This window comes from Amycolatopsis mongoliensis (assembly GCF_030285665.1).
In the GTDB taxonomy this organism is placed as follows: domain Bacteria; phylum Actinomycetota; class Actinomycetes; order Mycobacteriales; family Pseudonocardiaceae; genus Amycolatopsis; species Amycolatopsis mongoliensis.
In genome coordinates, this window is the sequence record NZ_CP127295.1 from 9,577,680 (window position 1) to 9,633,021 (window position 55,342).

The following is a 55,342-nucleotide window of genomic DNA, read 5'->3' on the forward strand; positions in this document are numbered from 1 at the left end:
AGCTAGCGCGTCTGCCATTCCGCCACTCGGACCTGCTGAAGAAAGAGTATACGGCTGCCCCGCGCCCTCGTTCAGGGGGGTCTGGGTCAGTCTCCCGGGAGGCTCTGGCATGATCGGCCGGTTTCGGATCTGCTGCATCGATTCAGCGCGGCTTCGGGCGAACATGCGGACCGGCTCCTGGTAGCTGTAGCGGTCCGGGCCGGATGGGTTCAGCAAGTGCGCGTCCACCAGGGATTCCAGCAGGGTCGCCGTCTCGGCCGGGGGTAGGTCCAGGACCTCGGATGCCGTTGCTGTCGAAAAGGCCGGGAACGCCGACAGCAGCTCGAATGCCCGGGCCTGCCATGGGGACAGCTCGGCCAGGGCCGACTCGTACGGCTTCTCTATCGCCTGGCACTCCGGGGGTGTTGCCGGGGAACCCGGCGCCGGGCGGCCCACGCGGTCCAAAGCCTCGGCCATCGTCCAGCTCGGGCGGGCCGCCAGGCGTGCGGCGATTGCCTGGAGGACCTGTGGGAGGCCCGCTGTGCGGGACGCCAGCGTGCGGGTCTCCGCGGGCTGACGGCTGACGCGCTCCGCGCCCAGGACGCGAGACAGCAGGGCCACCGAATCCTGGAGATCCAGGGCGCCCAGTTTCGTCCAGTGTGCGTGCGGCAGGTCGAACAGGCGCCGGCGCGCTGTGATCATCAGGGCCGGGCCGTCCGGGCCCGGGAGCAGGGAATGGATGTCGTCGCCCGGGCGGGCGTTGTCCAGGACCACCAGCAGGCGGCGGCCCGTTGTGCGGGTTCGCCACAGGGATGCGCGCTCGCTCGGGGACGCCGGGAGGTTCGTGACGCCGATTCCGTGCAGCAGCTCCGACAGCGGGTCCGCCGATGCCGACATGTCCAGGAACAGCCGGCCGTCCGGGAAGTCCACGGTGTGCCCGACGTGGACCGCCAGCGTCGTCTTGCCGATCGCCGCCAGGCCCTCGATGCCGAGCACCGGGACCGAGGCGTTCGACCGGGTCAGGGCTGCGGACAGCGCCGAAGTCTCCGACCTGCGGCCGACGAACTCCGGGAGGTCCGGGGGCAGTTGTGACGGGCGCGACACCGGCGTCAGCGAAGGGTCCGCGGCGAGGATCCGGCGCTGCATTTCCTGCAGCTCGGGACCGGGATCGAGGCCGAGCTCGGACTCCAGCAGGCGCTGCGTCCGGGCGTAGGCGTCCAGGGCCTCGGCTTGGCGGCCCGAACGGTACAACGCCAGCATCTGCAGCTCGCGGGGCCGCTCGCGCAGCGGCTGCTCGGCGATCAGCTCCGCCAGGTCCGCCACCGCTTCGCCATGCCTGCCCGCGGCGATGTCCGCCTCCGCCAAGGCCTCTCGGGCCGTCAAGCGCAGCTCGGCGAGCCGGACGCGGGCGGCCTCCGCGTAGTCGCCGTTCACCCCGGCCAGGGGCGTGCCGTGCCAGAGGCGCAACGCCGCGCGCAAGGAGTCCGGACGCGCCGAAGACAGCAGGCGCTGGAACTCCGTCACGTCCAGGGACGCCGGCCGGATCGCGTAGCCGCCGCCGACGGACTCGATCGGCACGCCCGCGTGCCGCAGGCGCGACACGTACGAGCGCACCACGCCGACCGCCGCCCGCGGCTCGGCGCCGCCCCACAACGCCGAGACCAGCTGGGACGGCGACAGCGGCGTGCCCTCCTGCAGGGGCAGCACCGCCAGCGCCGCCCGCTGCTGGGGCGGGCCCAGCTCGATCTCGGCGTCGCCGCGCCACGCCCGGACCGGGCCCAGGACTTCGAACCGCATCGCATCGGTCACGCAGAGCGCAACCGGTGCCCAAGGAACGGTATTCCGTCACAGCCCCTGGAAGGCCTCCCGGTGCCCGGCGAGCCAGGTGGCGAAGTCCTGCAGCCGCGGGTTCAGCTCCCGCACCGCCTCCGGGTCGCGCGCGCCGGCGAACACGTCTTCGTGCTCGGTGTAGTAGACGAACATGTTCGAGAGGTCGTCGGCGCCGGGGAAGCCCGACGCCCGCAGCGCCTCGACGCTCGTCGGCCGGTAGGCGACGTCGGTGCCGAGCTCCTTGCCGAACGCCGCCGCGTACTCCTCGCCGGTCAGGTTCTCGCCGGAGATGCTGATCCGCTCCCCCGCAAGCGACGGGCCCTGCGCGAAGACGCCGAACGCGGTGCGCCCGATGTCCTCCGCCGCGATACCCGGCAGGCGCGCCTCGCCCATCGGCAGGTGCAGCGCGAGGACGCCGTCGTCGTCGCGGACCGGGCGGAAGAAGTCGACGAAGGCCTCGAAGTAGAACGTCGTCGAGAGGAACGTCGTCGGCACGCCCGCCTCGACGAAGTACCGCTCGGCCTCGGCCTTGCCGTCGAAGTGCGGGACCTTGTACCGCTCGTGGAGCGTCGGCACGCGGTCGTCGCGCAGGTGCAGGCGCGTGTCCGGCAGGGTCGACCAGATCACGTGCCGCAGCCCCGTCGCCTTCGCGGCCGCCGCCATCGCGCGGGCCTGCTGCTGCTCGCGTTCGACGGAGTTGTACTCCCAGAACGCGGTGACCAGGTAGGCGCCGTACGCGCCTTCGAGGGCCTTCGTGAGGCTCGCTTCGTCGTCGAGGTCCGCGGCGACGACTTCGGCGCCGCGGGCGGCCAGCGCCTGCGCGGCCGCCGAGTCCGGGTTGCGCGTGAGCGCGCGCAGGGCGAACCGCTGCTCCGGGTCGTCGAGGATCGCGCGGGCCAGGCCGCCACCCTGCTGGCCGGTCGCGCCGACGACGGCGATGATCTTCTGGTCGGACATCGGGAACCTCCTGGGCTCGGGCCGGGGTGTTCCGGCCACCGCCCCAGGGAACCGCCGGGACATCAGCGTCTCGTGCACGGCGGGTGCACGCGGCGTGCACACGGTTTACAAGGCCGCCGCGGCTTCCTAGGATTCGCCGGTCGGGCCGCAGAACTGGAGGATCAGGATGGCGCGCGCCGATCGGCGGCAGGACGACGAGATCTCGGTCGCCGAGCTGCTCCGGGAGACCGGGGCGACGCCGCGCTCGCTCGGCGGGCCGCCCGAAGCCACGCCCGCTCGCGAAGAGGACACCGGCGACGGCTACCGGGAACGCCTCGAGCAGCGGGCGCGGGAAGCGGCCGCGGACCAGCAGCGGGCCGGCCGGCGGATCCGGTGGGTTTCCGCGGTCGCGGGCGCCGTCGTGGTGGTCGGCAGCCTCGTACTCATCGCGGTCACCTCCGAAAGTTCCCCGGGACGGCAGGCGGCGCTCGGCCCGGGCCCGCTCGCGCCGGCGACGACGACTCCGCGTCCGACGACGCCGATCCCCGTGAAACCGACTCCCACGCCGATCCCGACCGTGCTGCGGCAAACCGCGACGTCACCGGCCGAGTCCAAGCCGCAGCCGCCGCCCGCCCCGGTCGAAACCGCGCCGTGCGTCGTGCGCTTTTCCGTGACGGACCAGTGGAACGACGGCTTCACCGCGGGCGTCGCCATCACCAACAAGAGCAGCGCGACGCTCTCGCCGTGGACGCTGTCCTGGACGTTCACCGCCGGTCAGCGGGTCACCCACGGCTGGGACGGCAAGTACAGCCAGAGCGGCAGCCGCGTCACGGTGAACGCCGAGTCCTACAACGCCACCCTCGCCCCGGGCGCGACCGTCAGCACCGGCTTGAACGGCGCCTTCGACCACGGCAATCCCGCGCCCACGGCGTTCACCCTCAACGGCGCCCGCTGCGACGCCGGCTGACGATCTTCACGTCGGCCAGCTCCAGCAGGCCGTCGAGCTCGACGCGCGCGCGGGTGCGCGACGGGTCGGGCACCAGGCCTTCGGCGCGGACGACGTCGAGCAGGCGGCTCGCCAGCGGCAGCACCAGGTGCCGGCCCCAGCAGCGTTCGCTGACGTGCCCGAACGGCAGGTAGCCCGGGTGGTGGTCGGCGTCGAGCTCCGCCCAGCGCCGCGGCCGGAACTCGTCCGGCGCCTCCCAGAGCTTCGGTGAGCGGTGGCTCAGCAGCGGCAGCAGCAGGACGTCGTCGCCCGGCGTGATGCGAGCGTCGACGTCGGCGAACTCCGGCGAGCGGACGCGCAGGATGTTCCACGACGGCGGCAGCAGCCGCAGCGCCTCGTTGATGACGTGCTCGTTCGGGACGTCGTCGTCGAACGGCGCGCCCAGCCAGACCGCGTTGGTCACCAGCGCGGCGACCGTGAAGCAGATCGGCCCGGCGACCCGGCGGTAGAGATACATCCGGAAGCGCCGCTCGGCCAGGGTTTCGGCGGCCACGACCTGCCGCGCGAGGGTGGACAACGGCACTCCGGGCGCGGGAGGCCGGACCAGCGCGGCGCCGGCGGTGACGGCCGACCACGTCAGCTTCGGCGTCAGCTCCAGGCGCCGGTCGACGAGCACGCGGAACCGGCGGAGCTCCGGCCCGAAGACGAACCGGCGGAGGTAGTCGTGCGGCACGGCCGGCCACGCGCCGGTGAGGTCGGGGCGGTCGGCGGGCCGTTTCAGCGCCGCCCGGACGTCCGCGCCCAGTGCCTGCATGAGGCTCGCCGACTCGGCGCGGGTGACCGCGCGGCCCAGCACCGGCTTGAACGTCGGCCGTTCCTCGGCGTTGGCCGGGCGGGCGCGCAGGACGGCGTCCATCAGCTCCGGGTCCGCGATCCCGACGGTGTCCGGTTCGAGCCGGAAGAGCCCGCCGTCGCGGTGGTCTCGCAGCAGCTGGTCGAGGCGGGGCGCGAAGACGACCTCGCGGTGGGCGGGGGCGATGACCACGTGCGGCACTCCTCGGGGAGAAACGGGCCGGTCCCGGTGACCGGGACCGGCCGCGGTGATCAGATCCAGCCGTACCAGGCGTACGCCTTCAGGCTCTTCTTGGGAAGCGCTTTCTTGACCAGGCGGACGAGCTTCACCGGATTCCTCCCTAGTTCGGTTGTCAGGGCCGTGATCGACCCTAGGCAGCACTGGATCGGTTCCGCACGAAGCACTACACGTTCGGCCCAGATCTTTCGGCGCGAAATGGGCGCCATGAAAAATGCGTGTTAAATCAGCGGAGCACTTCGCGCATGAATGTCACAAGCCAATGCTGTGCCGGACTGCGCGCGTGCGTGTGGCGCGTGTACACCGAAACCTGCGCCGGCTCCACGTCCATCGGCAGCTCGAACAGCCGGACGCGGTGCTCGGCCGCGAACATCTCCGCCACCAGGCGCGGCACCATCGCCACCAGCTCACCGTCCTGGACCAGGTACGGCAGGGCCGCGAACCGGGTCACCTCCAGGACCACCCGGTCGAGCAACCCGCACGCTTCCAGCGCGCGGCGGGGGCCGTCGTGGCCGGTCGGGCCGAACACCGTCACGTGGCGTTCCGCCGCCAGCTCCTCGAACCCCACCGACGCGCCCAGGCGGGGGTGGTCGCGAGACACCATTCCCAGGTACCCCTCGGAAAACAGCGGGACCCGCGCCACGCGCTGCGAGCTGATCAGCGGGGACGCGATGAACGCGTCGATCTCGCCGCGGCCCAGCTGGTCGGCCGCACGGTCGACGTCCAGCGGCCGGACGGTGAGCGTGACGCCGGGTGCCCGCGCGGGCAGCGCCGCCATCAGGCGTGGCAGCAGCGAGATCTCCCCCAGGTCCGACAGGCACAGCGTGAACGCCGCCCGGGCCGTCGAAGGCGAGAACGACCACGCGCCGCTGACCGCCGTCTCGATCCCGGACAGCGCGCTGCGCAGGGGTTCGTAGAGCGCGCGGGCGGTCGTCGTCGGCACCAGGCCGCCGCCCGTGCGGCGGAACAGCTCGTCGGAGAACCGGCGCCGCAGCTTCTGCAGGCTGTAGCTGATCGTCGGCTGCGTGACGTGCAGGGACTCGGCCGTCGCGGTCACGCTGCGGGTCTCGTAGAGCAGCACGAACGTGCGCACGAGGTTGAGGTCGAAGTCCCGCATCATCGATCCCATCTATGTGGATACCTGCCAACATTTATTGGAACACAGGGCCGTGCGCTCCCTAGGGTCTGGGCCAACCCGCCCGAGAGGACCCGCGCATGCCCAGCGCCCGCCGACTGGCCCACGAGTTCCTGCACCGCCGTGGCCTGACCACGATCTTCGGCAACCCCGGCTCGAACGAGCTGCCGTTCCTCGCCGAGCTGCCGGACGACTTCCGGTACGTCCTCGGCCTGCACGAAGGCGCCGTCGTCGGGATGGCCGACGGCTACGCCCAGGCGACCGGCCGCCCGGTGCTGGTGAACCTGCACGCCGCCGCCGGGTCGGGCAACGCGATGGGCGCGCTGACCAACGCCGTCTACTCGCGCTCTCCCCTGGTGCTCACCGCCGGCCAGCAGGTGCGGGCGGCCATCGGCATGGAGGCGATGCTCGCCAACGTCGACGCCACGCAGCTGATGCGTCCCCTGGCCGTCTGGTCCGGCGAGCCGAGCTGCGCCGAAGACGTCCCGCGGTCGCTCGCCCAGGCGGTGTTCGAAGCCGAGCTGCACCGGGGCCCGAGCTACCTCTCGGTGCCCTACGACGACTGGGGTGCCGAGCTGGACGCGAACGCGTCCATCACGCTGGACCGAAGCGTGAGCAGGGGCCTGGCACCGAACGAGGCTCAGCTCGACGAGCTCGCGAAGAGCGTCGCCGCGGCGAAGAACCCCGCGCTCGTCCTGGGCGGGGACCTCGACGCGACGGGCCTGTTCGACCGGGCTGTCGCGCTCGCCGAGCACCTCGGGCTGCCGACCTGGGTGGCGCCGTCGCCGCACCGGCTGCCCTTCCCCAACCGGCACCCGCTCTTCCGCGGCGTGCTCCCGGCCGGCATCGCACCGGTCTCGGACGCGCTGACCGGGCACGACATCGTGCTCGTGCTCGGCGCGCCGGTGTTCCGCTACCACCAGTACGTGCCGGGCGCGTACCTGCCGGAAGGCACGCGGCTGGTCCAGGTGACCGACGACGTCGGCGCCGCGGCCCGCGCGCCGATGGGCGAAGCGCTGGTCGCCGACCCCGCGCCGGTGATCGAAGCGCTGCTGGCCCGCGTGCCCGCGCGGACCTCCCCCAGCGGCTTCACCGCGAACCCGGAGCCGAAGGCCGGCACGACGGCGCTGCACCCGGAGCAGGTCTTCGCGGCGCTGCGCGAAACCCAGCTGGACGACACCCGCTACGTCGTCGAATCGACTTCGACGAACTCGGCCTGGTGGCGCCAGCTGGACCTGCGCCGCGAGGGCTCGTACTTCTTCCCCGCCGCCGGGGGCCTCGGCTTCGGCCTGCCCGCCGCGGTCGGCGTGGCCCTGGGCAGCCCGGACCGCCCGGTCGTCGGCGTCATCGGCGACGGCTCGGCCAACTACGGCATCACGGCGCTGTGGACAGCGGCGCACTACCGCGTCCCGGTCACGTTCGTGATCCTGCGCAACGGTGTCTACGGCGCGCTGCAGTGGTTCGGGGAGCTGCTCGGGACGCCGGACGTGCCGGGCACCGAGATCCCCGGCCTGGACTTCACCGCCATCGCCGCCGGTTACGGCGTTTCCGCCACCACTGTCACCGACCTCGACCACCTGCACACCGAGCTCAAGACGATCCCGGACGGCCCGCGGCTGATCCAGGTCGACACCGAACCGACCTCCCCGGAGTGACCATGACCTTGCTCGAGAAAGACTTCGTCCACGGTTCCGGCGGGACCCACCCGGTCGTCGAACCGGCCACCGGGGAAACCCTGGGCGGCGTGGGCATCGCGACGCCGGACGACGTCGCCGCGGCCGCGATCGCGGCGGCGAAGACCCAGCGCGACTGGGCCCGGCGCAAGCCTGCCGAGCGCGCCGCGGTGCTGCGTCGCGCCGGTGAGCTCTGGGAGGCACACGCCGCCGAGGTGCAGGACTGGATCGTCCGCGAAGCCGGTTCGACCCGGCCCAAGGCCGGGATCGAGACGGAGATGGCGGCCGGGATCTGCTTCGAGGCCGCGGCCCTGCCCACCCACCCGCGCGGCGAAGTGCTGAGCACCGGCGAACCGCGCTGGTCGCTGGCCCGGCGCGTCCCGGCCGGGGTGGTGTCGGTGATCTCGCCGTTCAACTTCCCGCTGATCCTGGCGATCCGCTCGGTCGCGCCCGCGCTCGCGCTCGGCAACGCCGTGCTGCTCAAGCCGGACCTGCGCACCGCGGTTTCCGGCGGGGTGAGCCTGGTGCGCGTCTTCGAAGAGGCCGGGCTGCCCGAGGGCCTGCTGCACCTGCTGCCCGGGGACGCCGCCGTCGGCGCCGCGGTGGTCGACGCGCCGGAGGTGTCGGTCGTGTCGTTCACCGGCTCGACGGCCGCCGGCCGCAAGGTCGGCGAGGCCGCCGCGCGGGCACTCAAGCGCGTGCACCTGGAACTGGGCGGGAACAACGCGCTCGTCGTGCTGCCGGGCGCCGACGTCGCGAAGGCCGCGTCCGCCGGCGCGTTCGGCTCGTTCCTGCACCAGGGTCAGATCTGCATGACGACCGGGCGTCACCTCGTGCACGAGTCCCAAGTGGACGAATACGTCGAAGCCCTCGCGGAGAAGGCGCGGCGGCTGCCGGTCGGGAACCCCGCCGCCGGCGACGTCGCGCTCGGCCCGATCATCGACGACCGGCAGCTCGCGCACGTCACCGACGTCGTCGACCGGAGTGTCGCGGCGGGCGCGACGGTCGTCGCGGGCGGCAAGCCCGACGCGCCGTACTACCCGCCGACCGTCCTCTTCGGACTTTCCGACGACACACCCGCTTGGCGCGAAGAGATCTTCGGCCCGGTCGCGCCGGTGCGGGCCTACCGCGACCTGGACGAGGCCGCGCGGCTGGTCAACGACTCCGAGTACGGCCTGTCGGTCGGCATCCTCGGCGACGTCGGCACCGCGATGACGCTGGCCGACGAGGTGCGCTCGGGCAAGGTGCACATCAACGAGCAGACCGTCGGCGACGAGCCCACCGCGCCGTTCGGCGGTGTCGGCGACTCCGGCAACGGCTCCCGCTTCGGCGGCGCCCAGGCCAACATCGAGGCCTTCACCGAGACCCAGTGGCTGACGGTCCGCGCGGACATCGCGGGCTACCCCTTCTGATTCCATTCCCCCAGGAGTACGACAATGACGACGTCTCCCGCCCGTCCCGTGTGGACGGCGGTCCTCTGCTGGCTGACCGTCCTGCTCGAGGGCTACGACCTGGTCGCGCTCGGCGCCACCATCCCGACCCTGCTGAAGAGCGGCTACCTCGGCTTCACCGCGGCCGGCGCGACGGCGGTCGCCACCGTGTCGCTGGTCGGCGTGGCGGTCGGCGCGGCCTGCCTCGGCCCGCTCACCGACCGCTTCGGCCGTCGCGGCATGCTCATCGGCTCGGTGCTGCTGTTCTCGCTGTTCACCCTGCTGACGCCGCTGGCGCCGAACGTGGCGGCGTTCGGGATCTTCCGGTTCGTCGCCGGGCTCGGCCTCGGCGCGTGCATGCCGGTGGCGCTGACCGTGATGTCGGAGAACCTCCCGGCGCGGCGGCGGGCCAGCGCGAGCACGTTCACGATGACCGGCTACCACGTCGGCGCGGTGCTGACGTCGATCCTGGCGCTGTACGCGAAGGACGACTGGCACCTGCTGTTCTACGGCGGCGGGATCGTCGGCCTGCTGGCCGTGCCGCTGATGTGGTGGAAGCTGCCGGAGTCGGCCGCCTACCTCGCGTCCCGCCAGGACGCGGCGGCCGAGCGCGTCGGCCTGCGCGACCTGCTGGGCGCGCGGTTCCGGCGGATCAGCATCGCGGTGTGGACCGGGTCGTTCATGGGGCTGCTGCTGGTCTACGGGCTCAACACGTGGTTGCCGCAGCTGATGCGCACGGCGGGCTACCCGATCTCGACGTCGATCACGTTGCTGCTGGTGCTCAACATCGGCGCGGTGCTCGGGCTGGTCCTGGCCGGCACGATCGCCGACCGGTTCGGGATCCGGCCGATCGCCCGGATCTGGTTCGGCGCGGGCGCGGTGCTGCTCGCGGCGCTGAGCCTGAAGATCGGGAACGCGTTCGTGCTCAACGCGGTCGTGCTGCTGACCGGCGTGTTCGTGTTCTCCGCGCAGGTGCTGATCTACGGGTACGTGGCCCAGGCGTTCCCGGCGCAGGCCCGGGGTACCGCGCTCGGGCTGACGTCGGCGGTCGGGCGGCTCGGGTCGATCCTCGGGCCGTTCGTGACCGGCGCGCTCGTCACCGCCGGGGTCGCGTACCCGTGGGGGTTCTACTTCTTCGCCGTCGTGGCCGCGTTCGGGCTGCTCGCGGTGCTGATGCTGCGCGGCGAGGCGCGTGCGCCCTCGGCGCTGACGACGGTGTAGTCAGGCGGTTTCCTCGGGGCGGCGGCGCAGGGTGGGCTCGGGGTCCTCGGTCCGGCGGTCGGAGTCCCGGAGCACTTCGCGGGCCTGGGCTTCGGGATCGGCGCTGTCGGCGGCCTGCTCTTCCGGGAGCAGCTCGGCGCGGGTTTCCGTCCGATCGGGGATCTTGTCGTCCATGCCGGGGTGGTACCCGGTGCCGCCCCGGCTCAGACATCAGTCCTTGGCCCGCCGGTTCCCGGCCGCGGTGCGGCGAAGGCGGTCCGCCTGCTCCGAGATCTCCCCCAGCTGCGCCGCCAACCCGGCGTGCTCGACGGCCAGGTGCGGCCGAGCCGCGGCCAACGGCGGCAGCAGCGTCGCCGGGTCGTCGTCGCCCAAGGCCGCTCCCAGCCGGTCCACGCTCGCCTGTGCCGCCGGGCCGAGGCCGTCCAAGGCGCTCACCCGGCCGGCGAGCTGGCGCAGGATCGCCGAGTTGCGGCGCGCCCAGTCGGCGACCGCGCGGTCGCCCGCCCGGCGGTCGCGCTCCGCGTCGACCCGGGCCTCGCCCGTCTTCTCGCCCGTGTTCGACGGCTGCAGCCGCAGGTAGCGCCGTTCCGCGGCCTGGCGGCTCGCCACGCCCAGCGCCGGCGCCAGCGCCACCCAGCTGGTGCCCGCCGCGCGAGCCGCGGTGATCAGCTCCGGCTCCCAGCCGGCGAGCTCCTCGCGCAGCACGCGCAGGCCGGCCAGTGCGGACAGCAGCCGATCCTGGTCCGCCGAGCCCGCGCGGGCGGCCGCGACCACCTCGTGGATCCGGCGCAGGGCACCGGCGGGATCGCTCACGTCCATTTGTCATCCTTTCGACGACCCATATCTTGTCATCGTTATGACGACATGTTAGAACAAAAGCACCTGGTGACGCCAGAGCCCGTCGACTTCCCGGAGGTGACCCCATGGTGACGCGCACCGGCCCGGTCCGCGACCGGTTCCCTCTCACCGGTTCCCGCGACCACCGGGAAATCACGGCCTGACCTCGGAGAAGGCGGGGTCCGGGCACCGCGCCCGGACCCGGTCTTCACGACGTCGGAGGAGAATCGCGTGACCACCGAAAGACCCATCACGGGCGAGCGCGCGCCGGCGACCGCGCTGTTCGAAGAGCTCCTGGAGCGGATCGCCGCCGACGTGCCGGGCGCCCTCGGCGCGGCTGTTTCCGTGCACCACCACGGAAAGCCACTGCACGCGGTCGCCACCCGCGGGCTCGCGGCCACCTTCGTCCCGGCCCAGCTGGACCGGTTCGGCGGCCCGGTCCCGACGGCCGCCCATACCGGCGAACCGGTCGTCACCGGCGACGTCTTCGCCGACGAACGCTGGCCGTCGCTCACCCTGGACGGCCTGCTCGGGCACCACCCCGGGCCGGCGGCCGACTGGCCGCGCGTCCAGGGCGTCGCGGCACTGCCCGCGCCCTGGGGCGCCGACGGCAGGCTGGTGCTGTCGGTGACGCTCGACCGGCCCGCCACCGAAGAGACGCTGAACGTGTTGCGGCGCCACGAAAGGTTCACGGCGATGGCACTGGTCGTGGCCGAAGCGGCCCAGCCGGACCGGACCGAGCAGATCCTGGACCTGCTGCAGTCGCGAGCCGCGCTGGAGGAAGCAAAGGGCATCGTCATCGCCCTGCGCCGCTGCGACCCCGACGAGGCCTGGGCGACGCTGCGGCGGGCGAGCCAGCAGTTCAACGTCAAGGTGCGCGAGCTCGCCGTCGCGCTGGTGGAGCTGATGGCCGGGGCCCCGGCGCCGCAGCCCGACGGCGACCGCACGATCCACCCGGGTCCCGCCGCGCGCGCCGCCGCCGAGCAGGTCCTGCGGGCGTTCGCGAGCGAGGCCGAGCTGACCGGCTTGTGACGCCCGGGCGTCGCGGACGACCCGCACGGATCGTCGCCGGCGGCTCGGGCCGGCTCACCGGATCGGCTCGATGCGGAACACCGCGATGCGCTCCGCCGCCGCGGCGGCGGCGTCCGGGGTCGCCGCGTCCGCGAGGCCCGTGGTCACCAGCCGCTTTCCCACGCTGGCCGGGCTGTTCGCCACCAGCTCGCGCAGGAGCGGGCGCCGCTCCTCCACCGGGACCTCCGTCAGGCGGGCCGCCGACGTGCGGCGGCCGCGGGTGAGCGTCACCTCGGCCGCCGCCCGGGCGTTCGCGACCCAGGCCGCCTTCGGGTAGGCCTGGAAGATGTAGCGGTCGCCGTCGATCGGGATGACCGCGATCGGGAACGTGCGCGGGACGCCCGTGCGCCGTCCGGGGACGGTGAGCAGCTGCATCGGGCCGAACGCGACACCCAGCCGCTGCAGGCCCACGACGATCTTGTTCCCGGCGTTGACCATCCGCCGGTAGTTCTGCGCTGTTGTCATGCCACGACCGTACACGAGATCATATGAAACTCATATCATCTGTTTCTCGTATTCAGCGTCGCTCCGGGCCGGGCTGCGGTTCCGGCGGCAACGGGTCCGGGACGGGTGTGCCGGGCTCGGGAGCCGGCCGGTCCGGGCCTGGGCCGGGCAGCGACGGATCCGGGACGACGGGATCCGGCGGGATCGGTTCGGGCGGCGCCGGGGGTGCGGTCAGGCGAGCTGCGGTCGACATCGGTCTTCCCTTCGCTGCGCATCGCCGTCCGCGGCCCGGACGGTGATCACCGGTGGTTACCACCGCGACCTGGCGCGGAAACCGGCCGGTTGACCCTGACACCGTGTCAGCCGCTATCCCGGACTCATGACGTTCTTCCGCACCGCCACCGAAGTGGCCGCCGACATCCGCCGGGGCGCGCTCTCGGCCCGCGAACTGACCGAGCAGCTCTTCGCCCGCATCGACGCCTCCGACGTCAACGCCGTCGTCGCGACCCGGTGCGACTTCGCGCTGGAAGCCGCTTCGAAGGCCGACACGACGACCGGCGGGCCGCTGCACGGCGTCCCGATGACCGTCAAGGACGCCTTCGCCGTCGCCGGGCTGGCCACGACCTGGGGCGAGCCGGCGTTCGCGGACCGCGTCGCCGACCGGGACGCCACGGTCGTCGAACGGCTGCAGGCGGCGGGCGCGATCGTCGTCGGCAAGTCGAACGTGCACCACATGCTCGCCGACTTCGGCCGGACCGAAAACCCGGTCTACGGACGGACGCTGAACCCGCGGGACCACTCCCGGACGCCGGGCGGGTCGAGCGGCGGCGCGGCGGCCGCGCTCGCCGCCGGACTGTCCTTTCTGGAGTACGGCTCGGACCTGGCCGGGTCGATCCGGATCCCGGCCGCGTACTGCGGCGTCTACGGCCTCAAGCCGACCCCGGGAACCGTGCCGCTGCGGGGTTTCCAGCCGCCCGGCCCCTTCGCCGATCCCGTCCGGGAGTTCCCGTCGGCCGTCGGTCCCCTGGCCCGCTCGGCCGCCGACCTGCGGCTCGCGCTGAGCGTCACCGGCGGGCCGGGAACGCCCTCACGCCGGTCGAGGCTGCCGGACTTCCGCGTCGGCGTCGTCCTCGACGATCCGGGCTGCCCGGTGACCGGCGAGGTCGGCAAGATCCTGTCGGACGCCGTCGACGCGCTGGCCCGGGCCGGCGTGCGGGTTCGGGAAGGCTGGCCGGAGGACGTCGATCCGGTCGTCCAGGCGGAGGCGTTCGGTTTCCAGGTCGAGTGGTTCTTCGCCGCGCAGGAAGGCCGCGAACCGGCCGGCGCGGACGAGCAGGAGCGGCAGCGGGCGGCCTCGGGAGCGGCGTGGGGCCGGTACTTCGCCGACGTCGACGTCTTCCTCTGCCCGACCGTGTTCACGACGGCGTTCCCGCACGACGACCGGCACCGCTACGACGACCAGGTGTTCTGGATCGCGCAGGCGTCGCTGCCCGGGCTGCCCGCGGTGAGCGCGCCGGCCGGGGGCGCGCTGCCGGCCGGGCTGCAGGTGGTCGGGCCGGCGCACGAGGACGACACCGCGATCACGTTCGCCGAACTCGCCGCGGACGTCGTCGGCGGGTTCGTCCCGCCTGCGGAATGATCGGGCGGTGTTCTCGATCGGCGACTTCGCCCGCCACGGCCGGGTGTCGGTCCGGATGCTGCGCCACTACGACGCGCTCGGGCTGCTGCGGCCGGCGCGCGTCGACCCCGCGACCGGTTACCGCAGCTACACGGCGAGCCAGCTGGCGCGGCTCAACCGGATCGTCGCGCTGAAGGACCTCGGGTTCACCCTCGACCAGGTGGCGACGCTGCTGGCCGACGACGTTTCGGCCGAGCAGGTGCGCGGCATGCTCACGCTGCGCCGGGCGGAACTGGAAGCCGCGCTGGCGGAAGGCGCGGCGCGGCTCACCCAGGTCGAGGCGCGGCTGCGGACGATCGAGGAAGAAGGTCGTGCCCCCGACGTCGTCGTCAAGGAGCTGCCCGCGATGCGGGTGGTGGAGCTGACGGGCGTGGCGGCGGGGTTCGCGCCGGAGGCGATCGGCCCGGTGGTGCGCCCGCTGTGCGCGGAGCTGGGCCGTCGTCTTCCCGCGGCGGACGTCACCCCGGCGGGCCGGCTGACGTGCTACTACGAACAGCGCGCGGAGGACGAGGTCGTGGTGCACGCGGCGGTTCCGGCGTCGGCGGGCCCGGGCGACCTCAACGGCCTCACGGTGGCGGACCTCCCCCCGGTCCGCGCGGCGACGCTGGTCCACCGCGGCGCGATCGACGGCGTGCTGCCGAGCTGGCAGGCGCTGGTCCGGTGGATCGACGACCACGGGTTCACCTCGGCCGGGCCGCAGCGCGAGCTGTACCTGGACTGCCCGGAGGATCCGGCGGACTGGGTGACGGAGCTGCAGGAGCCGATCGGCTAAGGCCGGTGGGCGTGCTCGGCCGGGAGGTCGCGGTCCAGGTGGTCCGCGTGGTGCAGCGCCTGGGCCAGCAGGCCGCGCACGTGGTTGTCGGCCGCCGAGTAGTAGACGAACGTGCCCTCGCGGCGGCCCTTCACCAGGCCCGCCAGCCTGAGCTTCGCCAGGTGCTGGCTGACTGCCGTCGGGGCCGCGCCCGCCAGCTCCGCCAGGCACGCCACCGAGGACTCGCCCTGCAGCAGCGCCCACAGGACCTTGATGCGGGTCGGGTCGGCGAGCAGGCGGAACGACTCCGCGGCCAGGTGGACCTGCTCGTCGGTGGGCATGTCGAACTCCGGCAGCGACGCGTGCATGCCGTGACCTTACTACTTGCGTATCTGCGTGTGTGCGCAGATAGACTCGTAGCATGGGACACGGGCATGGACACCGATTCGGGCACGGACACAGCCACGACAGCGCCGACCGGGTCGACCACGCCCTCGAAACCAGCCGGCGCGGCCTGCGCACGCTGGGGTGGTCGTTCGCCGCGCTGCTCGCCACCGCCGTCGCGCAGCTGGTCCTCGTGCTCGTCACCGGGTCGGTCGCGCTGCTCGGCGACACCATCCACAACTTCGCCGACGCGCTGACCGCCGTCCCGCTCGGCATCGCCTTCCTGCTCGGCCGGCGGGCGGCGACGCGCCGCTACACCTACGGCCTCGGCCGCGCGGAAGACCTGGCCGGGGTGGTCGTCGTGCTGGTCGTCGCCGCCTCGGCGGTGCTCGTCGGGTACGAGTCCGTCCTGCGGCTGCTCGATCCGCAGCCGGTCGGCCACCCGTGGGTGGTCGCGGTGGCCGGGGTGATCGGCTTCGCCGGCAACGAGCTCGTCGCGCGGTACCGGATCAGGGTCGGGCGGGAGATCGGCTCGGCCGCGCTGGTCGCCGACGGGGTCCACGCCCGCACGGACGGCTTCACGTCACTGGCCGTCGTCGCGGGTGCGGCCGGGGTGGCGTTCGGCTTCCCGGCGGCGGACCCGATCGTCGGGCTCGGCATCACGCTCGCGATCGTGTTCGTGCTGCGCGACGCGGCGAAGGAGGTGTTCCGGCGGCTGCTGGACGCCGTCGACCCGGCGTCGGTGGAGCTGGCCGAGCGGACGGCTCTGGACGTCGAGGGCGTGCTCGGCGCCCATGACCTGCGGATGCGGTGGATCGGGCACCAGCTGCGGGCCGAGCTGGCGGTGACCGTCGCGGCGGACCTGACGGTCGGGGAAGCCCACGTGCTCGCGCACGCCGTGGAGCACCGGCTGGTGCACACGATCCCGCGGCTGGCCGCGGTCGTCGTGCACACCGAACCGGCCGTCGGCGCGGAACGCGCGCACCTCCCCTAGCCCGGCCTCAGCCGACGGGCTGCTCCGCCGGTTCCGGTTTCGGGTTCAGCACCCCGGCGAACACCGCCGCCAGCACGCACAGCACCACCGGCACCGCGAAGGTGACGTTCAGCGGCATCCACCGCGTCAGCCCGCCGATGAGCGCCGGACCCGCCAGCAGGCCCACGTACCCCAGCCCGACCACCCGGGCCATCAACGCCCCCGACGCCCGCGTGTCCAGGTTGCCCGCCGCCGTGAACAGCTGCGGGACGCCGCCCGACAGGCCCAGCCCGAACAGCGCCCAGCCCACCAGGGACAGCGGCACCCACGGCGCCGCCGCGGCCGTCGTCAGTCCCACCGCCGCCAGCGTCGCTCCGTAGCGGACGATCGCCGCCGGGCCGGCCCAGGCCGCGACGCGGTCGGTCAGGAACCGGCCGGTCGTCATCGCCACCGCGAACGCGCCGTAGGCCAGCGCCGCCGTCGAGGACGACGTGCCCAGGACCTTCTCCATGTGCAGTGCCGCCCAGTCGTTCGCCACGCCCTCCGACAGCATCAGCGCCAGCGCCAGCAACCCGAGCAGCCACACCACGCGACCCGGCGTGCGGCGGCGGGCCGGCGCGGCCTCGGACTCGGTGGCAGCGACCGCAGGCGCGTCCGACGGCTCCATCAGGAACCGCGCCGACACCAGCGAAAGCAGCACGCACAGCAGGCCGGTGCCGGTGAGCGTCACGCCGGTCGACACGCCCGCGCCGAGCGTCGCCGCGCCGATGACCGCGGCGAACGCGCCGCCGATCGACCACATCGCGTGGAAGGCCGCCATGATCGGGCGCGGGTATGCCCGCTCCACCACCACGGCGTGGGAGTTCATCCCGACGTCGATCGCGCCGTTGCCGAAGCCGAACAGGACGAGCGTCAGGCCCAGCGACCACCACGAGTTCGCGAACCCCGGGCCGCACAGGGCCAGGCCGAGCAGCACCCCGGCCGCCGGGACCAGGCGGCGGTGGCCGAGCCGGTCGACGAGCGGCCCGGAGATCTGCATGCCCGCGAACGCCGCACCGCCGAGCACCAGCAGCAACGCGCCCAGTGTGCTGTGCGAGATGCCGGCCGCGCGCTCGACGTTCGGGATGTGCACGACCCACATGCCCATCGCGAACCCGTTGAGGCCGAAGAACATGAAGGTCGCGAACCGGGCGGCGCGCGGGCGGGGCGGGGCGGTCGTCATCGGTTCTCCAAGGGGACGGCGACGTGCACGAGCACGCCGAGGCCGGCCAGCGCCGTGCGCTGGTCCTCGGGCGCGCCCGGGTCGGTGATCACTACGTCCGCGCGGTCGGCGGGACAGACGTGGGCGAGCGCGGCGCGGCCCCACTTGGCGCCGTCGGCGAGCACGATCGCCCGGGCCGCGACGTCGAGGGCCGCCCGCTTGACCTCGGCGTCGCCCAGGTCGAACGCGGTGAGCCCGGCGTCGAGGCCGAACGCGCAGGGGCTCAGCACGGCGACGTCGAAGCGCAGGGCGCGCAGCGACGCGACGGTCAGCGGGCCCACCAGGGCCTGCTCCCCCGGCCGCGGCTCGCCACCCGGCAGGAGCAGCCGGACTCCCCCGTCGTCGGCCAGCTCCCGGGCCGCGTGCAGGGAAAGCGGCATCACGGTGACCGGGCGCCCGCGCAGCAGCCGCGCCAGTTCCAAGGCGGTCGTGCCGCTGTCGAGGACGATCGTTTCGCCGTCGCGGATCAGCTCGGCCGCCGCGACCGCGATGGCCCGCTTCGCCGCGACCGCGGCCGTCGCGCGGGCGGCGAACGGCGGCTCGATCCCGGACGGCGACGCCGGCACGGCTCCGCCGTGCACCCGCCGCAGGACCCCGCTCGCGGCCAGGTGGTCGAGGTCGCGGCGCACGGTCATCTCCGACGCGCCGGTCGCCGAGGCCAGTTCCGCGACCGCCACCTGGTCGGCGCCGCGCAGGCGCTCCACGATGATGCGATGCCGTTCCGCGCTCTTCACACCGCGATGCTCGCAAGCCGCGAACATTCGCACAACCGACTTGTTCGTCCGCTCACGTCGCTTGTGCGAAACACCGCTGCGGCATGATGGTGCCGTGCACGCCGCCGAGACCACCGCGACCCCGTGACCGGGGGCTACCTGAAGGGCCGGATCCGCCGCGAGGACATCATCACGGCGGCGGCCGCGGCGTACGGCGAACTCGGCTACCACGGCTCGTCGCTGCGCGAGATCGCCAAGCGCGTCGGGATTTCGCACGCCGGCCTCCTGTACTACTTCCCGACCAAGGAGGCCCTGCTCGCGGCCGTCCTCGAACGGCGCGACGCCGAAGACTCCGAGCGCGAGCAGCTGACGGTGCCGCCCGGCCTCGAGGTGCTGCGCCACTTCGTCGCGCTCGCCGAGCACAACGTCCGCCACCCCGGCATCGTCGACCTCTACTCCCGGCTCGCCGCCGAGGCCGTCGCCCCGGACCACCCGGCGCACGAGTACTTCGTGCGCCACTACCGGGCCGCGCGCGAAGGCGTGCACGAGTCCTTCGCGGTCCTCGCGGCGCGCGGCGAACTGCGCGACGGCGTCGACCCCGGGCTGGCGACGCTGACGTTCATCGCGCTGATGGACGGCCTGCAGGTGCAGTGGCTGACGGTCCCCGGCGACGTGGACCTGGTCGGATCGCTGCGTTTCTACCTGCAGAACCTGCTCACCGTCCCGCTCTAGAGGGTCTTCGCGTGCGGGTCCCAGCCCGCCGGCAGCGCGGGCGGGACGTCCACGGTGCTCGCGACCTCGACCGTCTGGCCCCGCGTGAGGGACTCGTCGATCGCCAGCATCGCGTCCAGCACGTGGTAGGCCAGCTCGCCGGACGCGCGTTCCGGCACGCCCGCGCGGATCGCCCGCGCCAGTTCGAGCGCGCCCGTGCCGCGCGACGCCGCGTGTCCGTGCGGCGTCAGCTCTTCCGGTTCGGCGTGCCCCGGCAGGTGCAGTGTCGTCGAGCCGTCGAACCGGTTGGGGTCGGGCAGGACGGCGGTGCCGAGCGTGCCGGTCAGCTCGACGAACCCGGTGCGCTTGAGCGCCGAGTCGAAGCTCAGCACGAGCTGGGCGGACCCGCCCGCTTCGAACTCGACGAGCGCGGTGACCGTCGTCGGCACCGTCACCGGGAACTCCGTCCCGGCCCGCGGCCCGGACCCGATGACCCGGGTGTCGCGCGCCCGGCCCCCGGCCCCGGTGACGCGCCGGATCGGGCCGAGCAGCTGCACCAGCGTCGTCAGGTAGTACGGGCCCATGTCCAGCAGCGGGCCGCCGCCGGCCTGGAAGAGGAACTCCGGTGCCGGGTGCCAGCTCTCCGGGCCGGGCACCTGGAACAGGGCCAGCGCGGTCAGCGGCCGTCCGATCCGGCCCGCGTCGACGGCCTGGCGCGCGGTCTGCAGCCCCGCGCCGAGAACGGTGTCGGGCGCGCTGGCCACGCGCAGGTTCTTCTCCCGCGCGCGATCCAGCAGCTTCCGGCCGGTCTGGCGGTCGAGGGCCAGGGGCTTCTCCGCCCAGACGTGCTTGCCCGCTTCGAGGGCGGCGAGCCCGACGTCGACGTGCGAAGCCGGGATGGTCAGGTTGACGACGATCTCGACGTCCGCGTCGTCGAGCAGCTCGGGCACCGTGCCCGAGTGCGGAACGCCGAACTTCTCCGCCTGTGCCGCGGCGCGCGCGGTGTCGAGGTCGGCGACCCGCAGCACGCGGACGTCCGGGAAGCTCGTCAGGTTCTCGAGGTAGGTGCCGCTGATGACGCCGGCGCCGACGATCCCGACGCCGACCGGCCCGCCGGTCACCGGCCCGCGCCGGTCAGGAAGGCGTGGCTGGCGGCGATGGCTTCGAAGAGGTCACCGTCGTAGGCGTCGAACTCGACCACGCGCAGCGCGTCCGGCGCCGCGGCGAGCACGTCGGCGACGGGCACCCGGCCCTGCCCGGCGGGCACCTGGCCGGTGGCGTCGGTGGCCAGGCCGCCATCCTTGACGTGGATCGCGCGGACGCGGTCGCCGAGCCGGCGCAGCAGGGCGGGCACGTCCTCGCCGCCCGCGGTCGCCCAGTAGGTGTCGACCTCCAGCGCGACGGCCGGGTCCAGCTGGCCGGCGAACACCTCGAACGCGCTGCGGCCGTCGATCCGGGACTCCAGTTCCCACCAGTGGTTGTGGTAGCCGACCTGCACGCCGTGCTCGGCCGCGACCTTGGCGGCGGCGTTGAGCGCGTCGGCGGTCGCGGCGATGTCGGCCGGGTCCTGCCACTGCTCCGGCTTGACCAGCGGGTCGATGACCAGGCCGATGCCCAGCTCGGCCGCCGCGGCGAACACGGCCGCCTGGTCGGCGCCGATCAGGCGGGCGTGCGCGGTCGGGGCGGTCAGGCCGTTGGCGGGCAGCCCGGCCCGCAGTGCTTCGACGTTCTCGACGACGCCGTACGGCTCCACCCGCGTGAAGCCGATGGCGGCGAGCCGCCGCAGGGTGTCGGCGGGATCGGCCGCGAAGGCGTCGCGGACCGAATACAGCTGCACGGAAAGCTCGCTCATCACCGGCTCCTGGAGGTCGCGGGGTCCCTTGAATTTCTACCACTTGGTCAAAATTGACACCAGGGATTTCCCGGCCGGTCCACCGGACGGCCGCACCGGCGTGCCCAGGCTCACGGCCGCGGTTGTTTTGGCGAGGGCCGGTTGGGGCAGTAACGCTTTGACGAGGTCAAGGCCGATCCGACCCGGGAGGTGCCGGTAGTGGACAGGGCAGGGGACGAAGTGGACACGGGGGCCGTCGGCCACCCGGCGTCCCGTCGCGACCTGACGGAACTGTCCGAGGCCGCCCGGGACCTCGACCGCCGGATCGAGCAGCACCTCGCCCGGCTGCGCCGCGAACGCGCCGAGCGCGCCCGGGACGACATCCCTGACCAGCGGCTTCGCCCGAGCGGCTGACCTCGCGTTTACCGCGCGGACGCGGACTACTACGCTGGGTGGCCCAGCTTCCCGCCGAAGTCCTGCGAGGTTGCCATGTCCGAGACGCCGTCCCCGAGCCAGACGCCGGTGGGAGTCGATCCCGCCCGGCCGAGCATCGCGCGGATCTACGACGGGTTCCTCGGCGGCAACAACTACTACGAGGTCGACCGCGTGGTGATGGAGAAGATCCGCGCGGCGGTCCCGGAAGCGGTCGACATCGCCCGCGGCAACCGCGGCTTCCACAACCGCGCGCTGCGGATGCTGGCGAGCCAGACCAAGATCGGGCAGTACCTCGACTGCGGGTCCGGGCTGCCCACGGCGGAGAACACGCACCAGATCGTCCAGCGCATCGACAAGGACCACACCGTCGTCTACGTCGACAACGACCCCGTGGTCCTCGCGCACGGCCGGGCGCTGCTCGTCGAGAACGACTTCACGCACATGGTCGAGGCGGACATCTTCAAGCCGGAAGCCGTGCTCGGCAACGAGGAGGTGCGGCGCTACATCGACTTCTCGGAGCCGGTCGCCCTGCTGCACGTCGGCACGATGCACCACTTCGAGGGCGACGGCGCCGTCGAGGTCATGCGGGAGTACATCGACGCGCTGGCCCCGGGTTCGTACGTGGTGCTGTCCCACTTCTTCGACCCCGAGGTGCCGGAACTGACCGCGATCGCCAAGCGCATCGAGAACATCCTGACCCAGGGCCCGCTCGGCGCCGGCCGGTTCCGCGCGCGGGCGGAGATCGAAGCCATGCTGCCGGGCCTGGAGTTCCTCCAGCCGAACGCGACCTCCGCACCGGGGCTGGCGGTGTGCGACGAGTGGTGGCCGGACGGCCCCCGGCTCACCCCGCTGTCGGGCGCGGCCCGGTGCGTGGCCGGGATCGTCGGCGTCAAGCGCTGACTCGATCCACTACGGGCGCAGCCGCCACAGGTGGTCCGCGGTGCCGCTGTCGGCGAACTGCACCACCTGCGCACTGTCCGCCGTGGACATCCGGTCGACGCCGAGGACCTTGCCGGAGTTGCGGTTGAGGATCCGGAACCAGCCGCTGCCGTCGTCACGCAGGCGCCACAGGTGGTCCGCGGACCCGTTGTCGGCGAACTGCACGACGATCGCACTGTCCGCGGTGGACAGCTGATCGACGCCCAGCACCTTGCCCGAGTGGACGTTGCGGATCAGGAACCAGCCGTCGGCCGCTGCCTCGAACGTCCACAGGTGGTCGTCGGTGCCGTTGTCGGCGAACTGCACCACGCGCGCACTGTCCGCAGTGGACATCTGGTCCACGCCGAGCACCTTGCCCGAGTTGCGGTTCTCGACCCGCACCCGGCCGTCCGGCACCAGCCGCCACACGTGGTCCGCCGTGCCGCTGTCGGCGAACTGGACGACCTGCGCGCTGTCCGCGGTCGACATCCGGTCCACGCCGAGGACCTTGCCGGAGTTGCGGTTCTTCAGCCGCCACCAGCCGTCGCCGTTGTCCAGCAGCTGCCAGAGGTGGTCCGCGGTACCGTTGTCGGCGAACTGCACGACGATCGCACTGTCCGCGGTGGACATCTGGTCCACCCCGAGCACCTTGCCCGAGTGGTGGTTGCGGATCCGGTACCAGCCGTCTCCGTTCGCGACGAGGTGCCAGACGTGGTCGTCGGTGCCGTTGTCGGCGAACTGCACCACCCGGGCACTGTCCGCAGTGGACATCTGGTCGACACCGAGGACCTTGCCCGAATTGCGGTTCACGATCCGGAAGCCCGCTCCCCCGCCGCCCGGCGACCACGGGTGGCCGTCCGGGGCGGCCGTCGGGAACGACGTGACGCGCAGCCGCGCGGCCCCCATCGGGATCAGCGTGACCGTCTCGACCGGGGCCTCGCTGCGCGCCGGTGACGCCTGCAGCGGCGTCACGACGTTCTGGTCGTCCGCGGTCCATTCGGCGATCTTCCGGGCGGGCGCGGTGATCTTGACCGGCGCGGTGTCCGGCGTGAACGGGTTGGCGGGCAGCGCCCCGCCGGCCGCGGTGAAGGTCAGCGCCGCGTCGGTCGTGAGGCCGTAGTTCCAGGGCGTCGTCGCGTGCACCGCGTACTCCGGGAACTGGGCGTTCCCGCCGATCTGCTGGTAGTTCTCGCCGATCTTCAGCGAGTACGTCAGCGGACCGTGGTCGACCGACACCGAGTCGTGGTTCGCCGACCACGTCCGCGTCGTCGTGCGCTGCGGCAGGGTGAGCGTGACGACGTCGCCGTTCGCCCAGGTCCGGTCGACCTTCACGAACGACGGCCCGGCCGTCGCCGCGACCGCCGCCCCGGCCACGACCAGGCGCGGCGCCGCGCACCACGAGGGAATCCGGAAGTACAGCGGGAAGGCGAGCCGCTTCGGGGTCCGGACGGTGAAGGTGACCTGCTCGGAGAACGGGTAGGTGGTGTCCTCGGTGATGGTCACGGAGGTGCCGTCGCCGACCTTCGCCGTGACGCTGCTGGCGGAGTACATCGCGGCCGCGAGACCGTTGTCGGGCGTGGCCAGCCACAGTTCTTCGGTGAAGTACGGCCAGCCCATGCCGTAGTTGTGCGGGCAGCAGCGGTACTGGTCGACGCCCGGCAGGTAGGCCTGCATCGCGAAGCCGTTCTGGAACTGGCCTTCGCTCTTGGGCACGTTGTCGAGGTCGACGCTGTTCGCGCTGGTGATGTAGTGGACGGCGCGCCCGGCCGGGTCGAGGGCGGCGGGCAGGGAGTTGAAGGCGAGGTCCTCGCAGCGGTCGGCCCAGACGGGGTCGCCGGTCAGCCGGGTGAGCAGCTGGTGGCTCGCCATGAATTCGACGATCCCGCAGGTCTCGAAGCCCTGCCGCGGGTCGCCGAAGCCGGGCCGCGCGTTCTCGTCCCCGGCGAAGCCGCCGCCGGGGAACTGGCCGTAGGTGGCCATGACCGTGTCGTAGTCCTGGTAGGTGGCCTGGGTCAGGCTCGCGTTGCCGGAGCGCAGCGCGTACTGGGCGGGCTCGCGGAAGCCCTGGGCGATGTTGACGTTGTGCAGGCTGGGCAGGGTGCCGACCCAGCTGGCGCCGTAGGTGTGGATCTTGTCGGCGAGGTCGAGCAGGAAGGTGTTGCCGGTGCGGTTGAAGAGCCAGAACACGCTGTCGAGGCCGTCGCCCCAGCGCACGGACACCCAGCTGGAGTCGAACGCGCTCTTGCCCTGGGCGTTCATGTAGCGGAGGAAGCGGGTGAGGAACGGGATGACGCGGGCGTCGCCGGTGTACTCCTGCCAGGAGCGCAGGGCCTGCAGCAGCGGGAGGTACGGCCAGAAGTCGGGGCCGTTGTTGAGCGCGGTGCGCAGGGCGGTGGGCCCGAAGAAGCCGTCGGGCTGCTGGGTGGCGAGGATGGCGTCGATCCACTTGGCGGCGGTGGCTTTCGCGGTGGCGTCCCCGGTGACGGCCGCGAGGTCGACGTAGCCGCGCAGCCAGTAGGGCACCTCCTCCCAGCCGGTGCGCTCGGGGTGGACCCAGCCGCTGGTGGCGAAGTCGAGGAAGTGCGAGGTCTCGGGGTAGTGCCCGCAGAGGCCGTCGAGCTGCAGTTTCAGCTGGCCGGCGAGCCAGCCCCGCGCGGTGACGGCCCCGGGTGGCAGCTTGAGGAAGGCGGCGGGCTTCAGCGGGGCGGCGTTCGGCGTGTAGAAGCCGCCCTTCGCGGGGGTGACCTTGCGGCAGCGGAGGACCGCGGCGGCCGCGTTCGGCGCGGTTGCCCCGGTCAGCAGGGTGGCGGCGACGGCTCCGGTGACGAACTGCCTGCGGCTCAGCGACACGGGACGGCCTCCGCTCGTCTTTACAACGTTGTAAAAGACGTTCTACCCGGTAGATACAACGTTGTAAATCCGCCGTTCGTCGGAGAGGCGAAGCCGGGCCGGCTCGCGGGGCGGGGGCGGGCCCGCTTCGCGAGTGGGCGGCTACGGCACGTGCGACGAGACAGGGTCGGCCGCCGCCGGCCCGGGTCCGGCAGCGGACCCTGCTGCCGGATTGCCCGGTTCCGCCTCGGCACCGTCCTCGGTGGACGCCTTGTCGCGCACCCGCTTCAGCTTCACCTCGAACCGGCCCTGCAGGCCCGTGCGCGCGATCACCGCACCGGCCGGGCTCGGTCAGGCGATTCAGTCAGGCGATCGTGCGCAGCCGGCGGAGGGCGAAGTACACCAGTGCCGCCGTCAGCACCGCGAAGATCCCCGTCTCGATGCCCTGGAACGTCCAGAACCGGCCGCCCGGCTGGTACTGCAGCCAGTTGTACGCACCGGGACCGGCCGCGCTCTGCCCGCAGCCGCCGGGGCCGCACGGGCCGATCTCGGAGTTCGGCAGCACCATGTCCCCGGCCGCGTTGCGGACACCCTGGGAAAGCACCCAGTCGCCCGACGCCGTGTTCGGTGTCTGGTTGCCGTCCGGGAAGAACGTCAGCGTCTGCGCGGGCAGGTAGCGCGGCCGGGCCAGGACCTCGATCGCGATACGGACCGCCGCGAAGCCGACCAGCGCGATTCCCATGGCGGGCAGCACCTTGCGCCAGTACGTCCCCGCGAAGACACCCAGTGCCAACGCGAACAGCGTGTACGCGATCGGGACGACGCCCTGGACGTCGAACGAGAAGTACCCCAGCCGCCCGGTGCTCGCGGTGACCAGCGGCTCGAACCACCACGAGACGCCCAGCGCGTACGCGACCGCCAGCACCACAGTGATCCCGCCGACCAGGCCGAACTTCACCAGCGCCCAGTGGAGGCGGCTGACGCCCTGCGTCCACACGAGACGGTGGGTGCCCTGCTCGACCTCGCGGGCGACCAGCGGCGCGCCGAAGAATACCCCGACCAGCACCGGCAGGACCACGAACAGCACGGCGACGAACACCATCCCGCCGAACTGCTGCTCGAACTGGTGGCCGAGGCCGGCGCAACGGGACACCTCCTCGGTCTGCGTGATCATCGACGCGCTGCCGAGCGCGGCCCGGCAGGCGGGCAGGCCGAGGCTGTCGTACTTCGTGTGCATCGCCAGGCCCGTCGGCACCATGATCGCGGCGAGCGCGACCAGGGCACCGAGGGTGAACAGCGCCTGCTTGCGGTGCTGGCGCCAGGTCAGCCAGATCATGCCGGCACCCCCCACGAGGTCGCGGCGACAGGAGTCTCCGTGGCTTCGGCCAGGTGGGCCAGCACCAGGTCCTCCAGGGTCACTTCGTGCTCCGTCCACAAAGGATCGATCGGCCCGTCGCCGCGGCGGACGAGCAGGGTCGACTGACGCTCGGTGTGGCTCGCGCGGACGACCTTGGCCACGCCGGCGATGGACTCGCTGCCGGCCCGCGGGCCGACCAGCGTGCGGTGCGTCTCGAGCAGCTCGTCGACCGCCCCGGCCAGCTGGACGCGGGACTGCTGCAGGACGATCAGGTGGTCGCAGCTGCGTTCGAGGTCGGCGAGCAGGTGCGAGGACAGCAGGACGGTCGTCTCGCTTTCGGCCACCGCGCCCATCAGCGCCTGCATGAACTCGCGGCGTGCCAACGGGTCCAGGCTCGCGATGGGCTCGTCGAGCAGCAGCAGCCGCGGGCGCTTGGCCAGGGCCAGCGCCAGCGCGACCTGCGCCCGCTGACCACCCGACAGCTTCCCCACCGGCTGGTCCGGCGGGATGCCGAGCCTGGCCAGCCGTTCGCGGGCCAGCGCGGCGTCCCAGCGGCGGCGGTTCAGCTTGCCGCCCATGGTGACCAGTTCCGCCGCAGTGAAGTCCCGGTACAGCGGGGTGTCCTGCGCGACGAACCCGACGTCGGGGAGCACCGACCGCGGGTCGCGGCCGAAGACGCGCACCTCCCCCGCGTCCGGCCGCAGCAGCCCGACGGCCAGGTGCAGCAACGTCGTCTTGCCCGCGCCGTTCGGGCCCACCAGCGCGGCGATCCGCCCGGCGGGCACCTCCAGCTCGCAGTCCTGCAACGCCCAGGTGCGCCCGTAGCGCTTGCCCAGCGCACGGGCCTGCACGGCCAGCTCCATCTCCGGAACTCCCTACGCAAGGTTGCGGGGCACCGCGGTGCCCCGCAACGTGGTCTCGATCAGGGCGGCGATGTCGTCGGCCGACATCCCCGCGGCTTCGGCGCGCTCAAGCCAGGCCACCAGCTCGTCGCGCAGCTGCCCCTGGCTGCCCAGCGACGGGCCGGCCAGGCTGCCGGTGACGAACGTGCCCACCCCCGGCCGGCCTTCGGCGAGCCCCTCCAGGACCAGCTCGCGGTAGGCCTTGAGCACGGTGTTCGGGTTGATCGCCAGCGCCTGGGCCACATCCCGCACCTTCGGCAGCTGGTCGCCGGGGCGCAGCAGGCCGACCCGCAGCGCCTGCTTCACCTGGACGACGAGCTGCATGTACGTGGCGACCCGCGAGCGGCCGTCCAGCACGAACTCGATCACCGGACACCTTCCTATTGTCTTACGACATTAAGACAACACCCGGGAACGCGCCGCTGTCAAGAAGCGCCTGCCGGGCATAGGGTCTCGATCGGGACGCACACCGGCACCGGGAGGCAGGCATGTCGTTGTTGGACGGGCTGAGCAAGGCACTCGGCGACGGGTCGATCGAGATCGTCGACCTCACCGCTCCCCTGAGCGAGAGCACGCCGATCCTGCAGCTGCCGGAGCCCTTCGCCAACACCATCCCGTTCCGGCTGGAGGAGATCAGCCGCTACGACGAGCGCGGCCCGCGGTGGTACTGGAACGACATCCACACCGGCGAGCACACCGGCACCCACCTCGACGCACCCGTCCACTGGGTGTCCGGGAAGGATGGTCACGACGTCTCGCAGGTGCCGCTGAAGACCCTGGTCGCCCCCGCGGTGGTGCTGGACTTCTCGGCAAGGGCGGCCGAGGACCCGGACTTCCTCCTGTCGGTCGACGACGTCCGCGCCTGGACGGCCGAGCACGGCCCGCTGCCCGACGGCGGCTGGCTGCTCTACCGCACCGGCTGGGACACGCGCAGCGCCGACCAGGCGGAGTTCCTCAACGCCGACGAGTCGGGCTCGCACTCCCCCGGCGTCTCGCCCGAGTGCGCGCGGTGGCTCGCCGAGGAAACCCCGATCACCGGGCTCGGCGTCGAAACCGTCGGCACCGACGCCGGCCAGGCACCCGGCCTCGAACCGATGTTCCCGTGCCACGAACTCCTGCTGGGCGCCGGGAAACACGGCCTGACGCAGCTGCGGAACCTCGCCACGCTGCCGCCGACCGGGACACTGCTGGTGGTCTCGCCGCTGCCGATCGTCGGCGGGTCCGGCAGCCCGGCCCGCGTACTGGCGCTGGTGGAGCGGTGAACGTCGCCGGACTCGTCGGCCGGACGCTGGCGGGCCTGGGCGCCGGGACGGCGTTCGGGGTGGTCGGCAGCGGCAACTTCGAGGTGACGAACGCGCTGCGCGCGGGCGGCGTCCGGTTCGTCGCCGCCCGCCACGAGGGCGGCGCGGCGAGCATGGCCGACGCCTACGCGCGGATGAGCGGCAAGGTGTCGGTGCTGTCGCTGCACCAGGGCTGCGGGCTGACCAACGCCGTCACCGGGATCACCGAGGCCGCCAAGAGCCGGACGCCGATGCTCGTGCTCGCCGCCGACTCGGCCGGCGCGTCGGTGCTGTCGAACTTCCGCATCGACCAGGACGGGCTGGCTACCGCGGTCGGCGCGGTGCCGGAGCGCGTGCACTCGGCCGCGAGCGCGGTCGCCGACACCGTGCGGGCCTTCCGGACCGCGCGGCAGCAGCGCCGCACGGTCGTGCTGAACCTGCCGCTCGACGTCCAGGCCCAGCCCGCGCCCGAGCCGCCGGACGCGCTGCCGGCGATCCCGGGACCGGCTCCCCTGCGGCCGGACGCGGCCGCGGTGGCCGAGCTGGCGGACCTCCTCGCGGCCGCCGAGCGGCCGGTGTTCGTCGCCGGCCGCGGCGCGCGAGGCAGCCGGGAACCGGTGCGGGACCTGGCTTCGCGCTGTGGTGCGCTGCTGGCGACGTCGGCCGTCGCGCACGGGCTCTTCCACGGCGACCCGTTCGCCCTCGGCATTTCGGGCGGGTTCGCGTCCCCGGCGGCCGCCGAGCTGATCGTCGGGGCCGATCTCGTAGTCGGCTGGGGCTGCGCGCTGAACATGTGGACCACCCGGCACGGGAAGCTGCTCAGCCCGCACGCGAAACTCGTCCAGGTCGACGTCGAGCAGAGCGCGCTGGGCGCGCACCGGCCGGTCGACCTCGGGGTCGTCGGCGACGTCGCGCGCACCGCCACCGACGTCCTGGCCGTGGCGAAGGAGCAGCAGGGCTATCGCACCGGTGAGGTGGCCGCCCGGATCGCGGCGGGCCGCTGGAACGACGTCGACCACGACGACCTCTCCCGGGGCGGCCGGATCGACCCGCGGACGCTGAGCAAGCTCCTGGACGAGCTGCTGCCCGCGGAGCGGATCGTCTCGATCGACTCCGGCAACTTCATGGGCTACCCGAGCGCTTACCTCTCGGTGCCCGACGAGCAGGGGTTCTGCTTCACGCAGGCGTTCCAGAGCATCGGGCTGGGCCTGGGCACGGCGATCGGCGCCGCGCTCGCCCGTCCGGACCGGCTGCCGGTGCTGGGCACCGGCGACGGCGGGTTCCACATGGCACTGTCCGAACTGGACACCGCGGTCCGGCTCGGCCTGCCGCTGGTGGTGGTCGTCTACAACGACGCCGCGTACGGCGCGGAGATCCACCACTTCGGCGACGCCGACATGACCACGGTCCGGTTCCCCGACTCCGACCTCGCCGCGATCGGCCGCGGCTTCGGCGCCGACGGCGTGACGGTGCGATCCGCCGAAGACCTCTTCGCGGTGCGCGACTGGCTCGCCGGACCGCGCAGCGGACCGCTGGTCATCGACGCGAAGATCGCCGACGACGGCGGGTCGTGGTGGCTCGCGGAGGCGTTCCGGCACTGACCCGGCCTTGACAGCGCCCCGGGCGGAGCTGGATGCTGACCGAGTTGTCTTACAGTCGTAAGACAGTGGGGGAAGTCGTCCGAGGAGCCGTCATGCGCATCTTCCGCACCGTCCTGGCCGTGCTCGCGGCCGCGACCCTGGTGGCCGCACCGGCCGACGCCGGTCAGCCGAGGCCACCGGACGCCGCGGGCGCTCTGCTCGCCGCGTTCGACACCCATTCGATCGTCGCGAAGTCCAGCCCGGACGTCGGGACGTTCCTGTTCGACCTCGTCCGCGACCCGCGCTTCCCGGGCCGCGTGGACGACATCGCCGTGGAGTGCGGGAACTCGCTGCTCCAGCCGCTGCTGGACGCCTACATCGCCGGGGGCGACGTACCCGACGTCAGCCGGGTCTGGCGGGACACGACCCAGCCGAGCTGCGGCTTTTCGACGTTCTACGAGCAGCTTTTCGCCTTGGTGCGGCAGGTCAACACGACGCTGCCGGCCGCGCGGAAGATCCGCGTGCTGGCGTGCGACCCGCCGATCGACTGGAGCCGCATCCACACGCCGGCGGACGTGGAACCGTTCCACGACCGCGACGCGTCGATCGTGTCCGTGGTGAAGACGCAGGTGCTGCAGAAGCACCGCAAGGCACTGATGCTGTTCGGCCTGGGTCACCTGACGCACAACGGCGGCAGCGGCGCGGTCGCACAGCTGGAGCGCGAGTACCCGGGCGCGGCGTACGTCGTGGCGGACCACCGCGGGTTCACGTCGGACAACGCGCGGCTCGAAAAGGGACTCGGCCCGTCGCCGTCCCTGACCCCGCTGACGGGGTCCTGGTTGGGCACCCTCGACACGACGTACTTCCCGACGAACCGCGACTACCCGCCGGGGACCAAGGGGTATCCGGGCGTCGACGCGTATCTGTACGAGGGCCCGGCCGAGCTCCTGCTGCGCGAACCGTTGTCCGCCCGGGCCATCCTCGACACGGACTACCTGAACGAGCTCCGGCGCCGCGCGACCGCCATCGACACACCACCGGGCGGGCTCGAGTGGCCGGAAACCTTCTTCGAGCGCGAGCGTGCCGCGGGGGTGCTGCTGCGCGGCTAGTCTCGCGCGTCTCAAGTTCGTTGACGGGCGGTGTGGGGCAGGATTTCGTCGGCGGTCTTGGTCCAGGTGAACGGGTGGCAGCGGGTGTTCCACCCCTCGATGAAGCCGCGGATCGCGGCGACGAGTTCTTCGACGTTGCCGAAGGATCCGCGGCGGATCGCTTGGCGGGTGATGATGCCGAAGAAGACTTCGACGAGGTTCAGCCAGGAGCCCGAGGTAGGCGTGAAGTGCAGCGTGATCCTCGGGTTCCTGGCCGGCCAGGCGTCGACCTCGGCGTGCTTGTCTAGCGTGGGGAATCGGCGCTCCCGCACCGAGCGGGAAGCAAGAACGGCAAGCGCCGATTTCCCACGCCCCGGCGGAGCCGTATCTTCAAAAGCCGCCCACCCGATGCACCACCCAAACATTGGGTTCAACGTAAACAGCGAAATCCCCCGCAGCGGAGACGAAAACCGGAGCAAGAGCCCCCGGGACAACGACAACACCATCCCGGTCGAAGGCCAACCCGGTCCACCGCCGCCACTCGGCCAACGGAGCCTGGACGGTCGCCGAGCAAGGCGCGACTGCCCCGATCCGGCCACCGGCGCGCACGTGGGTGCGCAGCCAGCGATCGGCGGGCAGGCCGTCCGCCCGTGTCTCGGCGGCGTAGTCGCGCATCGGCATCTCCGGGACCGCGGCCTTGCCAGGCGGCCGGACGGGGATCACGAGCGCCCCCAGCCCGGCGGCCGCGACGGCTTCGCGCATCGCCTCCAGCACCGTGCGGGAGTGGCCGCGGGACTGGTGGTCCGGGTGCACGGCGATCTCCAGCGCGCACGCGGTGTCCGGCGTGACGTCGTCGAGGGCGTCTTCCGCGGCCCACACGGCGACCTCGTCCCAGCCGCGGGCGGGGAGCGAGCCGCGGCCGCGGAACGGCACCATCACCCCGCGCGCGACCGGCCGCCCGCCGTCGAGCAGCGCGACGACCAGGTGCGGCCAGCGCCGCGCGACCCGGCGGCCGCGCACCAGCAGGCTCGGGAGACTGCCGGCCATGAACTCCGGGGAGTCCGGCGGGTACGGGATGGCGTAGGTCGCCTCGGCCAGGTCGGGACGCTGCGCGAGCGTCACGAGCACGTCAGGTCCCCCGTGCCCAGGACTCGAGGGCGATCAACGTCTTCGTGCCGGTCACCTGGTGGTGGCGGCGGATCTCGTCGATCGTCTTCTGCAGGTGGGCCATGTCGCGCACCCGCAGCCACACCAGCGCGTCCGGGTCGCCCGCGATCGTGAACACCGCCTGCGCCTCGGGCATCCGCGTGGTGGTGCGCAGGATCTCGGCGACCTTCGTGTTCCCGACGAACCGCAGCTCGGTGAACGCCTCGATCCCCCAGCCCAGCTTCGCGTGGTCGACCTGCACGGTGAACCCGGTGATCACGCCGGTCTCCCGCAGCCGGTCGATCCGGCGCTTGACCGCGGCCGTCGACAGCGTGACGCGGCCCGCGATGTCGGACAGCGTCCGGCGGGCGTCCTCGCGCAGCAGGCCGAGGATCTCGTGGTCGGTCGCGTCGAGGAGCTCTTCGGTCATGCGCCCGAGCGTAACCTCGCGCAAAAAACCGGACCAGTCGACGCGAATGCCTGCCGAAATTTGCGTGTGAGACCTTGATCCGACAGTGCCTGTTGCGTCAGGGTGACCCGCGCCGCACTGTGCCTCACAACACTGTGCTCCGAAGCACATCGACGCGAAGGAGGCCCGCGCCGTGGAGACGTTCACGCTGGACGACCGGTACCTGCGAGAGGCCGGGACCGTGCACCTGACCGGGGTGCAGGCCCTGGTCCGGCTGCTGTTCGACCGCGTCCGCCACGACCGCGCCCACGGTGGCGACCCCGCCGTGTTCGTCTCGGGCTACGAGGGCTCGCCGCTGGCCGGCTACGACCTCGAACTCGGGCGCCGCGCGAAGCTGCTGGAGAAGCACGACGTCGTGCACCGCCCGGGCCTCAACGAGGAGCTGGCCGCGACCTCGGTCATGGGCAGCCAGCTCGTCGCGGGCGCCGGTGGGCGGCGCGGCGTCACCGGGTTCTGGTACGGCAAGGCCCCCGGCCTCGACCGCGCCTCCGACGCCCTCCGCCACGCCAACCTGGCCGGCACCGACCCGCGCGGCGGCGCTGTCGCCCTGGTCGGCGACGACCCGAACGCGAAGTCCTCGACCGTGCCGTGCGCGTCCGAACTCGCCCTCGCCGACCTGGCGATCCCGATCCTCTACCCGGCCGACTCCCAGGACGTCCTCGACCTCGGCATGCACGCGGTCGAGCTGTCGCGCGCCGCCGGGGTGTGGACGTCGCTGAAGATCGTCGCCAACGTCGCCGACGCTTCGGGCACCGCCACCGTGGGTCCGCAGTGGACGGCACCCGAGATCGCGAAGGCCTACCGCCACACGCCGACGTCCCGCCTGCTCGGCACGAGCCTCGCCGAGCTGGAACGCAGCCTCTTCACCGTCCGGCTGCCGCTCGTGCTCGACTACCTGCGCGCGGCCGGCATCAACCGGATCACCGCGCGCGGGCCGGCCGACCGGATCGGCATCGTGTCCGCCGGCAAGTCCTACCTGGACCTCCAGCAGGCGCTGCGCGCACTGGGTCTCGACGCGGAGGCTCTGGCGAAGCACGGCATCCGCGTGCTCAAGCTCGGCGCGATCCACCCCCTCGAACCCGGCATCGTCCGCGAGTTCGCCGACGGGCTCGACGAGATCGTCGTCGTGGAAGAGAAGCGCTCCTTCGTCGAGACGGCGCTCAAGGAGATCCTCTACGGCGTCCCCGGCGCGCCCGCCATCACCGGCAAGAAGGACCGCGCCGGCCGGACGCTGTTCACCGAGCTCGGCGAGCTGGACCCGGACGCCGTCGCGACCGGCCTGGCCCGGCGGCTGCCCGCGGGCATCCCGTCGGTCGACGCCTGGCGCGGCCGCCGGCGCCGCGAGCGCATCTCCGTGCCGCTGCTCGCGCGGACCCCGTACTTCTGCTCGGGCTGCCCGCACAATTCGTCGACGAAGGTCCCCGAGGGGACGCTGGTCGGCGGCGGCATCGGCTGCCACACCATGGCGCTGTTCATGGAGCCCGACCAGGTCGGGACCGTCCTCGGCGTGACGCAGATGGGCGGCGAGGGCACCCAGTGGATCGGCATGGCGCCGTTCGTGGAGGCCGAGCACTTCGTCCAGAACATCGGCGACGGCACGTTCACCCACTCCGGCAGCCTCGCCGTGCGCGCGGCGGTCGCCGCCGGCGTGAACATCACCTACAAGCTGCTCTACAACTCCGCTGTCGCGATGACCGGCGGTCAGGACGCCGTCGGCGGGCTGCCGGTGGAGAAGGTCGCCGAGCTGCTGCTCGTCGAAGGCGTGAAACGGGTCGTGATCACCAGTGACGCGCCCGCACGGCTGCGGCGCCGGAAGCTGCCCGCCGGGGTCGAGGTCCGCGACCGCACCGAACTCCTTGCCACGCAAGAAGAACTGGCCGGCATCAAGGGCGTCACCGTGCTGATCCACGAGCAGGAGTGCGCGGCCGAGAAGCGGCGGAAGCGCCGTCGCGGCAAGCAGGAGACGCCTGCGACGCGGGTCGTGATCAACGAGCGCGTCTGCGAAGGCTGCGGCGACTGCGGCACCAAGTCGAACTGCCTGTCGGTGCAGCCGGTGGCCACCGAGTTCGGCCGCAAGACCGCGATCCACCAGTCGTCGTGCAACGTCGACTACTCCTGCCTGGCCGGGGACTGCCCGTCGTTCGTCACCGTCGTGCCGACCGGGAAGAAGCAGCGGCGGAAGCTCGGCGAGCTGGCCGCGGACGCGGTGCCCGCTCCCCCGGCCGCGGCGAAGGACTTCACCGTGCGGATCACCGGGATCGGCGGCACCGGCGTGGTCACCGTGACCCAGATCCTCGCCACCGCCGCGGTGCTCGACGGGCGGCACGTCCGCACGCTCGACCAGACCGGGCTGGCCCAGAAGGGCGGCGCGGTGGTGTCCGACCTGAAGGTGACGGCGGAGCCGGTCGAGCAGGCCCCGAAGCTGGCCGCCGGCGAGTGCGACCTGTACCTGGCGTGCGACGCGCTGGTCGGGGCGGACGCGGCGAACCTGGCCGTGGCCGACGCCTCCCGGACCACCGCGGTCGTCTCGACCACCGAGGTGCCGACCGGCCGGATGGTCGTCGACACGACGGTGGCTTTCCCCAGCCCCGGCAGCGTCCTCGCGCCGCTGGAAGCCGCCGCGGCGCGCACGGTGTCCCTGGACGCGCGCGGCCTGGCCGAGGAGCTGTTCGACGACGACCAGTTCGCGAACGTGCTGCAGCTCGGCGCGGCTTTCCAGACCGGCGCGATCGGCCTGCCCGCCGAGGTGATCGAGCGCGCGATCGAGCTGAACGGCACCGCGGTGGCCGCGAACCTGCAGGCCTTCCGCCGCGGCCGTCAGCTGGTCGCCGACCTGGGCGCGCTCACGACGTCGCCCGCTCCCGCGCGGCCGGTCGCGCAGCCCGCCGCGCGGGAGCTGGTGCACGCCGCGCCGGAGTCCGAGCTGGCGCGGCTGCTCGACGTCCGGGTCCCGGAGCTGGTCGCCTACCAGGACGAGCGGTACGCGCGGGCGTACGCGGAGTTCGTCGAGCGGGTGCGGGTGCTGGAGGACGGGCCGACGGAGATCACCGAAGCGGTCGCGAAGCACCTGTACAAGCTGATGGCCTACAAGGACGAGTACGAGGTCGCGCGGCTGTCGCTGGACCCGGCGTTCACGGCGGACCTCGAGGAGCAGTTCGGCGAGGGCACGAAGTACGCCTACCGCCTGCACCCACCGGTCCTGCGGGCGCTCGGCATGAAGCGCAAGATCAGTCTGGGCCCGTGGTTCCGCCCGGCGTTCCGGCTGCTGCACGCACTGCGGCGGCTGCGCGGCACCCGGTTCGACCCGTTCGGCCGCGCCGAGGTGCGGCGGGTCGAGCGCGAGCTGATCGAGGACTACCGCACCACGGTGCTCGAAGCCTTCCAGGCCTCCGACGCCGACCGGGCCCGGGTCCTGGCGCTGGCCGAGCTGCCGGACCTCGTCCGCGGCTACGAGGACGTCAAGCTGGCGAACGTCGCCCGGTACCGCGAGAAGCAGGCCGAGGTCCTCACGCTCGTAGACAGCTCACGCTCGTAAGTAGCTCAGCATCGCCTGGGCTTCGTCGGGGACGCGCAGCTTCGCGCTGACGTCCCCGGCGTGCTGCCGGGCGGCCGTGGTGCCGATGCCGAGCAGCCGCCCGATCGTCGGCACCGAGTGGCCTTCGGCCAGCAGCGCGACGACCTCGCGTTCGCGCGCGGTGAGCGTCGCGACCGGGTCGCCGGGGCGCGGCCGGGCCAGCTGGACGGCGACGACGTCGCGGTCCAGCACCGTGCCGCCGGCGGCGACGCGCTTGAGGGCGTCGAGGAACTCGTCCGGCTTCCCGACCCGCTCCTTGAGCAGGTACCCGGCGCCGCCCCCGCCGGCGGCCAGCAGGTCGCCGGCGTAGCCGTCCTCGACGAACGCCGAGAGCGCGAGGATCGCCAGCCCGGGGGCGAGCCGGCGCGCTTCCAGGGCGGCCCGCAGGCCCTCGTCGGTGAACGTCGGCGGCATCCGGACGTCGACGACGGCCAGGTCCGGGTCCGCCATCTCGACGGCGGCCAGCAGGTCACCGGGGTGGTCGACGGCGGCGGCGACGTCGAACCCTTCGCTGCGCAGGAGCAGTACCAGCCCCTCCCGCAGCAGGGCGTCCTCTTCCGCGATCACGATCCGCACGACGGCTGCCTCCTCGCCTCCACGTCCTCTCCCTGCCTGGATGCACGGATCGGGCGGCGGAACCGTTCAGCCGATGCCCGTGGTCCGGAACCGGGCCCGGTAGTCGCTCGGTGTCACGCCTAGGCCGCGCGCGAAGGCGCGTCGCAGCGTCTCGACGGACCCGAAGCCGGATCGCCTGGCCACGACGTCCAGGGGCTCGGTCGTGCGCTCCAGCTGCTGCTGGGCGGATTCCAGCCGCACCTGCTCGACGAACCGCGCGGGCGTGCGGCCGAGTTCTTCGCGGAACAGGCGCGTCAGGTGCCGCGCGCTGACGCGAGCGCGGGCGGCCAGGTCGTCGAGGGTGTGCGGCGCCGACGGGTCGGCCGTGACGGAGTCGAGCACCGCGCGCAGCACCTCGGTGCGCGGGCGGCCGGTCTGCAGCCGGACGCTGAACTGCGACTGCCCGCCCGGCCGCTGCAGGAAGACGACCAGGTGCTTGGCCACCAGCCGGGCGGTCTCGGCGCCGAGGTCCTCCTCGACCAGTGCCAGGGCCAGGTCGATGCCGGAGGTGACCCCCGCCGAGGTGATCACCGGGCCGTCCTTGACGAAGATCGCGTCGCCGTCGACCCGCACGCGCGGGAAGCGGCGGGCGAGCTGGCCGGTCAGGTCCCAGTGGGTGGTGGCGCGCCTGCCGTCGAGGACGCCCGCCGCGGCCAGGGCGAACGCACCCGCGCACACCGACGCCGTGCGGTTCGCGCCGCCGGCGAGCCGCCGGATCTGCGCCACGAGCTCGGCGTCGGCGATCGCGCGGACCCAGTCGGGGCCGCCGGGCACCAGGACGGTCGCCCCGCGCGGGTCCGCGGCCGCGAGGTCGAGGTCGGCCCCCAGGCGCGTCCCGGTGTTGGCGCGGACGTCGGCGCCGCCGGGCGAGGCCGTCTTCAGCTCGTACCGGCCACCGTGCTCGTTGGCTTCGGCGAAGACCTCCAGCGGCCCGGAGACGTCCAGGAGCCGGACGCCGTCGTAGAGCACGACGAGAACGGGACGGCCGCGCACGTCAGCTCTGGCCGGACCAGCCGCTCAGACGCGTGAGCAGCCGTTCCAGCACCTCCGGGTCCGCGGCCACCGGATCGCCGGAGACCGGCTCGTCGACCAGGGTCCGGCGGTCCTGCCGCCGCGGCAGGCGCACCTGCTTCGCGTTCATCCCGCCGGGCAGCTCGAGCTCGCACCAGGTCGTGCGGGCCCCTCCCACGCCGGGCGTGACGCCCACGCGCTCGCCGGGCCCGGCGACCTTCGGCTCCGGCAGGCCGGGCACGTCGTCGTCGACCTCGACCACCAGCACCTCGGCGCGCAGCCGCAGCCGCAGCGTCACGAAGGCGGGTGATCGCGGGTCACCGGCGTCGATCACGGCCTCGACCAGCCGTCTCGCGGTGGCGGTCACCTGCTCCAGCATCGGCATCAGGGACCAGTCGGTGAGAATCAGGCGGACGAACAGTTCCGTGACCGGCAGTGCGCTGGGTTGTGCGACCAGCCGGATATCGTCCATCTGGGAGGTGTGCGCGCTCAAACCTGACCTTCCTCGCCCAGGTCGACTGTCCGGGTCCCGGCATCTTGCCACCCGGCCTCCGGCGGCACGGTACCGGCCGGGCTCGCGTTGCTACCGTCGGGGCATGGGCGAACTGGTCGAAAGCGAGGATCTGCGCGCCGAACGGTTGCTGGACGCGCAGGAGAAGGCGGTCGAGCTGTTCGCGGCGGTCGCCGACCGCGGCATCCTGGTGCCGGGCGTCCGGGAGACCGAGGCGAGCGACGCGATCCGCGACCTGGCCGGTGACCTGCTCGGCATCCGCCGCTACTGGCACAAGCGGATCGTCCGCGCGGGCGTCAACACGCTGCGTCCCTACCGCGAGAACCCGCCGGACCGCGTGCTGGCCGAGGACGACATCGTGTTCGCCGACTTCGGCCCGATCTTCGAGGACTGGGAGGCGGACTTCGGCCGCACGTTCGTCCTGGGCGACGACCCGGTGAAGCACCGGCTCCGCGACGCGCTGGCACCGGTCTTCGACGCGGGACGCGCCTGCTTCGCCGCGCGGCCGGACGTGACGGGTGCCGAGCTGTACGCGCACATGGTGGAGCTGGCGCGCGAAGCGGGCTGGGAGTTCGGCGGCGAGATCGCGGGCCACCTGGTGGGCCAGTTCCCGCACGAGACCATCGACGGCACCAGGATCGACTCCTACATCGCGCCGGGCAGCGACGGCCCGATGCGGCGGCCGGACCGCAACGGCCAGACCTCGCACTGGATCCTGGAGGTCCACCTCGTGGACCGGGAGCTGGGGATCGGCGGGTTCTTCGAGCAGCTCCTGACGTTGGGGCCGAGCGCCGCGGAGTCGTGAACGCCGTGAAGGACTCCTTCCCGGCCATAAGAGCCGGTAAGGAGTCCTTCACGGCTTTCGGTCATACCCGCGCCGGGGCCCACAGGGCGTCGATGGTCTTCTCCGCGGTCTCCAGGCTCGCGTCCGCCAGCGGGATGAGCTCCGCCATCGCCGGGTTCACGTGCGCGAGCGTCAGCTCCGCCGTGATGAACCGCGGCTCCAGGCCCGTCAGCGAGACGCCGTGCGGCAGCCACTGCTCCGCGTGGTCCCAGCCTTCCCGGGGCGCGCCTTCGCCGTAACCGCCGCCGCGGGAGGCCAGCACGACGAACTCGCGGCCGCCGAGCAGGCCGGTCATCGTCTCGTGGTCGACTGAGAGCCCCGGCGCGATGAGGTGGTCGACCCACGCCTTGACGCTGCTCGGCGCGCCGTAGTTGTAGACCGGCAGGCCCAGCAGCACCGTGTCGGCCGCCTTGATCTCGCCGACGAGCTCCTGGGTCAGCGCCCACGACGCGGCTTGGGCCGGCGTGTGCTGCTCGGGCGGGACCGCGCGGGCCGCGCCGCTCTCGGCGTCGAGGTGCGGGAGCGGGTGCGCGCCCAGGTCGCGGTAGGTGACCGTGCCGTCGGGGTGCGCGGCCCGCCACCCGGCCGCCGCCCGTGCGCTGAGCCGGCGGCTCACCGAGCGCTCGCCCTGGATGCTCGAGTCGATGTGGAGGAGATGTGCCATGTCGCTAGCCGTCCATCGATCATTGGTGTAAGACAAACCATTAATAGCACATCGACCGCTGGGGCGCCCATATACTGGGCGCATGACCTCGCTGCCGGTCGTCAACCAGCCGCCCCACCGGTGTGGAGCGCTGCTCGACCACCTCTCGCGCCGGATGCGGCTGCGCAGCGAGTCCGTGCTGGCCCCGCTCGGCCTGCGGCCGCGCCACCTGATCGCCCTGACGGTCCTGCGCGACCTGGGCGGCAGTTCGCAGCAGGACCTGGCGAAGATCCTGGAGATGGACGGCACGAACGTGGTCGGCCTGCTGAACGACCTCGAGACCGAGAACCTGATCGAGCGCCGCCGCTCCCCCGTCGACCGGCGGCGCCACGTCGTCGAGCTCACCGACGTCGGCGTGAAGCTGCTCGTGCGGGCCGAGTTCGCGCTGGCCGCGGTCGAGGACGAGGTGCTGCGCGGGCTCAGCGACGAGCAGCGCGAAACGCTCTACGAGCTGCTCCACCAGGCGACGAGCAAGACGGAGGCGGAAGCCTGCACGGAAGCCGTGACGCGGCCGACCTGCTGAGCGTCAGCCGCCGGCGATGTCGCGGGCCAGCTGCTGCGCCTCGGGCAGCGTGAAGTTCCCGGTGATCTGCGTTTCCCCGCCGGTGATGGCGGACTGCACCGTCGGAGCCGTCAGGACCCGGCTCTTCAGCACCATCGCGACCTGCTTGCCGATGTTCTGCCCGGTCCACTCCGCCCACGTCTTCGCCCCGGCGGCCGTGAAGCTGATGCTGATGACCGACCTCCCGGTCCGCGGGTCGACGGCGGCGTCCACGCGGCCGACGTCGTCACCGCCGAGGAAGCCGGGGGCGAGGACGTACTTCGTGCCCTGCACGCGGTCGCAGCTGACCAGCGGCCGCGCCGGGTCGTCGTGGCCGTCCAGCGGATCCGGCTTCCCCTGGGCGCAGTCGAAAGCCTGCGCGGCGGCCTGCTGCGTGGCCGGGTCGGTGCTCTGCCGGTCGGTCGCCGAGCCGGTCGGCGGCCCCGGCGGCAGCTCGGCCAGGACCGGCCGGAAGCGCAGCTGGGTGCCGTCCTTGACGACGAAGCCGGTGGGCACGGCGTGGCCCGCCACCTCGGCCTGGCACCCGGTGGCGAGCACGGCGACGGCCGCGAGGAGGAGGATCCGCACGGCGCCCATTCTGACGTGCGAGCTATCCGGCCGCCAGGATCGCTTCGAGCCCGGACGCCTGGGTGCGCCAGTCCGTCACGTTCGGCGTGGTGCCGGTCCAGCGCTGGCCGATCCGGTTCAGCGCGTCGCGGTCGCCCGCCCACAGCGCGTCGGCCTGCTTCTGCGCGAACGCGCGGTAGGTGGCCGAACCCGTCGCCGTGGCCAGGTCGCCGAAGTAGCGCAGGAAGATGCCCTTGAACTGCTTCTGGTTGTCGTCGCAGGATCCCGAGCCGGTGTCGCAGGATTCGACGAGCACGCCGCCCGACGTGAGCCGCGTCGTCGCCGCGTCCGCCAAGCGTTTCGCCGCGTCCAAATAGGACGTCGTGCCGGTGGCGCGCCACAGCTCCAGCAGGCCGCCGATGCCGAGGCCCTGGTTGTACGTCCAGACGGTCTGGCCGTTGTTCGCGCACGACGCCGTCAGCCCGTCGTTCACCAGGCCCGAGGAGTTGATCAGCCCGCTGTTCAGGTACCAGTCGCCCGCCGTCCGGGCGCGCTGGCCCCACACGGTGTCGCCGGCGAGCCGGTTGTGCAGGGACGCGGTCAGCCGCAGGTACAACCCGGCCGTGACGGCGTTCTTGTACGTCCGCTCGCGGTTCCACCACACCCCGCCGCCGCAGGTGCCGGTGTCCCAGAACCCGTGGACGTAGTTCGCGATCGTCGTCGCCTCGGAGAGGTAGCGCGCGTCGTGGGTGCGGTCGTAGACGGCGACCCACGCCAGGCCCCACCACGCGCTGTCGTCGATGGCTCGGCTGACGAAGTCGCCCTCGATCGCGTCGGAACTCCTAGCCCCGGCGGGGAAAGCGACGCGGTTGACGTCGAACGTGCGGGCCAGCGCGGCGTCGAAGCCGCCCGCGTCGGCCACCGCCGTCACCGCGACCGCCGAGTTCCACCAACTCGACGGCCACCACGCGGTGTAGGAGTCGTAGGACCACATCAGCGCGTCGAGCGCACCGGCGGCGCGGGTCACCGCCGGGCGCGCCCAGGCCGTGCAGCTCCCTTGTGCGTGCGTGGCTTCGCGGCCGCACGCGCGCACCGCGCCGCCGTAGAGCCGGCCGCGCGGGTCCCGCGCCGCGAACGCCGTGGTGTGGGTGCCGGTGCCGCCCGCGGCGACGCTCGTGCGGCCCAGCGACGAGCCGTCCGGCCAGCTCGCCCCGGCGTCCCAGGAGCGGTCGAGCCAGATCTCGTCGCCGGCGCCGCCCGCTTCGATCCCCGCCCACGCCATGCCCCTGCCGTCGAAGTGGAGCCGGATCGTGCGGCCGAAGAGCGTGGTCGGTGCAACCGGCTGACTGTCCCCGGCGCCGGGTGCGCCGCGGTCGCACGCGGCGTCGCAGACGTCCGGGTAGATCCACGCGGTGCACGCGACGCCCTGCGCGTCCCCGCACGCCCGGACCAGCCCGCGGCGGTGGTGCTGCGGGTCGGTGAGGTTGTACATCAGCGTGCGCGTGCCGGTCCACGTGGCCGGGATGCTCGCCTTGCCCAGCAGGCCTTCCCAGCTCGCGCCGGCGTCCCACGAGCGGTCGAGCCAGACGGCGTCGCCGGCAACGCCGTTGTCGATGCTCGCCCACGCCATGCCGTCGGGGTCGGAGGCGTGCAGCCGCACCACCCGGCCGTTGATCACCTTGTCGGGCAAGGGAAAACTCTCCCGCGTGGCCCGCGAGGGGTCGAGGGTGTCGCACGACGTCACGCACACCGCCGTGGCCGCGGCGGCGGGGATCGGGGTCAGGGAACCGAGGACGAGCAGCAGCACGAGCAATGTCCGCATCGACATCCCTCTCCACGCACCGGGGTTCACTCCAGGATAGGAAATCCCGCCGCGGTTCTGAAGGATTCCGCCCGGTTCTGGCTCGTTCCGGACAATGGTTGGCGCGGACGACGTCATGGCCCGGGCGCACCTGTGGAGCCACGTCGCCGAGCTGGCCGGGGTTCCGGCCTGAGCGCGGGAAAATGAGTTGGTCCGGCCGCGCCGCGCGGAGTTAGCTTGCCGCCGTGGCCGACATCTACGGTAGCTGCGAGGAACGGTTCAGCGGAGTGGGCGACGTCCTGGCGGAGTCGCTGGACGCCGACGACGTCGGCGCCTCGGTCGCCGTGTTCGTGGACGGCGAGCCGGTGGTCGACCTGTGGGGCGGGTACGTCGATCCGGCGCGCACCGTCGCGTGGGAACGCGACACCATCACCAACGTCTGGTCCACCACCAAGACGATGACCGCGCTCTGCGCGCTGGTCCTGGCCGACCACGGCGACCTCGACCTGGACGCGCCGGTCGCCGCGTATTGGCCCGAGTTCGCGGCCGCGGGCAAGGAGTCGGTGCGGGTCCGGCACCTGCTCGGGCACACCGCGGGCCTGCCGGACTTCGACGGGCCGATCACGGTCGAAGATCTCCTCGACTGGCCGGCCGTGACGGCGCGGCTGGCCGCGCAGGCGCCGGTGTGGGAGCCCGGTACCGCGGGCGGCTACCACTCGGTGACCTTCGGCTTCCTGGTCGGCGAAGTCGTCCGCCGCGTCACCGGGCGCAGCCTCGGCACGTTCTTCGCCGAAGAGGTGGCCGGCCCACTGGACGCGGACTTCCACATCGGGCTGGGCGCCGAGCACGATCACCGGGTCGCCCCGCTGCTCCCCGACCCCCAGGGCGACAAGCCGCCGGGTTTCCTGATCGGCGTGGCGGATTCGTACCCCGAGGCCTGGCGGCGCGCGGAACTGCCGGCCGTCAACGGGTACGGCAACGCCCGCTCGGTCGCCGCGGTGCAGTCGGTGCTGGCGTGTGGCGGAGCCGCCGGCGGCGTACGGCTGTTGTCGGCGGCCGGCAGCGAGCGGGTCTTCGAGGAGCAGTTCCACGGCGAAGACCGCGTCCTCGGCGCGCCGATGCGGTACGGCATGGGCTTCCGGCTGGAGAACCGCACGTGTACGTGGGGCGGCTTCGGGGGATCGGTGGTCCTCGTCGACGCGGACCACCACCTGGCGGTGTCGTACGTGATGAACCAGATCCTCTGGGAAGACGGGTATTCCCGCGGCCTGGGCGTCGTGCTGGCGGCCTACGAAGCGCTCACGGGCTAGTCGTCGCACTCCGGCGGGAACAGGCGCGGCAGGAAGCCCAGCATCAGCGCCGACCACACGACGTGCGTCAGCAGCGGCGCCTGCACCCCACCCGACCGGCCGCGCTGCAGGGCGAAGAGCGTGCCCATCACGGCCGAGGCCGGTACCAGCGCGGGGTTCCGCGTCGCCGTCGTCGAAAGGACGTACATCGCCGTCGAACCGCGGGGGCCGAACGCGTCGTACAGCGCGCCGCGGAAGAAGACCTCCTCCGCCGCACCCGTGACGAGCGCCGTCGCCACCACCGACGGGGTCGGGCCGTGGTGGGCGTGGGAAAGCACCCCCGCGATCGCGCGCCGCAGCGGCGGGATGCGGCGGGCCACCAGCGCACCGCCGTAGAACACGCCGAACGCGCCCGCCCCCGCCAGGACCGGCTGCACGACGTCGCGGCGGCCCCGGGGCACCGGGCCGGCACCGGCGAACCAGGTCGCCGCGACCGCCGCCGTGAGGACGTGGAACCGGCGCGAACCCGGCCGGCTGGCCAGGGACGCGCCGAGCAACGCGGACCCGGCGGCCGTCACCCCGGCGAGCAACGCCTTCTTCACGCCGGCCGCCTGCTCTTCGCCCGCTCGCCCAGGGCCTGCAGCACGGCTTCGTCGTAGTCCATCGGCTCGAACTCGACGATCCGGCGGATCGCGTCGTCGCGGACGACGACCTCGTTCGTCATCGAGTCGATCAGCGCCCGCCCGGTCGTCACGTCGATGTCGGTGACCAGCGAGAGCCAGTACGACGAGAGCCGGGGCGAGAGCAGCGGCACCGGCACGATCACCAGCGGCCGCCCCTCGATCGCGGCGACCCGCTGCAGCATGTCGCGGTAGGCCAGCACCTCGGGACCGCCGATGTCGAACGTGCGGCCCGCCGCCTCCGGGTGTTCGAGCACGCCGACCAGGTAGCGGACGACGTCGGCGATCGCGATCGGCTGGGTGCGCGTGCCGACCCAGCGCGGCGTGATCATCGCCGGCAGGTGCTCCACCAGCTGGCGGGTCAGCTCCCACGACGTCCCGCCGTGCCCGACGACGATCCCGGCTCGCAGCACGGTGACCGGCACGCCGGTCTCCCCCAGCAGCCGCTCGACCTCGCGCCGGCTGGCCAGGTGCGCCGAGAGCGTGTCGTCGTCGTCCCCGAGGCCGCCGAGGTAGACGATCCGGCCCACGCCCGCGTCGGCCGCCGCCCGGGCGAACGCGCGGGCGGCCTCGGCGTCGCGGCGCTTGAAGTCCGCGCTGTCGAGTGAATGCACGAGGTAGTAGGCGGCTTCGGCGCCCTTGAGCGCGTCCCGCAGGGAACCGACGTCGGCGACGTCGCCGCGCACGGCCGTCCCGGCGCCGTCGTACTTCGCGGGGTGGCGGGTCATCGCGAGGACGTCGTGCCCGGCTTCTTCCAGCGCCGGGCACAACCGTCTGCCGACGAACCCCGAAGCCCCGGCCACCAGCACTCTCATGGTCGCGACGTTAGCCGGGGCCCCGCCGGTCCGCAGAACGTCCGATGGCGGCGAAGCAGACCGCGGCGACGACCCCCGCGCAGCCGACGAGCTGCAGCGCGCTCGGCGTCTCCCCGAGCAGGCCGATCCCCAGCAGCACCGCGCCGACCGGCTGCAGCAGCATCATCGTCGCGCCGGTGGTGGCCGACATCCGGGGCAGGGCGGCGGAGATGAGGATCCAGCCCATCAGCTGACCCACCACGGCGAGCGCGACCAGCCAGCCGAACGTCTCGAGGCTCGGCGTCAGGTCGAGCGTGCCGGTCGGGACGCCCAGCACGACGGCGACGACGCCGGCGGAGACCGTGGCCAGCGCCAGGGACTGCGCCTGCGCGCCCGTGCCACCGCTGAGCCGGATCAGGAAGAGGTAGCCGGCGTACCCCGCGCCGGCCAGCATCGCGAACACGGCGCCGGTGACCGGGTCCGGGCCGAACGAGCCGGTGCCGGCGAACCCGCCGGCCAGCACGACGCCGCCCAGCAGCACGGGCGCGGCGAGGACGAACTGCTTCGCCGGTCGCTCCCGCAGGAACGCGAACGCCAGCAGCGGCACGATGACCACCTGGACGGCGAGCAGCACGGTCGCGATGCCGGCGCCGATCCGCGGGATCGCCTCACCCCACAGCACGAAGTCCAGGCCGAGCCCGGTGCCGGCCAGCAGCGGGAGGAGCACGCGGCGGCGGGGCGCCGGGCCCGCCTTCCGCCGTTCCCGCGCGGCGAGCGCGAGCAGCACCGGCAGGGCGAGCAGGCAGCGCCAGAACGCGCTCGTGCTGCCGCCGGCGTGCGAGACCTTGATGAAGACCGACGACAGGGAGATGCAGAAGCTGCCGAGCGCGGCGAGCAGACGCGGGTCGAAGCGCTCGGTGAACGGCGTGGTGGTGGTCGCGGGGCGCGGCGCGGTCGTGGTCACGGCTCCAGCCTGCGGGCGGCGACTGCCAAGGACAAGCGAATGTTTCTGCGCGGAATTCGGTAGCATCTCTACCGTGTTCGGAATCGAGCGGATGCGCGCCCTGCACGCCGTCGCCACGCAGGGTTCGGTCGCCGCGGCGGCCGCATCCCTGCACGTCACGCCGTCGGGGGTGTCGCAGCAGCTGGCTAAGCTGGAACGGGAAGCCGGGCAGCGGCTGCTGGAGCCGCGCGGCCGGGGCATCCGGCTGACGAAGGCGGGCCAGGTGCTGGCCGGGCACGCCGAGCGGATCCTGGCACAGGTCGCCGAGGCGAAGGCGGACCTGGAGCTGCTGCGCGAGGACGTCATCGGGCCGCTGCGCGTCGGCGCGATCCCGACGACGGTGCACGCGCTGCTGCCGCCCGCGCTGGCCACGCTCGCCGCGCAGCACCCGCGGCTGGCGGTGACGCTGCACGAGGGTGAGGCGGAGCAGACGATGCCCCGCGTGCTGGCCGGCGACCTCGACGTCGCGGTGCTGGAGAGCTGGGAGGACCGGCCGACGGTGCTCCCGCCCGCGACGACGCGGATCGCGTTGTTCTCCGACGTCGCCGACCTCGCGCTGCCCGCCGGGCACCGCCTCGCGCACCGCAAGACGGTCGATCTGTCCGAAGTGGACGACCTGCCGTGGATCGGCTGGAGCCTGGGGTCCGGCTGCTACGAGTGGCTGGTGCAGGTGCTGCGCAAGCAACGGCTGGAGCCGCGGATCAGCTGCACGGTCGGCGGCTACCCGACGCAGCTGGCGCTGGTGGCGGGCAACGTCGGCGCGGCCCTGGTGCCGCGGCTGGCCCGGGAGCCGCAGCCCGAGGGCGTCCGCATCCTGGCCACGCGCCCGGCGCTGACCCGGACCATCTACGCGATCTGCCGGGCGGGCGAGGAGGACCACGGCGCGGTGCGTGCGTGCCTGGACACGCTCAGAGCCGCTTCCGCGCGCTTCGAGAGCGTGGGGCGGCCGGTCGGCTGAGGCGTCAGCGGATCAGGTCCCGGGCGCCGAGCAGTCTACTGTGGACCGAGCCGCTCGATCATCTCGGTCACCAGCCTTCCCGGCTGCCGGTGGTGCACCAGGAAGACGTCCCGCGCCGGCCGGGCGTCGGCGACGTCGCGGACCTCGATCCGGGCCGGCCCCACCCGCTCGAGCACGCTCTCCGGCACGAACGCGACCCCCAGCCCGGCCTCGACCAGCGCCAGGATCACCTGGTAGTCCCGGGTTTCGTAGGCCACGGTGAGGGTGACCCCGGCGGCGCCGGCGAGCTGGTCGAGGCAGCTGCGGTTGGGCACGCCCGGGCTGCCGGAGATCCAGTCCTCCCCCGCCAGGGCCCGCAGCGTGAGCCGGCGGACGCGAGCTTTCGGATGTCCCTCGGGCAGGATCAGCCGGAACCGCTCCGAACGCAGCAGCGACCGCGTCAGCCCGCTGGGGTCGGGCAGCGGCGCACCGGGATAGCGGTGGGTGATCAGCAGGTCGAGGTCGCGCGAGCTGACCAGCCCGTACCCGTCGGGCGGTTCGAGGTCCAGCAGCCGCAGCGCGACCGCCGGGTGGTCGCGGCGGAACCCGGCGAGCGCGGCGGGCACGAGCGTCATGCCGGCGCTGGCGAACGTGCCGACGGTGAGCTGCGCCGGTTCCTCGCCGAGCAGGGCACGGACGGTCCGCTCGGCCGTGCGCAGCTCCCCGACGACGGTCTCCGCGTGGCTCAGCAGCGCCGCCCCGGCCGGGGTGAGGGTGACCCCGCGCGGGTTTCGGTGCAGCAGCGGCGCGCCGACGTCGCGTTCGAGCTTGGCCAGCTGTTGCGAGACGGCGGACGGCGTGAAGGACAGCGCCTGGGCCGCTCCGGCGATCGACCCGGCGTGCGCGACCTCGGCGAACAGGGCCAGGCGGTGGGCGTCGAGCATGGGAGCCTCCAGCCGTAAGCGTTGCTAAGGTCAGCGTAGAAGACCTCGCTGGTGCTTACGGCGGTCCGCGCGCATGCTGGGGCGATGATCAGCACTTCGGATGTCGAGCAGGCGGCCACGCGGATCGGGGGCCGGGTCCGCCGGACACCGGTGTTCACCGACGACGGCGTGTGGTTCAAGCTCGAGCAGCTGCAGCACACCGGGTCGTTCAAGGCCCGTGGCGCGTTCAACCGGATCATCGCCGCGGGTGAGCTCTCGGCGGCCGGAGTGGTGACCGCCTCGGGCGGCAACGCCGGGCTCGCCGTCGCCTACGCCGCGCGGGAGTTCGGCGTGGCCGCGCGGGTCTACGTCCCGGTGAACGCGCCCGCGGTCAAGGTCGCGAAGCTGCGGGAGCTGGGCGCGGCCGCCGAGCTGGTCGGCGAGAAGTACGCGGACGCCTACGACGCGGCGGTGAAGGACGCGGCGGACCGCGGCGCGCTCTTCTGCCACGCCTACGACCAGCCGGAGATCTGCGCCGGCCAGGGCACGGCCGGCCTCGAGCTGCTGGAGCAGACCGGCGGCCTCGACACGATCCTGGTCGCGGTCGGCGGCGGCGGGCTGCTGGCCGGCATCGCGGCCGCGGTCGAGGGCCGCGCGCGGGTGGTCGGCGTCGAGCCGCGCACGGCGCCGACGCTGAACGCGGCCCTGGCCGCGGGCGAACCGGTCCCGGTCGAGGTGTCCGGCGTCGCCGCGGATTCCCTGGGCGCATCGCGACTCGGCGACATCGCGTTCGCGGTCGCGACCCGGACGGGCGCCGGATCGGTGCTGGTGGACGACGCGGCGATCGTCGAGGCCCGGGCGGCGCTGTGGGACCGCTACCGCCTGGCGCTCGAGCCCGGCGGAGCGACGGCGTTCGCGGCGCTGCTCTCCGGCGCCTACCGCCCGGCGCCGGGAGAACGCGTCGCGGTCCTGCTGTGCGGCGCGAACACCGACCCGGCGACGCTCACTTCCCCGACAGCCGCGCCACCAGCGGCGCGAACTCCTCGATGAAGGCGCCGTTGACGCTGAAGTAGGAGACGCCGAGCTCCTCGCGCCGCCGTTCGAGCTCGGCGGCCATGTCGTCGACGCTGCCGCGGATCATGGTCAGCGAGTCGTGCTCGATGAGCGTTTCGGCATCGACGCCGATGAAGCCCCGGATCCACGGCGGCACCTGCTCACCGACGACGAAGATGTTCAGCGCCAACTCGACCTCGCGATCACCGGCCGCCTCACGGATCTCCCCGACGTAGCCGGCCATCTCTTCACGGGTGGTCAGCACCCCACCGGCAAGGGTGACGATGTCGGCTTTCGCCCCGGCGAGCCGACGAGCTTTCGGCCCCCCGGCGGCGATCATGACCGGGCTGTGCTCGTCGCCGTCGAGCCGGCGGACGTGGTCGATGGTCTCGGAGATCGAGTCGAGCCGCTCCTGCCCCGAGCCGTAGGGCAGGCCGAGCTCTTCGGCCTGGTGCCGCATGGTCGGAAGACCGGTCCCGAGCCCGAGCTCGAACCGGTGGCCGGTCACGACGGCGAGACTGTGCGCCTCCCAGGCGGCGGCCCGCGCGGTCCGCAGCGGGCTGGCCAGCACGAAGGAGCCGACCCGCAGCTCACTGGTGACGGCAGCGGCAGCCGCGAGCGCGGCGGTGGGGGTCGGCAGGTTGAGGTTGTCGGGACAGAGCAGGGTGGAGTAGCCGAGCTCCTCAGCGCGGCGCGCGGTCTGCAGCCACTTCGCGCCGCCTTCGGTCGCACCAGCGACCACGCCGAACCGGAACGCCTTGTTGGCCATCGAGCACCCCCGGGTTTGGTTGGTACTTCGATCAAACCACCGCGGCGCTCGGCTGTGCCACCACGGTCGAGGCCGGGGCGGGCTTTGCCCGGGGATTTCGAGTAGCCGGCTACGGTTGGTGCCGTGCCCGAGCGCGATGGCAAGTCGGGTTTGGCCGGTTTGAACGGGTCTGGAGCTGCGGGGCATGCGTCTCGGGACGTTCTGACCGCGACGGCTTCCGCGCCGGACTCGGGTGTTACCCGATATCGGCCAAGTCGGCGCTGTCACGGGTGCGACTTGGTTTGTCTGCGCAGTAGGCAAGCCAGGTTCCCGCGAGACTGACTCGGTGTGGCTGCGGAGGCGGATCATAAGGTTTCGTCGCCGGGATCATGCGTCTCGGGACGTTCTGACCACGACAGCTTCTGCGCCGGACTCGGGTGTTACCCGCTATCGGCCAAGTCGGCGCTGTCACGGGTGCGACATGAGTTTGTCGGCGCGCAGTAGGCAAGCCAGATTCCCGCTAGACTGACTCGGAGTCGCCGCGACGGATCATCGGTTTCCGGTCGCCAGGGTGCTGTGTCCGGGCAAGGTGAACGACCCGTCTCTGCGATGCCGTACGGGGTGGGTCGGCGCTGGCTGCGACGCTATGAGTTTGCTGCGCGTCGCGGCGATGCCTGAGAGCGCCGTGGTCCAAGCGATGACCACGCCGAATGTGCGGGCATGCGGTTTAGGTGCTGCTGAGAGCGATGCTGTCGTCCGGGTGATGACCCCGACCGCGCCCACATGGCATGGGCAGCCTTCGGTAAGGGCGCTGCCCACAGCGATCGCCGTCGCCGGGAGGTGACCCAGACGGACCTTTGGCGTGGTGACGAGCGCTGCCCTGAAGCCGATCAAGCTTCGGCGGCGTGGGTGTAGGCCCGTAGCCGGTGGCTACGGGCCTTTCCCCTCTTCGGTTGATCAGGCGGCGAACGGTAACGGCTCGTGGAGGTTGTTGCGCCTGGGTTTTCGGCGCCTGTCCAAGAACACCGGTGGCAGGAACTCGGGTAGTCCATCGGCGGCGATGCGGACTTGCCAACCGGAGCGGTGCAGCAACCGATGGTGGTGGCCGCACATCAGCACCAGGTTGCCCAGCTCGGTCGGCCCGCCATCGGCCCAGTGCCGGATGTGGTGGCCTTGGCAGTGGCGGGGTGGGCGATGGCAGCCGGGGAAGGCGCAGCCGCGGTCGCGTAGGTACAGCGCGCGGCGGAGGCCGGGTGAGACCAACCGCCGGAGGCGCCCGAGGTCGAGGGGTTCCCCCTTGCCACCCAGGACTGCGGGGATGATCTGGCAGTCGCAGGCGTGGATCCGGGCCTCGGCCGCGGATATGCGGCCGGTATCGCCCAACGTTGCCTGGCCGACACCGGACTTCAAGTCTTCCAACGAGACCGCGACCATCACGTGCGCTCGTTCACCCGCCTGCATGGGCAAGTCTGGAGAATTCAGGGCGAGGTCGATCGCGTCGGAGAAGGCGTCGCCGTAGCGTTCCTGCGGGGAACGGAAGTCGGGACCGTCGTCGGCTCTGCGGCGTTCGGCCAGGGAATCCAGCAGGGCGCTGGCGCGGGCGCCGGTCTCGTCATCGAACCGGCCCTGAAGTTCCCAGACCCCGGTTCTTTTGCGGCGCAACGACAGTTCGCGGCTGGGGGTGGCCGGTTCGGTGGTGTCGGGTTCGGTGCCGTCGGGGTCGAGGTGGGCGAGGATGCGGGCGCCCAGTGCGGCGACCTGCTTGTGTCCGGCGTCTTCGGCGAAGGACAGCAAGTCTCGTTCGGCGTTATCGCGGTGCTCGGGCGGAACTTGAGTCATGACACCGACGATGGTGTCGATCATCGGGGTGCTCAACCGGCCGTCCAACGTGGCGGCGCCGGTGGTGGGAGCGACAGCGGGAATGGGTGTGCCGTCGAGATTGCGACTAGAGGTGAGGGCTCGGGCTCGTTTGACGACGTTCTCGGCGGCAGCCTTGGGAACATCGGCGAGATGCTCGAACAACCGGCCGACAGACCGGTAGCCGAAGAGTTCCATGACCCCGCGCGACTCGATTTCCACGAGCAGAGAACCGATCTCAGCCTCGGCAGAGCGCACGACGGTGAGCAGCGCGGAGATACGGTCGGCCAGGGCCACCGCATCCGCTCTCCACACCGCTTCGCTGTCCACACACCAAGATTACCGGCATCCGAACGCATGTTCATAACACGAAAGGATGATCACGACGAAGCCCGGCAGGGCCACCGTAGCGTGGGGAATCGGCGCTCCCGCACCGAGCGGGAAGCAAGAACAGAAGGCGCCGATTCCCCACGCCCCGGCGAAGCCGTATCCCTAAAAGGGATCAACCCCGCTGGTACTCCTCCCAAGTAACCTTCGCAACCGAAGGACCATCATCAGCACCACGCCCGGCAAGACCGTTCATACCCAGGTAGTAGTCCCCGGTCTGGTGCTGAGCCCCCGAAGAAAGATCCGGGTCCGAGATCGCCATGGCGTGGATGTGATAGGCAAAACCCTGATCAGGAGTACGCAGCCAAGCAGCGAACCCGACCTTCCGCAACGCCTTCAGCAGGTTGGTCCGGCTGGTAGAAGACAGGCTGGACACCGAGATGTCCATGGCCCCGCCACCATCATGGGTACCGGCGGAAGCATCGACCCCGCCGGGGTTGTACGAACCCTGCGTCAAGCTGACCGACGACCCGAAGATCCCCTCGGCGGCCACGAGCATCGCCTTGGTGCGCGTGTTCAACGTGACACCGTGGTAAGTGACGTGACTACCGGCCGAAACGGGCGACGTCACCGTGTACCGGCCCTCGCCCAGCTTCTCCAGCGACGTCTTGCCCGGCAGGCCCGAAGCGTCGATTCCGGTGTACCCCAACGACTTCTGGTACTGCGAGTACGCCGTGATCGTCGTCGTGCCGAAGTACCCGTCGACGTACGTCGAGGCCAGCAGGCCCTTCGCCTGCAGCGCCTGTTCGACGAGCAGCACGCTGTCGTGCGCGCCCGGTGTCTGGGTGTCGTCGGCGCGGCGCGGGTCGATCTGGGCCGCCTTCAGCACGGCCTCCATGTTCGCCGTGGGCAGCGCCGTCGTGGCCGCCGGCTCGGCCTGAGCCGGTGCGGCCACGGCGAACGCCGCTGCGGTGAGTGCCGTCAGCACGGCGGCCTTCGTGAACATCCCTGTCCTCCACTGGTCGGAATCCTTACTCGACCAGCATCGCGCGGCCCGGTACAAGGACCGTACAAATCACCCGGCCCGGAACGCGCGCAGACGCAGGCTGTTCGTGACGACGAAGACCGAGCTGACCGCCATCGCCGCGCCGGCGAGCATCGGGTTCAGCAGGCCCGCGGCGGCCAGGGGCAGCGCGGCGACGTTGTACGCGAACGCCCAGAACAGGTTGCCCTTGATCGTGCGCAGCGTCCGGCGCGACAGGCGGATCGCGTCGGCCGCCGCGCGCAGGTCGCCGCGCACGAGCGTCAGGTCGGCCGCCTCGATCGCCACGTCGGTGCCGGTGCCCATCGCCAGGCCCAGGTCGGCCTGGGCGAGCGCCGCCGCGTCGTTGACGCCGTCGCCGACCATCGCGACGACCTTGCCGTCCTCCTGCAGCCCGCGCACGACGTCGGCCTTGTCCTTCGGCAGCACCTCGGCGATCACGCGCTCGATGCCGACCTCGGCGGCGACCGCCCGGGCGACCACGGCGCTGTCCCCGGTGAGCAGGACCGGGGTCAACCCGAGCGCGCGCAGCCGCCGGACCGCCTCGGCGGACGTCGGCTTGACGGTGTCGGCCACGGCCAGCGTGCCCCGGACCTCGCCGTCCCAGGTCACCGCGACCGTGGTCAGCGCGCTGTCGGAAGCAGCCCGGCCGATGCTGACCTCGCGCCCCTCGACGACGCCTTCGACGCCCAGGCCCGGCGTGCTGCGGAAGTCCACGACGGACGGCAGCGTCCCGAAGCGCTCCCGGGCGGCGTCCGCGATCGCCCGCGCCACCGGGTGCTCGGACGCGGCCTCGACGGCGCCCGCGAGCCGCAGCACCTCGCCGTCGCCCTCGACCAGCGTCATCCGGCCGGTGGTGACGGTGCCGGTCTTGTCGAGCACGACGGTGTCGACGCGCCGGGTCGACTCCAGCACCTGCGGCCCCTTGATGAGGATGCCGAGCTGCGCGCCGCGGCCGGTGCCGACCAGCAGCGCCGTCGGCGTCGCCAGGCCGAGCGCGCACGGGCAGGCGATGATCAGCACCGCGACCGCGGCGGTGAACGCGGCCGAGGGCGTCGCGTCTGCGCCGAGCCAGAAGGCGAGCGTCGCCACGGCCAGCGCGATGACGATCGGCACGAACACCGCCGAGACGCGGTCCGCGAGCCGCTGGACGCGGGCCTTGCCGGTCTGCGCCTCCTCGACCAGCCGGGCCGTCTGGGCCAGCTGCGTGTCGGCGCCGACGCGGGTGGCGCGGACGACGATCCGGCCGCCGGCGTTGACCGTCGCGCCGGCGACCGCGTCGCCCGGCCGGACCTCGACCGGCACGCTTTCACCGGTGAGCAGGCTCGCGTCGATCGCGGACCCGCCGTCCTCGACGACGCCGTCGGTGGCGACCTTCTCCCCCGGCCGCACCACGAACCGGTCGCCGACGACCAGGTCGGCGACGGGGATCCGCTGCTCGCCGCCGTCGCGCAGGACCGCGACGTCCTTCGCGCCCAGATCGAGCAACGCCCGCAGTGCGGCACCGGCGCGGCGCTTCGAGCGGGCCTCGAAGTAGCGGCCGGCCAGGATGAACGTGGTGACGCCGGCAGCGACCTCGAGGTAGATGGCGCCGTCCCCGGCCATGCGCTCGATGGTGAACTCG

At 72.7% G+C, this 55,342-nt stretch carries 55 protein-coding genes, 1 tRNA gene and 1 pseudogene (3 of these 57 cut by a window edge); 20 read left to right on the forward strand and 37 right to left on the reverse strand.

What is annotated here, in order from left to right:
* Positions 1-32: transfer RNA gene (locus QRX60_RS45810), tRNA-Leu, on the reverse strand; it reaches 52 nt to the left of the window's first position.
* A protein-coding gene (locus QRX60_RS45815; protein ID WP_285997724.1) for an AfsR/SARP family transcriptional regulator crosses the window boundary here: on the reverse strand, positions 1-1,788 show its 5' portion. It extends 3 nt beyond the left edge of the window; 1,788 of the gene's 1,791 nt are visible here — the first part of the coding sequence; the start codon lies at positions 1,786-1,788; its stop codon lies off the left edge, out of view. Before QRX60_RS45815 ends, QRX60_RS45810 begins: the two co-directional genes overlap by 35 nt.
* A 36-nt stretch (positions 1,789-1,824) precedes the next feature.
* Positions 1,825-2,766 carry an NmrA/HSCARG family protein gene (locus tag QRX60_RS45820; protein WP_285997725.1) on the reverse strand — a complete coding sequence of 314 codons (942 nt, stop codon included), beginning with the start codon at positions 2,764-2,766 and terminating at the stop codon, positions 1,825-1,827.
* 166 nt (positions 2,767-2,932) lie between these two features.
* Here QRX60_RS45820 and QRX60_RS45825 point away from each other — a divergent pair, with 166 nt between their 5' ends.
* Complete coding sequence (locus tag QRX60_RS45825; RefSeq protein WP_285997726.1) at positions 2,933-3,712, forward strand: cellulose-binding domain-containing protein; 780 nt, start codon at positions 2,933-2,935, stop codon at positions 3,710-3,712.
* On the opposite strand, the gene QRX60_RS45830 is transcribed toward QRX60_RS45825, so the two are convergent.
* Genes QRX60_RS45830 through QRX60_RS45835 form a run of 3 tightly spaced genes read right to left on the reverse strand, consistent with a single transcriptional unit; the run spans position 3,684 to position 5,901 of the window.
* Positions 3,684-4,736, reverse strand: a complete 1,053-nt coding sequence (locus QRX60_RS45830) for a cytochrome P450 (protein ID WP_285997727.1) — start codon at positions 4,734-4,736, stop codon at positions 3,684-3,686. The genes QRX60_RS45825 and QRX60_RS45830 overlap by 29 nt on opposite strands.
* A gap of 59 nt (positions 4,737-4,795) precedes the next feature.
* Entirely contained in the window at positions 4,796-4,990 is a 195-nt protein-coding gene (locus QRX60_RS51745) for a tryptorubin family RiPP precursor (protein ID WP_408630183.1), read from the reverse strand.
* Between the two features lie 17 nt (positions 4,991-5,007).
* On the reverse strand, positions 5,008-5,901 hold the full coding sequence (locus QRX60_RS45835; protein ID WP_285997728.1) for a LysR family transcriptional regulator: 894 nt from the start codon (positions 5,899-5,901) through the stop codon (positions 5,008-5,010).
* A gap of 95 nt (positions 5,902-5,996) precedes the next feature.
* Between QRX60_RS45835 and mdlC the strand changes: the two genes are divergently transcribed.
* From mdlC to QRX60_RS45850, 3 genes are read left to right on the forward strand one after another with little or no spacing between them, the layout of a single operon-like run.
* Complete coding sequence (gene mdlC / locus QRX60_RS45840; RefSeq protein WP_285997729.1) at positions 5,997-7,571, forward strand: benzoylformate decarboxylase; 1,575 nt, start codon at positions 5,997-5,999, stop codon at positions 7,569-7,571.
* A gap of 2 nt (positions 7,572-7,573) precedes the next feature.
* Positions 7,574-9,001: a benzaldehyde dehydrogenase gene (locus QRX60_RS45845; protein WP_285997730.1), complete on the forward strand. Its 1,428-nt coding sequence runs from the start codon at positions 7,574-7,576 to the stop codon at positions 8,999-9,001.
* A 24-nt stretch (positions 9,002-9,025) separates the two neighbouring features.
* Positions 9,026-10,240 carry an MFS transporter gene (locus QRX60_RS45850; RefSeq protein ID WP_285997731.1) on the forward strand — a complete coding sequence of 405 codons (1,215 nt, stop codon included), beginning with the start codon at positions 9,026-9,028 and terminating at the stop codon, positions 10,238-10,240.
* Here the strand turns inward: QRX60_RS45850 and QRX60_RS45855 are convergent, their stop codons facing one another.
* Positions 10,241-10,414, reverse strand: a complete 174-nt coding sequence (locus tag QRX60_RS45855) for a hypothetical protein (RefSeq protein WP_285997732.1) — start codon at positions 10,412-10,414, stop codon at positions 10,241-10,243. It lies immediately after the preceding gene.
* A gap of 36 nt (positions 10,415-10,450) precedes the next feature.
* The gene (locus QRX60_RS45860) at positions 10,451-11,059 is read right to left on the reverse strand and encodes a DUF3156 family protein (protein WP_285997733.1); all 609 of its coding nucleotides are present in this window, start codon (positions 11,057-11,059) and stop codon (positions 10,451-10,453) included.
* 249 nt (positions 11,060-11,308) lie between these two features.
* On the opposite strand from QRX60_RS45860, the gene QRX60_RS45865 reads away from it, so the two are divergent.
* Complete coding sequence (locus tag QRX60_RS45865) at positions 11,309-12,109, forward strand: ANTAR domain-containing protein (protein WP_285997734.1); 801 nt, start codon at positions 11,309-11,311, stop codon at positions 12,107-12,109.
* Between the two features lie 54 nt (positions 12,110-12,163).
* Here the strand turns inward: QRX60_RS45865 and QRX60_RS45870 are convergent, their stop codons facing one another.
* Positions 12,164-12,613 (reverse strand): nitroreductase family deazaflavin-dependent oxidoreductase, encoded by a 450-nt coding sequence (locus QRX60_RS45870; RefSeq protein WP_285997735.1) that lies wholly within the window; start codon positions 12,611-12,613, stop codon positions 12,164-12,166.
* Positions 12,614-12,665: 52 nt separating this feature from the next.
* The gene (locus tag QRX60_RS45875) at positions 12,666-12,845 is read right to left on the reverse strand and encodes a hypothetical protein (RefSeq protein ID WP_285997736.1); all 180 of its coding nucleotides are present in this window, start codon (positions 12,843-12,845) and stop codon (positions 12,666-12,668) included.
* Positions 12,846-12,971: 126 nt separating this feature from the next.
* Between QRX60_RS45875 and QRX60_RS45880 the strand changes: the two genes are divergently transcribed.
* Both QRX60_RS45880 and QRX60_RS45885 read left to right on the forward strand, forming a co-directional pair.
* Positions 12,972-14,231 (forward strand): amidase family protein, encoded by a 1,260-nt coding sequence (locus QRX60_RS45880; protein WP_285997737.1) that lies wholly within the window; start codon positions 12,972-12,974, stop codon positions 14,229-14,231.
* Positions 14,232-14,238: 7 nt separating this feature from the next.
* Positions 14,239-15,042: a MerR family transcriptional regulator gene (locus QRX60_RS45885; protein WP_285997738.1), complete on the forward strand. Its 804-nt coding sequence runs from the start codon at positions 14,239-14,241 to the stop codon at positions 15,040-15,042.
* Here the strand turns inward: QRX60_RS45885 and QRX60_RS45890 are convergent.
* The gene (locus QRX60_RS45890) at positions 15,039-15,389 is read right to left on the reverse strand and encodes an ArsR/SmtB family transcription factor (RefSeq protein WP_285997739.1); all 351 of its coding nucleotides are present in this window, start codon (positions 15,387-15,389) and stop codon (positions 15,039-15,041) included. The two genes, QRX60_RS45885 and QRX60_RS45890, sit on opposite strands and share 4 nt — an antisense overlap.
* A gap of 53 nt (positions 15,390-15,442) precedes the next feature.
* Here QRX60_RS45890 and QRX60_RS45895 point away from each other — a divergent pair, with 53 nt between their 5' ends.
* Positions 15,443-16,399, forward strand: coding sequence for a cation diffusion facilitator family transporter (locus QRX60_RS45895; protein ID WP_285997740.1), 957 nt, complete (start codon positions 15,443-15,445; stop codon positions 16,397-16,399).
* A 7-nt stretch (positions 16,400-16,406) separates the two neighbouring features.
* On the opposite strand, the gene QRX60_RS45900 is transcribed toward QRX60_RS45895, so the two are convergent.
* Both QRX60_RS45900 and QRX60_RS45905 read right to left on the reverse strand, forming a co-directional pair.
* Positions 16,407-17,600, reverse strand: a complete 1,194-nt coding sequence (locus tag QRX60_RS45900; RefSeq protein ID WP_285997741.1) for an MFS transporter — start codon at positions 17,598-17,600, stop codon at positions 16,407-16,409.
* Positions 17,597-18,373: a DeoR/GlpR family DNA-binding transcription regulator gene (locus QRX60_RS45905; RefSeq protein ID WP_285997742.1), complete on the reverse strand. Its 777-nt coding sequence runs from the start codon at positions 18,371-18,373 to the stop codon at positions 17,597-17,599. The genes QRX60_RS45900 and QRX60_RS45905 overlap by 4 nt, the downstream gene beginning before the upstream one ends.
* A gap of 123 nt (positions 18,374-18,496) precedes the next feature.
* On the opposite strand from QRX60_RS45905, the gene QRX60_RS45910 reads away from it, so the two are divergent.
* Positions 18,497-19,084, forward strand: coding sequence for a TetR/AcrR family transcriptional regulator (locus QRX60_RS45910; RefSeq protein ID WP_285997743.1), 588 nt, complete (start codon positions 18,497-18,499; stop codon positions 19,082-19,084).
* Here QRX60_RS45910 and QRX60_RS45915 read toward each other — a convergent pair.
* Together QRX60_RS45915 and QRX60_RS45920 are read right to left on the reverse strand one after the other, a co-directional pair.
* A complete protein-coding gene (locus tag QRX60_RS45915; RefSeq protein ID WP_285997744.1) occupies positions 19,081-20,184 on the reverse strand; it encodes a Gfo/Idh/MocA family protein in 1,104 nt (367 codons plus the stop codon). The genes QRX60_RS45910 and QRX60_RS45915 overlap by 4 nt on opposite strands.
* The gene (locus QRX60_RS45920; protein ID WP_285997745.1) at positions 20,181-20,915 is read right to left on the reverse strand and encodes a sugar phosphate isomerase/epimerase family protein; all 735 of its coding nucleotides are present in this window, start codon (positions 20,913-20,915) and stop codon (positions 20,181-20,183) included. Before QRX60_RS45920 ends, QRX60_RS45915 begins: the two co-directional genes overlap by 4 nt.
* 198 nt (positions 20,916-21,113) lie before the next feature.
* Here QRX60_RS45920 and QRX60_RS45925 point away from each other — a divergent pair, with 198 nt between their 5' ends.
* Positions 21,114-21,308: a hypothetical protein gene (locus QRX60_RS45925; protein WP_284742694.1), complete on the forward strand. Its 195-nt coding sequence runs from the start codon at positions 21,114-21,116 to the stop codon at positions 21,306-21,308.
* A 75-nt stretch (positions 21,309-21,383) separates the two neighbouring features.
* Positions 21,384-22,229, forward strand: coding sequence for an SAM-dependent methyltransferase (locus QRX60_RS45930; protein WP_285997746.1), 846 nt, complete (start codon positions 21,384-21,386; stop codon positions 22,227-22,229).
* A 9-nt stretch (positions 22,230-22,238) separates the two neighbouring features.
* On the opposite strand, the gene QRX60_RS45935 is transcribed toward QRX60_RS45930, so the two are convergent.
* The 5 genes from QRX60_RS45935 to QRX60_RS45955 form a co-directional block, all read right to left on the reverse strand.
* Complete coding sequence (locus tag QRX60_RS45935) at positions 22,239-25,097, reverse strand: RICIN domain-containing protein (RefSeq protein ID WP_285997747.1); 2,859 nt, start codon at positions 25,095-25,097, stop codon at positions 22,239-22,241.
* A 141-nt stretch (positions 25,098-25,238) separates the two neighbouring features.
* Positions 25,239-25,409: a hypothetical protein gene (locus QRX60_RS45940; RefSeq protein ID WP_285997748.1), complete on the reverse strand. Its 171-nt coding sequence runs from the start codon at positions 25,407-25,409 to the stop codon at positions 25,239-25,241.
* 31 nt (positions 25,410-25,440) lie between these two features.
* Positions 25,441-26,412 (reverse strand): ABC-2 transporter permease, encoded by a 972-nt coding sequence (locus QRX60_RS45945; protein WP_285997749.1) that lies wholly within the window; start codon positions 26,410-26,412, stop codon positions 25,441-25,443.
* On the reverse strand, positions 26,409-27,296 hold the full coding sequence (locus QRX60_RS45950) for an ABC transporter ATP-binding protein (protein ID WP_285997750.1): 888 nt from the start codon (positions 27,294-27,296) through the stop codon (positions 26,409-26,411). The genes QRX60_RS45945 and QRX60_RS45950 overlap by 4 nt, the downstream gene beginning before the upstream one ends.
* A gap of 12 nt (positions 27,297-27,308) precedes the next feature.
* The gene (locus QRX60_RS45955) at positions 27,309-27,704 is read right to left on the reverse strand and encodes a GntR family transcriptional regulator (protein ID WP_285997751.1); all 396 of its coding nucleotides are present in this window, start codon (positions 27,702-27,704) and stop codon (positions 27,309-27,311) included.
* Between the two features lie 119 nt (positions 27,705-27,823).
* Here QRX60_RS45955 and QRX60_RS45960 point away from each other — a divergent pair, with 119 nt between their 5' ends.
* The 3 genes from QRX60_RS45960 (at position 27,824) to QRX60_RS45970 (ending at position 31,304) form a co-directional block, all read left to right on the forward strand.
* Positions 27,824-28,597 carry a cyclase family protein gene (locus QRX60_RS45960; RefSeq protein ID WP_285997752.1) on the forward strand — a complete coding sequence of 258 codons (774 nt, stop codon included), beginning with the start codon at positions 27,824-27,826 and terminating at the stop codon, positions 28,595-28,597.
* Positions 28,594-30,216 (forward strand): thiamine pyrophosphate-binding protein, encoded by a 1,623-nt coding sequence (locus QRX60_RS45965; RefSeq protein WP_285997753.1) that lies wholly within the window; start codon positions 28,594-28,596, stop codon positions 30,214-30,216. The genes QRX60_RS45960 and QRX60_RS45965 overlap by 4 nt, the downstream gene beginning before the upstream one ends.
* Positions 30,217-30,308: 92 nt before the next feature.
* The gene (locus tag QRX60_RS45970) at positions 30,309-31,304 is read left to right on the forward strand and encodes a hypothetical protein (RefSeq protein ID WP_285997754.1); all 996 of its coding nucleotides are present in this window, start codon (positions 30,309-30,311) and stop codon (positions 31,302-31,304) included.
* An 11-nt stretch (positions 31,305-31,315) separates the two neighbouring features.
* Here the strand turns inward: QRX60_RS45970 and QRX60_RS45975 are convergent.
* The 3 genes and pseudogenes from QRX60_RS45975 to QRX60_RS45985 all read right to left on the reverse strand — a co-directional run.
* Positions 31,316-31,585 (reverse strand): annotated as a pseudogene (locus QRX60_RS45975) (IS630 family transposase); the annotation flags it as partial.
* Positions 31,586-31,673: 88 nt separating this feature from the next.
* The gene (locus QRX60_RS45980) at positions 31,674-32,411 is read right to left on the reverse strand and encodes a hypothetical protein (RefSeq protein ID WP_285997755.1); all 738 of its coding nucleotides are present in this window, start codon (positions 32,409-32,411) and stop codon (positions 31,674-31,676) included.
* Between the two features lies 1 nt (position 32,412).
* Positions 32,413-32,859 (reverse strand): Lrp/AsnC family transcriptional regulator, encoded by a 447-nt coding sequence (locus QRX60_RS45985; protein ID WP_285997756.1) that lies wholly within the window; start codon positions 32,857-32,859, stop codon positions 32,413-32,415.
* Between the two features lie 148 nt (positions 32,860-33,007).
* Here QRX60_RS45985 and QRX60_RS45990 point away from each other — a divergent pair, with 148 nt between their 5' ends.
* Positions 33,008-36,433 carry an indolepyruvate ferredoxin oxidoreductase family protein gene (locus tag QRX60_RS45990; protein WP_286003833.1) on the forward strand — a complete coding sequence of 1,142 codons (3,426 nt, stop codon included), beginning with the start codon at positions 33,008-33,010 and terminating at the stop codon, positions 36,431-36,433.
* On the opposite strand, the gene QRX60_RS45995 is transcribed toward QRX60_RS45990, so the two are convergent.
* The 3 genes from QRX60_RS45995 to QRX60_RS46005 all read right to left on the reverse strand — a co-directional run bounded on the left by QRX60_RS45995 (position 36,422) and on the right by QRX60_RS46005 (position 38,591).
* Positions 36,422-37,048, reverse strand: a complete 627-nt coding sequence (locus QRX60_RS45995; RefSeq protein ID WP_285997757.1) for a response regulator — start codon at positions 37,046-37,048, stop codon at positions 36,422-36,424. The genes QRX60_RS45990 and QRX60_RS45995 overlap by 12 nt on opposite strands.
* A gap of 66 nt (positions 37,049-37,114) precedes the next feature.
* Positions 37,115-38,080, reverse strand: coding sequence for a GlxA family transcriptional regulator (locus QRX60_RS46000; RefSeq protein WP_285997758.1), 966 nt, complete (start codon positions 38,078-38,080; stop codon positions 37,115-37,117).
* Between the two features lies 1 nt (position 38,081).
* Positions 38,082-38,591, reverse strand: coding sequence for an ATP-binding protein (locus QRX60_RS46005; protein WP_285997759.1), 510 nt, complete (start codon positions 38,589-38,591; stop codon positions 38,082-38,084).
* Positions 38,592-38,694: 103 nt separating this feature from the next.
* Between QRX60_RS46005 and QRX60_RS46010 the strand changes: the two genes are divergently transcribed.
* Positions 38,695-39,414 carry a M24 family metallopeptidase gene (locus QRX60_RS46010; RefSeq protein WP_285997760.1) on the forward strand — a complete coding sequence of 240 codons (720 nt, stop codon included), beginning with the start codon at positions 38,695-38,697 and terminating at the stop codon, positions 39,412-39,414.
* A gap of 61 nt (positions 39,415-39,475) precedes the next feature.
* On the opposite strand, the gene QRX60_RS46015 is transcribed toward QRX60_RS46010, so the two are convergent.
* A complete protein-coding gene (locus QRX60_RS46015; protein WP_285997761.1) occupies positions 39,476-40,117 on the reverse strand; it encodes an FMN-dependent NADH-azoreductase in 642 nt (213 codons plus the stop codon).
* A gap of 82 nt (positions 40,118-40,199) precedes the next feature.
* Between QRX60_RS46015 and QRX60_RS46020 the strand changes: the two genes are divergently transcribed.
* Positions 40,200-40,679 (forward strand): MarR family winged helix-turn-helix transcriptional regulator, encoded by a 480-nt coding sequence (locus tag QRX60_RS46020; protein ID WP_285997762.1) that lies wholly within the window; start codon positions 40,200-40,202, stop codon positions 40,677-40,679.
* Between the two features lie 3 nt (positions 40,680-40,682).
* On the opposite strand, the gene QRX60_RS46025 is transcribed toward QRX60_RS46020, so the two are convergent.
* The gene (locus tag QRX60_RS46025; RefSeq protein WP_285997763.1) at positions 40,683-41,294 is read right to left on the reverse strand and encodes a SecDF P1 head subdomain-containing protein; all 612 of its coding nucleotides are present in this window, start codon (positions 41,292-41,294) and stop codon (positions 40,683-40,685) included.
* Positions 41,295-41,307: 13 nt separating this feature from the next.
* Positions 41,308-43,086, reverse strand: a complete 1,779-nt coding sequence (locus QRX60_RS46030) for a glycoside hydrolase family 76 protein (RefSeq protein ID WP_285997764.1) — start codon at positions 43,084-43,086, stop codon at positions 41,308-41,310.
* Between the two features lie 224 nt (positions 43,087-43,310).
* Between QRX60_RS46030 and QRX60_RS46035 the strand changes: the two genes are divergently transcribed.
* On the forward strand, positions 43,311-44,375 hold the full coding sequence (locus tag QRX60_RS46035) for a serine hydrolase domain-containing protein (RefSeq protein ID WP_285997765.1): 1,065 nt from the start codon (positions 43,311-43,313) through the stop codon (positions 44,373-44,375).
* Here QRX60_RS46035 and QRX60_RS46040 read toward each other — a convergent pair.
* Genes QRX60_RS46040 through QRX60_RS46050 form a run of 3 tightly spaced genes read right to left on the reverse strand, consistent with a single transcriptional unit; the run spans position 44,372 to position 46,792 of the window.
* Positions 44,372-44,956 (reverse strand): CPBP family intramembrane glutamic endopeptidase, encoded by a 585-nt coding sequence (locus QRX60_RS46040; RefSeq protein ID WP_285997766.1) that lies wholly within the window; start codon positions 44,954-44,956, stop codon positions 44,372-44,374. The two genes, QRX60_RS46035 and QRX60_RS46040, sit on opposite strands and share 4 nt — an antisense overlap.
* Positions 44,953-45,849 (reverse strand): NAD(P)H-binding protein, encoded by an 897-nt coding sequence (locus tag QRX60_RS46045; protein ID WP_285997767.1) that lies wholly within the window; start codon positions 45,847-45,849, stop codon positions 44,953-44,955. Before QRX60_RS46045 ends, QRX60_RS46040 begins: the two co-directional genes overlap by 4 nt.
* Positions 45,850-45,859: 10 nt before the next feature.
* The gene (locus QRX60_RS46050; RefSeq protein WP_285997768.1) at positions 45,860-46,792 is read right to left on the reverse strand and encodes a DMT family transporter; all 933 of its coding nucleotides are present in this window, start codon (positions 46,790-46,792) and stop codon (positions 45,860-45,862) included.
* A 73-nt stretch (positions 46,793-46,865) separates the two neighbouring features.
* Between QRX60_RS46050 and QRX60_RS46055 the strand changes: the two genes are divergently transcribed.
* Positions 46,866-47,789, forward strand: coding sequence for a LysR family transcriptional regulator (locus QRX60_RS46055; protein ID WP_285997769.1), 924 nt, complete (start codon positions 46,866-46,868; stop codon positions 47,787-47,789).
* Positions 47,790-47,824: 35 nt separating this feature from the next.
* Here the strand turns inward: QRX60_RS46055 and QRX60_RS46060 are convergent, their stop codons facing one another.
* Positions 47,825-48,712, reverse strand: a complete 888-nt coding sequence (locus QRX60_RS46060) for a LysR family transcriptional regulator (protein WP_285997770.1) — start codon at positions 48,710-48,712, stop codon at positions 47,825-47,827.
* Positions 48,713-48,796: 84 nt separating this feature from the next.
* On the opposite strand from QRX60_RS46060, the gene QRX60_RS46065 reads away from it, so the two are divergent.
* Positions 48,797-49,741 carry a threonine/serine dehydratase gene (locus tag QRX60_RS46065; RefSeq protein ID WP_285997771.1) on the forward strand — a complete coding sequence of 315 codons (945 nt, stop codon included), beginning with the start codon at positions 48,797-48,799 and terminating at the stop codon, positions 49,739-49,741.
* Here QRX60_RS46065 and QRX60_RS46070 read toward each other — a convergent pair.
* From QRX60_RS46070 to QRX60_RS46085, 4 genes are all read right to left on the reverse strand, one after another.
* The gene (locus QRX60_RS46070; protein ID WP_285997772.1) at positions 49,695-50,513 is read right to left on the reverse strand and encodes an LLM class flavin-dependent oxidoreductase; all 819 of its coding nucleotides are present in this window, start codon (positions 50,511-50,513) and stop codon (positions 49,695-49,697) included. The two genes, QRX60_RS46065 and QRX60_RS46070, sit on opposite strands and share 47 nt — an antisense overlap.
* 936 nt (positions 50,514-51,449) lie before the next feature.
* Entirely contained in the window at positions 51,450-52,679 is a 1,230-nt protein-coding gene (locus tag QRX60_RS46075) for an HNH endonuclease signature motif containing protein (RefSeq protein ID WP_285997773.1), read from the reverse strand.
* A 172-nt stretch (positions 52,680-52,851) separates the two neighbouring features.
* Entirely contained in the window at positions 52,852-53,682 is an 831-nt protein-coding gene (locus tag QRX60_RS46080; RefSeq protein ID WP_285997774.1) for a peptidoglycan-binding domain-containing protein, read from the reverse strand.
* A 69-nt stretch (positions 53,683-53,751) separates the two neighbouring features.
* Positions 53,752-55,342: the 3' portion of a heavy metal translocating P-type ATPase gene (locus QRX60_RS46085; protein ID WP_285997775.1), read on the reverse strand. Its footprint extends 560 nt past the window's final position; 1,591 of the gene's 2,151 nt are visible here — the last part of the coding sequence; its start codon lies beyond the right edge, outside the window — the gene reads right to left on this strand; its stop codon occupies positions 53,752-53,754.

Coding starts and splice junctions, on each gene's coding strand:
- QRX60_RS45850 (WP_285997731.1), top strand. CDS start 9,026: ATGACGACGTCTCCCGCCCGTCCCGTGTGGACGGCGGTCCTCTGCTGG.
- QRX60_RS45860 (WP_285997733.1), bottom strand. CDS start 11,059: ATGGACGTGAGCGATCCCGCCGGTGCCCTGCGCCGGATCCACGAGGTG.
- QRX60_RS45945 (WP_285997749.1), bottom strand. CDS start 26,412: ATGATCTGGCTGACCTGGCGCCAGCACCGCAAGCAGGCGCTGTTCACC.
- QRX60_RS46060 (WP_285997770.1), bottom strand. CDS start 48,712: ATGCTCGACGCCCACCGCCTGGCCCTGTTCGCCGAGGTCGCGCACGCC.
- QRX60_RS51745 (WP_408630183.1), bottom strand. CDS start 4,990: ATGGCGCCCATTTCGCGCCGAAAGATCTGGGCCGAACGTGTAGTGCTT.
- QRX60_RS46080 (WP_285997774.1), bottom strand. CDS start 53,682: ATGTTCACGAAGGCCGCCGTGCTGACGGCACTCACCGCAGCGGCGTTC.
- QRX60_RS45895 (WP_285997740.1), top strand. CDS start 15,443: ATGGGACACGGGCATGGACACCGATTCGGGCACGGACACAGCCACGAC.
- QRX60_RS45970 (WP_285997754.1), top strand. CDS start 30,309: ATGCGCATCTTCCGCACCGTCCTGGCCGTGCTCGCGGCCGCGACCCTG.
- QRX60_RS46015 (WP_285997761.1), bottom strand. CDS start 40,117: ATGGCACATCTCCTCCACATCGACTCGAGCATCCAGGGCGAGCGCTCG.
- QRX60_RS46025 (WP_285997763.1), bottom strand. CDS start 41,294: ATGGGCGCCGTGCGGATCCTCCTCCTCGCGGCCGTCGCCGTGCTCGCC.
- QRX60_RS45890 (WP_285997739.1), bottom strand. CDS start 15,389: ATGCACGCGTCGCTGCCGGAGTTCGACATGCCCACCGACGAGCAGGTC.
- QRX60_RS46020 (WP_285997762.1), top strand. CDS start 40,200: ATGACCTCGCTGCCGGTCGTCAACCAGCCGCCCCACCGGTGTGGAGCG.
- QRX60_RS45870 (WP_285997735.1), bottom strand. CDS start 12,613: ATGACAACAGCGCAGAACTACCGGCGGATGGTCAACGCCGGGAACAAG.
- QRX60_RS45920 (WP_285997745.1), bottom strand. CDS start 20,915: ATGAGCGAGCTTTCCGTGCAGCTGTATTCGGTCCGCGACGCCTTCGCG.
- QRX60_RS45900 (WP_285997741.1), bottom strand. CDS start 17,600: ATGACGACCGCCCCGCCCCGCCCGCGCGCCGCCCGGTTCGCGACCTTC.
- QRX60_RS45930 (WP_285997746.1), top strand. CDS start 21,384: ATGTCCGAGACGCCGTCCCCGAGCCAGACGCCGGTGGGAGTCGATCCC.
- QRX60_RS45960 (WP_285997752.1), top strand. CDS start 27,824: ATGTCGTTGTTGGACGGGCTGAGCAAGGCACTCGGCGACGGGTCGATC.
- QRX60_RS45845 (WP_285997730.1), top strand. CDS start 7,574: ATGACCTTGCTCGAGAAAGACTTCGTCCACGGTTCCGGCGGGACCCAC.
- QRX60_RS45985 (WP_285997756.1), bottom strand. CDS start 32,859: ATGACCGAAGAGCTCCTCGACGCGACCGACCACGAGATCCTCGGCCTG.
- QRX60_RS46070 (WP_285997772.1), bottom strand. CDS start 50,513: ATGGCCAACAAGGCGTTCCGGTTCGGCGTGGTCGCTGGTGCGACCGAA.
- QRX60_RS45950 (WP_285997750.1), bottom strand. CDS start 27,296: ATGGAGCTGGCCGTGCAGGCCCGTGCGCTGGGCAAGCGCTACGGGCGC.
- QRX60_RS46010 (WP_285997760.1), top strand. CDS start 38,695: ATGGGCGAACTGGTCGAAAGCGAGGATCTGCGCGCCGAACGGTTGCTG.
- QRX60_RS45820 (WP_285997725.1), bottom strand. CDS start 2,766: ATGTCCGACCAGAAGATCATCGCCGTCGTCGGCGCGACCGGCCAGCAG.
- mdlC (WP_285997729.1), top strand. CDS start 5,997: ATGCCCAGCGCCCGCCGACTGGCCCACGAGTTCCTGCACCGCCGTGGC.
- QRX60_RS45835 (WP_285997728.1), bottom strand. CDS start 5,901: ATGATGCGGGACTTCGACCTCAACCTCGTGCGCACGTTCGTGCTGCTC.
- QRX60_RS45880 (WP_285997737.1), top strand. CDS start 12,972: ATGACGTTCTTCCGCACCGCCACCGAAGTGGCCGCCGACATCCGCCGG.
- QRX60_RS46030 (WP_285997764.1), bottom strand. CDS start 43,086: ATGCGGACATTGCTCGTGCTGCTGCTCGTCCTCGGTTCCCTGACCCCG.
- QRX60_RS45825 (WP_285997726.1), top strand. CDS start 2,933: ATGGCGCGCGCCGATCGGCGGCAGGACGACGAGATCTCGGTCGCCGAG.
- QRX60_RS46065 (WP_285997771.1), top strand. CDS start 48,797: ATGATCAGCACTTCGGATGTCGAGCAGGCGGCCACGCGGATCGGGGGC.
- QRX60_RS45855 (WP_285997732.1), bottom strand. CDS start 10,414: ATGGACGACAAGATCCCCGATCGGACGGAAACCCGCGCCGAGCTGCTC.
- QRX60_RS45875 (WP_285997736.1), bottom strand. CDS start 12,845: ATGTCGACCGCAGCTCGCCTGACCGCACCCCCGGCGCCGCCCGAACCG.
- QRX60_RS46045 (WP_285997767.1), bottom strand. CDS start 45,849: ATGAGAGTGCTGGTGGCCGGGGCTTCGGGGTTCGTCGGCAGACGGTTG.